Source organism: Streptomyces sp. NPDC037083, from assembly GCF_055606485.1.
Genome location: NZ_JBVJSQ010000018.1, coordinates 1 through 56,537, shown reverse-complemented (window position 1 = coordinate 56,537; position 56,537 = coordinate 1). Strand labels below are relative to the sequence as shown.

Annotated in this window: 46 protein-coding genes and 11 pseudogenes (1 of these 57 running past the window's edge); 32 read left to right on the top strand and 25 right to left on the bottom strand. The window is 68.9% G+C overall.

Annotated features, from left to right (window positions below; genetic code table 11):
- The 6 genes in view from ACZ7DE_RS36515 to ACZ7DE_RS36490 are tightly spaced (at most 25 nt apart) and all read right to left on the bottom strand, a layout consistent with a single transcriptional unit that may run on beyond the window.
- A protein-coding gene (locus ACZ7DE_RS36515) for an aspartate aminotransferase family protein (protein WP_470768703.1) crosses the window boundary here: on the bottom strand, nt 1–614 show its start. 673 nt of this gene lie to the left of the window's left edge; only the first 614 of its 1,287 coding nucleotides appear in the window; its start codon is at nt 612–614; its stop codon lies beyond the left edge, outside the window.
- A complete protein-coding gene (locus ACZ7DE_RS36510; protein ID WP_470768702.1) occupies nt 611–1,714 on the bottom strand; it encodes a hypothetical protein in 1,104 nt (367 codons plus the stop codon). The genes ACZ7DE_RS36515 and ACZ7DE_RS36510 overlap by 4 nt, the downstream gene beginning before the upstream one ends.
- Entirely contained in the window at nt 1,711–2,961 is a 1,251-nt protein-coding gene (locus tag ACZ7DE_RS36505) for a hypothetical protein (RefSeq protein WP_470768701.1), read from the bottom strand. Before ACZ7DE_RS36505 ends, ACZ7DE_RS36510 begins: the two co-directional genes overlap by 4 nt.
- A gap of 12 nt (nt 2,962–2,973) precedes the next feature.
- Nucleotides 2,974–4,344, bottom strand: coding sequence for a DUF6002 family protein (locus tag ACZ7DE_RS36500; RefSeq protein ID WP_470768700.1), 1,371 nt, complete (start codon nt 4,342–4,344; stop codon nt 2,974–2,976).
- Nucleotides 4,344–4,778: an aspartate 1-decarboxylase gene (gene panD, locus ACZ7DE_RS36495; protein ID WP_470768699.1), complete on the bottom strand. Its 435-nt coding sequence runs from the start codon at nt 4,776–4,778 to the stop codon at nt 4,344–4,346. The genes ACZ7DE_RS36500 and panD overlap by 1 nt, the downstream gene beginning before the upstream one ends.
- Nucleotides 4,779–4,803: 25 nt before the next feature.
- On the bottom strand, nt 4,804–5,541 hold the full coding sequence (locus ACZ7DE_RS36490) for a TauD/TfdA dioxygenase family protein (protein WP_470768698.1): 738 nt from the start codon (nt 5,539–5,541) through the stop codon (nt 4,804–4,806).
- Nucleotides 5,542–6,024: 483 nt separating this feature from the next.
- On the opposite strand from ACZ7DE_RS36490, the gene ACZ7DE_RS36485 reads away from it, so the two are divergent.
- Both ACZ7DE_RS36485 and ACZ7DE_RS36480 read left to right on the top strand, forming a co-directional pair.
- Nucleotides 6,025–7,272 (top strand): MFS transporter, encoded by a 1,248-nt coding sequence (locus ACZ7DE_RS36485; protein ID WP_470768697.1) that lies wholly within the window; start codon nt 6,025–6,027, stop codon nt 7,270–7,272.
- A gap of 500 nt (nt 7,273–7,772) precedes the next feature.
- A complete protein-coding gene (locus tag ACZ7DE_RS36480) occupies nt 7,773–9,137 on the top strand; it encodes a glutamate decarboxylase (protein WP_470768696.1) in 1,365 nt (454 codons plus the stop codon).
- A gap of 217 nt (nt 9,138–9,354) precedes the next feature.
- On the opposite strand, the pseudogene ACZ7DE_RS36475 reads toward ACZ7DE_RS36480, so the two are convergent.
- Nucleotides 9,355–9,547: pseudogene (locus tag ACZ7DE_RS36475) on the bottom strand (hypothetical protein); the annotation flags it as partial.
- Nucleotides 9,548–10,193: 646 nt separating this feature from the next.
- Between ACZ7DE_RS36475 and ACZ7DE_RS36470 the strand changes: the two are divergent.
- From ACZ7DE_RS36470 to ACZ7DE_RS36450, 5 genes and pseudogenes are all read left to right on the top strand, one after another.
- Nucleotides 10,194–10,946 (top strand): DUF2637 domain-containing protein, encoded by a 753-nt coding sequence (locus ACZ7DE_RS36470; RefSeq protein WP_470768695.1) that lies wholly within the window; start codon nt 10,194–10,196, stop codon nt 10,944–10,946.
- Nucleotides 10,947–11,068: 122 nt separating this feature from the next.
- Nucleotides 11,069–12,438: pseudogene (locus ACZ7DE_RS36465) on the top strand (IS1380 family transposase).
- A gap of 246 nt (nt 12,439–12,684) precedes the next feature.
- Entirely contained in the window at nt 12,685–13,536 is an 852-nt protein-coding gene (locus tag ACZ7DE_RS36460; protein WP_470768694.1) for an MBL fold metallo-hydrolase, read from the top strand.
- A gap of 721 nt (nt 13,537–14,257) precedes the next feature.
- Nucleotides 14,258–14,815 (top strand): PadR family transcriptional regulator, encoded by a 558-nt coding sequence (locus tag ACZ7DE_RS36455; RefSeq protein ID WP_470768693.1) that lies wholly within the window; start codon nt 14,258–14,260, stop codon nt 14,813–14,815.
- 71 nt (nt 14,816–14,886) lie between these two features.
- Entirely contained in the window at nt 14,887–16,608 is a 1,722-nt protein-coding gene (locus ACZ7DE_RS36450) for an acyl-CoA dehydrogenase family protein (RefSeq protein WP_470768692.1), read from the top strand.
- A gap of 257 nt (nt 16,609–16,865) precedes the next feature.
- Here ACZ7DE_RS36450 and ACZ7DE_RS36445 read toward each other — a convergent pair whose 3' ends face one another.
- Entirely contained in the window at nt 16,866–17,696 is an 831-nt protein-coding gene (locus ACZ7DE_RS36445) for a dienelactone hydrolase family protein (protein ID WP_470768691.1), read from the bottom strand.
- Between the two features lie 142 nt (nt 17,697–17,838).
- Between ACZ7DE_RS36445 and ACZ7DE_RS36440 the strand changes: the two genes are divergently transcribed.
- The 3 genes and pseudogenes from ACZ7DE_RS36440 (at nt 17,839) to ACZ7DE_RS36430 (ending at nt 19,713) form a co-directional block, all read left to right on the top strand.
- On the top strand, nt 17,839–18,885 hold the full coding sequence (locus ACZ7DE_RS36440; RefSeq protein WP_470768690.1) for a GlxA family transcriptional regulator: 1,047 nt from the start codon (nt 17,839–17,841) through the stop codon (nt 18,883–18,885).
- A 9-nt stretch (nt 18,886–18,894) separates the two neighbouring features.
- Nucleotides 18,895–19,287 (top strand): annotated as a pseudogene (locus ACZ7DE_RS36435) (transposase); the annotation flags it as partial.
- Between the two features lie 111 nt (nt 19,288–19,398).
- Nucleotides 19,399–19,713, top strand: coding sequence for a DUF6980 family protein (locus ACZ7DE_RS36430; protein WP_470768689.1), 315 nt, complete (start codon nt 19,399–19,401; stop codon nt 19,711–19,713).
- A 198-nt stretch (nt 19,714–19,911) separates the two neighbouring features.
- Here ACZ7DE_RS36430 and ACZ7DE_RS36425 read toward each other — a convergent pair whose 3' ends face one another.
- A complete protein-coding gene (locus tag ACZ7DE_RS36425; RefSeq protein WP_470768688.1) occupies nt 19,912–20,814 on the bottom strand; it encodes a LysR family transcriptional regulator in 903 nt (300 codons plus the stop codon).
- Between the two features lie 70 nt (nt 20,815–20,884).
- Between ACZ7DE_RS36425 and ACZ7DE_RS36420 the strand changes: the two genes are divergently transcribed.
- From ACZ7DE_RS36420 to ACZ7DE_RS36410, 3 genes are all read left to right on the top strand, one after another.
- The gene (locus ACZ7DE_RS36420) at nt 20,885–21,823 is read left to right on the top strand and encodes an NAD-dependent epimerase/dehydratase family protein (RefSeq protein WP_470768687.1); all 939 of its coding nucleotides are present in this window, start codon (nt 20,885–20,887) and stop codon (nt 21,821–21,823) included.
- 14 nt (nt 21,824–21,837) lie between these two features.
- On the top strand, nt 21,838–22,722 hold the full coding sequence (locus tag ACZ7DE_RS36415; protein ID WP_470768686.1) for an aldo/keto reductase: 885 nt from the start codon (nt 21,838–21,840) through the stop codon (nt 22,720–22,722).
- Nucleotides 22,723–22,871: 149 nt separating this feature from the next.
- Nucleotides 22,872–23,294 (top strand): hypothetical protein, encoded by a 423-nt coding sequence (locus ACZ7DE_RS36410; RefSeq protein WP_470768685.1) that lies wholly within the window; start codon nt 22,872–22,874, stop codon nt 23,292–23,294.
- On the opposite strand, the gene ACZ7DE_RS36405 is transcribed toward ACZ7DE_RS36410, so the two are convergent.
- Both ACZ7DE_RS36405 and ACZ7DE_RS36400 read right to left on the bottom strand, forming a co-directional pair.
- Nucleotides 23,291–25,051 (bottom strand): S8 family peptidase, encoded by a 1,761-nt coding sequence (locus ACZ7DE_RS36405; RefSeq protein ID WP_470768684.1) that lies wholly within the window; start codon nt 25,049–25,051, stop codon nt 23,291–23,293. The two genes, ACZ7DE_RS36410 and ACZ7DE_RS36405, sit on opposite strands and share 4 nt — an antisense overlap.
- Nucleotides 25,052–25,399: 348 nt before the next feature.
- Nucleotides 25,400–25,714 carry a transposase gene (locus ACZ7DE_RS36400; protein ID WP_470768683.1) on the bottom strand — a complete coding sequence of 105 codons (315 nt, stop codon included), beginning with the start codon at nt 25,712–25,714 and terminating at the stop codon, nt 25,400–25,402.
- Nucleotides 25,715–25,720: 6 nt separating this feature from the next.
- On the opposite strand from ACZ7DE_RS36400, the gene ACZ7DE_RS36395 reads away from it, so the two are divergent.
- From ACZ7DE_RS36395 to ACZ7DE_RS36385, 3 genes are all read left to right on the top strand, one after another.
- A complete protein-coding gene (locus ACZ7DE_RS36395; protein ID WP_470768682.1) occupies nt 25,721–26,008 on the top strand; it encodes a hypothetical protein in 288 nt (95 codons plus the stop codon).
- Between the two features lie 65 nt (nt 26,009–26,073).
- On the top strand, nt 26,074–26,424 hold the full coding sequence (locus tag ACZ7DE_RS36390) for a transposase (RefSeq protein WP_470768681.1): 351 nt from the start codon (nt 26,074–26,076) through the stop codon (nt 26,422–26,424).
- Between the two features lie 425 nt (nt 26,425–26,849).
- Complete coding sequence (locus ACZ7DE_RS36385; protein WP_470768680.1) at nt 26,850–27,281, top strand: hypothetical protein; 432 nt, start codon at nt 26,850–26,852, stop codon at nt 27,279–27,281.
- Nucleotides 27,282–27,487: 206 nt separating this feature from the next.
- On the opposite strand, the gene ACZ7DE_RS36380 is transcribed toward ACZ7DE_RS36385, so the two are convergent.
- Nucleotides 27,488–27,931 carry a DoxX family protein gene (locus ACZ7DE_RS36380; protein WP_470768679.1) on the bottom strand — a complete coding sequence of 148 codons (444 nt, stop codon included), beginning with the start codon at nt 27,929–27,931 and terminating at the stop codon, nt 27,488–27,490.
- Nucleotides 27,932–28,711: 780 nt separating this feature from the next.
- Between ACZ7DE_RS36380 and ACZ7DE_RS36375 the strand changes: the two genes are divergently transcribed.
- Both ACZ7DE_RS36375 and ACZ7DE_RS36370 read left to right on the top strand, forming a co-directional pair.
- Nucleotides 28,712–28,936: a hypothetical protein gene (locus ACZ7DE_RS36375; RefSeq protein WP_470768678.1), complete on the top strand. Its 225-nt coding sequence runs from the start codon at nt 28,712–28,714 to the stop codon at nt 28,934–28,936.
- A gap of 108 nt (nt 28,937–29,044) precedes the next feature.
- Nucleotides 29,045–29,379, top strand: a pseudogene (locus ACZ7DE_RS36370) (transposase); the annotation flags it as partial.
- Here the strand turns inward: ACZ7DE_RS36370 and ACZ7DE_RS36365 are convergent.
- Genes ACZ7DE_RS36365 through ACZ7DE_RS36355 form a run of 3 tightly spaced genes read right to left on the bottom strand, consistent with a single transcriptional unit; the run spans nt 29,376 to nt 32,767 of the window.
- Nucleotides 29,376–29,753, bottom strand: a complete 378-nt coding sequence (locus tag ACZ7DE_RS36365; protein ID WP_470768677.1) for a hypothetical protein — start codon at nt 29,751–29,753, stop codon at nt 29,376–29,378. The pseudogene ACZ7DE_RS36370 and the gene ACZ7DE_RS36365 sit on opposite strands and share 4 nt — an antisense overlap.
- Before the next feature lie 39 nt (nt 29,754–29,792).
- Nucleotides 29,793–30,479 (bottom strand): LmeA family phospholipid-binding protein, encoded by a 687-nt coding sequence (locus tag ACZ7DE_RS36360; protein WP_470768676.1) that lies wholly within the window; start codon nt 30,477–30,479, stop codon nt 29,793–29,795.
- Nucleotides 30,476–32,767, bottom strand: a complete 2,292-nt coding sequence (locus ACZ7DE_RS36355; protein WP_470768675.1) for an MMPL family transporter — start codon at nt 32,765–32,767, stop codon at nt 30,476–30,478. Before ACZ7DE_RS36355 ends, ACZ7DE_RS36360 begins: the two co-directional genes overlap by 4 nt.
- Nucleotides 32,768–32,911: 144 nt before the next feature.
- Here ACZ7DE_RS36355 and ACZ7DE_RS36350 point away from each other — a divergent pair, with 144 nt between their 5' ends.
- The 3 genes from ACZ7DE_RS36350 (at nt 32,912) to ACZ7DE_RS36340 (ending at nt 35,258) form a co-directional block, all read left to right on the top strand.
- On the top strand, nt 32,912–33,550 hold the full coding sequence (locus tag ACZ7DE_RS36350; protein ID WP_470768674.1) for a TetR/AcrR family transcriptional regulator: 639 nt from the start codon (nt 32,912–32,914) through the stop codon (nt 33,548–33,550).
- Between the two features lie 417 nt (nt 33,551–33,967).
- Nucleotides 33,968–34,767, top strand: a protein-coding gene (locus tag ACZ7DE_RS36345; protein ID WP_470768760.1) for an IS5 family transposase whose coding sequence is annotated in 2 segments (ribosomal slippage) — nt 33,968–34,303 and nt 34,306–34,767 — 798 coding nt in all. Because the reading frame shifts where the segments join, the coding sequence is not laid out codon by codon here.
- A gap of 212 nt (nt 34,768–34,979) precedes the next feature.
- On the top strand, nt 34,980–35,258 hold the full coding sequence (locus tag ACZ7DE_RS36340; RefSeq protein ID WP_470768673.1) for a hypothetical protein: 279 nt from the start codon (nt 34,980–34,982) through the stop codon (nt 35,256–35,258).
- A gap of 40 nt (nt 35,259–35,298) precedes the next feature.
- On the opposite strand, the gene ACZ7DE_RS36335 is transcribed toward ACZ7DE_RS36340, so the two are convergent.
- Nucleotides 35,299–36,822, bottom strand: coding sequence for a long-chain-fatty-acid--CoA ligase (locus ACZ7DE_RS36335; RefSeq protein ID WP_470768672.1), 1,524 nt, complete (start codon nt 36,820–36,822; stop codon nt 35,299–35,301).
- A gap of 149 nt (nt 36,823–36,971) precedes the next feature.
- On the opposite strand from ACZ7DE_RS36335, the gene ACZ7DE_RS36330 reads away from it, so the two are divergent.
- The 5 genes and pseudogenes from ACZ7DE_RS36330 to rpmG all read left to right on the top strand — a co-directional run.
- On the top strand, nt 36,972–38,156 hold the full coding sequence (locus ACZ7DE_RS36330; RefSeq protein ID WP_470768671.1) for a PucR family transcriptional regulator: 1,185 nt from the start codon (nt 36,972–36,974) through the stop codon (nt 38,154–38,156).
- Nucleotides 38,157–39,386: 1,230 nt separating this feature from the next.
- A pseudogene (locus tag ACZ7DE_RS36325) lies at nt 39,387–40,210 on the top strand (RHS repeat-associated core domain-containing protein); the annotation flags it as partial.
- A gap of 755 nt (nt 40,211–40,965) precedes the next feature.
- Nucleotides 40,966–42,051 (top strand): hypothetical protein, encoded by a 1,086-nt coding sequence (locus ACZ7DE_RS36320; protein ID WP_470768670.1) that lies wholly within the window; start codon nt 40,966–40,968, stop codon nt 42,049–42,051.
- Nucleotides 42,052–42,218: 167 nt separating this feature from the next.
- Nucleotides 42,219–42,338 (top strand): annotated as a pseudogene (locus ACZ7DE_RS36315) (IS5/IS1182 family transposase); the annotation flags it as partial.
- A gap of 11 nt (nt 42,339–42,349) precedes the next feature.
- Nucleotides 42,350–42,460 (top strand): annotated as a pseudogene (gene rpmG / locus ACZ7DE_RS36310) (50S ribosomal protein L33); the annotation flags it as partial.
- Nucleotides 42,461–43,078: 618 nt separating this feature from the next.
- Here rpmG and ACZ7DE_RS36305 read toward each other — a convergent pair.
- From ACZ7DE_RS36305 to ACZ7DE_RS36280, 6 genes and pseudogenes are all read right to left on the bottom strand, one after another.
- Nucleotides 43,079–43,453 (bottom strand): annotated as a pseudogene (locus ACZ7DE_RS36305) (class I SAM-dependent methyltransferase); the annotation flags it as partial.
- Between the two features lie 154 nt (nt 43,454–43,607).
- Nucleotides 43,608–44,078: a VOC family protein gene (locus ACZ7DE_RS36300; protein WP_470768669.1), complete on the bottom strand. Its 471-nt coding sequence runs from the start codon at nt 44,076–44,078 to the stop codon at nt 43,608–43,610.
- 115 nt (nt 44,079–44,193) lie between these two features.
- Complete coding sequence (locus tag ACZ7DE_RS36295; protein WP_470768668.1) at nt 44,194–44,385, bottom strand: hypothetical protein; 192 nt, start codon at nt 44,383–44,385, stop codon at nt 44,194–44,196.
- A 123-nt stretch (nt 44,386–44,508) separates the two neighbouring features.
- A complete protein-coding gene (locus tag ACZ7DE_RS36290; protein ID WP_470768667.1) occupies nt 44,509–44,823 on the bottom strand; it encodes a hypothetical protein in 315 nt (104 codons plus the stop codon).
- A gap of 11 nt (nt 44,824–44,834) precedes the next feature.
- On the bottom strand, nt 44,835–45,434 hold the full coding sequence (locus ACZ7DE_RS36285) for an alpha/beta fold hydrolase (protein WP_470768666.1): 600 nt from the start codon (nt 45,432–45,434) through the stop codon (nt 44,835–44,837).
- 446 nt (nt 45,435–45,880) lie between these two features.
- Nucleotides 45,881–47,452 (bottom strand): hypothetical protein, encoded by a 1,572-nt coding sequence (locus ACZ7DE_RS36280; RefSeq protein WP_470768665.1) that lies wholly within the window; start codon nt 47,450–47,452, stop codon nt 45,881–45,883.
- A gap of 121 nt (nt 47,453–47,573) precedes the next feature.
- On the opposite strand from ACZ7DE_RS36280, the pseudogene ACZ7DE_RS36275 reads away from it, so the two are divergent.
- A pseudogene (locus ACZ7DE_RS36275) lies at nt 47,574–47,948 on the top strand (DUF5990 family protein); the annotation flags it as partial.
- On the opposite strand, the pseudogene ACZ7DE_RS36270 reads toward ACZ7DE_RS36275, so the two are convergent.
- Nucleotides 47,943–48,068, bottom strand: a pseudogene (locus ACZ7DE_RS36270) (helix-turn-helix domain-containing protein); the annotation flags it as partial. The pseudogenes ACZ7DE_RS36275 and ACZ7DE_RS36270 overlap by 6 nt on opposite strands.
- A gap of 169 nt (nt 48,069–48,237) precedes the next feature.
- Here ACZ7DE_RS36270 and ACZ7DE_RS36265 point away from each other — a divergent pair.
- Nucleotides 48,238–48,489 (top strand): annotated as a pseudogene (locus tag ACZ7DE_RS36265) (transposase family protein); the annotation flags it as partial.
- 901 nt (nt 48,490–49,390) lie between these two features.
- On the opposite strand, the gene ACZ7DE_RS36260 reads toward ACZ7DE_RS36265, so the two are convergent.
- Both ACZ7DE_RS36260 and ACZ7DE_RS36255 read right to left on the bottom strand, forming a co-directional pair.
- Nucleotides 49,391–50,023, bottom strand: coding sequence for a response regulator transcription factor (locus ACZ7DE_RS36260; RefSeq protein WP_470768664.1), 633 nt, complete (start codon nt 50,021–50,023; stop codon nt 49,391–49,393).
- A complete protein-coding gene (locus ACZ7DE_RS36255) occupies nt 50,023–51,294 on the bottom strand; it encodes a sensor histidine kinase (protein WP_470768759.1) in 1,272 nt (423 codons plus the stop codon). Before ACZ7DE_RS36255 ends, ACZ7DE_RS36260 begins: the two co-directional genes overlap by 1 nt.
- Before the next feature lie 199 nt (nt 51,295–51,493).
- On the opposite strand from ACZ7DE_RS36255, the gene ACZ7DE_RS36250 reads away from it, so the two are divergent.
- From ACZ7DE_RS36250 to ACZ7DE_RS36235, 4 genes are all read left to right on the top strand, one after another.
- On the top strand, nt 51,494–52,231 hold the full coding sequence (locus ACZ7DE_RS36250; protein ID WP_470768758.1) for an ABC transporter ATP-binding protein: 738 nt from the start codon (nt 51,494–51,496) through the stop codon (nt 52,229–52,231).
- Complete coding sequence (locus ACZ7DE_RS36245) at nt 52,225–54,681, top strand: ABC transporter permease (RefSeq protein WP_470768663.1); 2,457 nt, start codon at nt 52,225–52,227, stop codon at nt 54,679–54,681. The genes ACZ7DE_RS36250 and ACZ7DE_RS36245 overlap by 7 nt, the downstream gene beginning before the upstream one ends.
- 478 nt (nt 54,682–55,159) lie before the next feature.
- Entirely contained in the window at nt 55,160–55,789 is a 630-nt protein-coding gene (locus ACZ7DE_RS36240) for a hypothetical protein (RefSeq protein ID WP_470768662.1), read from the top strand.
- 50 nt (nt 55,790–55,839) lie between these two features.
- Nucleotides 55,840–56,454: a hypothetical protein gene (locus ACZ7DE_RS36235; protein WP_470768757.1), complete on the top strand. Its 615-nt coding sequence runs from the start codon at nt 55,840–55,842 to the stop codon at nt 56,452–56,454.
- Nucleotides 56,455–56,537 lie beyond the last annotated feature (83 nt).

Genomic DNA, 56,537 nt, shown 5'->3' with positions numbered 1-56,537 from the left:
GGTTCCACGATGAGCGCGGCGGGCGGTGCTTGGTCGGCGAGCCGTGCCTCCAGATCGGCCGCCGGGTCCTCGGGAGGGCGTTCGTCGCCGTTGGGAGAGGTCCTGCCGTTGGACGCGAAGGTGACGTGGAACGGTGAGTACGGGCTCGGTTGCCAGCCCGGCAGTCCAGACACCGCGGTGCTGGTGAGCGACCGGCCGTGGTAGCTGTCGGTGAGTGCGATGACGTGGTTGCTGCCCGCGTGGCAAGTGGCGGCCAGCAACGCGGTGTCGTTGGCCTCTGTGCCGGAATTGACGAAGAAGACGGCCGCGTCGTCGATGCCGGATTGTTCGGCGAGGCGTTCGGCCAGGCGCACTTGGGCGTCGATGAGATAGAGGGTGGAGGTGTGGGTGATGCCGGTGTCGAGCTGACGGTCCAGGGCGCGGCGAAACTCCGCGACGCCGTAGCCGAGGGTGTTGGTGAGGATGCCGGCGAAGAAGTCGAGATGGTCGCGGCCGTGGGCGTCAGTGATGGTGCGCCCGGTCGCGGACACGGGCTGCAGCGGCTGGTCGTAGTAGGTGGTGACCCAGCGGGGCAGGACGCGTCGATGGCGGTCGTGGAGATCCTTGGACGTCATACGCCTTCCTGGGCTCGGGCGGTCGGTGCGGGGAGCTGGTGCAGTCGCTCGCGCAGGGCGAGTTGCCGGGTACGGAGTTCCTCGATGTCCTGCGGCCCGAAGGTCGCCGGGGAATCGGGCCAGTGGTCGCGCAACACGTCCAGCGCCGCAGGGGTGAAATGGGCCTTGCCCTGGAGGTCGACCGTGATGCCGTCGAGGACGGACCACTGCTGGTTGCAGACGATGGCCTGGCGTTCCGACATGCCTGGCGGCAGCCGCAGCGCAATGCTGCGTCCGGTGATGACGACGGGGTAGCCGCCCGGCCTGCCCTGGGGGGCGGCGACGTGTCCGGCGTAGTAGTCGCGCGGGTGCGTCAGAGCGTCGAGCACCGCCGCGCCGGCGGCCGCGCCGATCTCATTGAGATCCGCACGGGGCAGGCGGCGCCCCCGCTGGAGTATGTCGTGCACGGCGATCAGGGGCTGATCGTCGAGCCATGCTCGGACTTCCTGGTCAGACGTGGGAGGAGCGTGCAAGTGGGCATGGTGGGCGAGGACCTTCAGGCATGACTCGTCGCGGAGTCGCAGCTTGCTACGGATGAGACTGACGAGCGTGGAGACGTTGCCCAGCCCGCACAGGACGGGCAGCCCTGCACCGTGCAGGACAGGGTTGACGGCGTCGGGGAAGCACGCGTTCACCACAGCCGTGTGGGGGCTGGCTTCCACGGCGGATGCGGCGCGCAGTGCCGTCGCCGCCTGCAACGGCAGCGTGACGCCGAATCCCGCCGTGCGGATGAGATGGGTCCACGCGGACGGCAGCCCACGCATCTCGGAGGGTGAGTACTCCGAGGAGCAGACCACCAGGACGTGCGGTTGGTGGCGGCCGAGCAGGGGGCGCAGATCGGCGCCTCCCGGTACGTCCAGACGGTGCGGGCAGAAGCGGACGGACCGGTCCGCGAGGACGGCGTGGGCGTTGGCGAGGCTGGCGAGGTGCCGGGCTCGGTCGTAGCCGCGGCTGACGACATGCACGACGGTCGGCCCGCTCGCGCGCTGAGCGAAGGCTTTCGTCAGCGCGCCGGCGAAGGCACCGGTGCCGAGGACGACGACGTGTCGGGGGCGGTTCACAGCTGCGCTCCTGAGGGCGGCTCGTGTCCGGCCACGGGCTTCAGAACGGTGTCGAGGTGGACGATCTCGGGCTCGGCCAGCCCGGGACACCGGGCGCTGAGATCGAGGCGGGGTGGGCGGTCGTCGTCGGTGTAGTACACCGGCGTCAGCCTGCCCAAAGTGTCCGTGCGCACCAGCGGATTCGCTACCAGGAAGTCGCGGACGGCGGGAGTGTCCCGGCGCGGATAGATCCTGAGGCGCTTGGTGGCGAAGTGGTTGGGGGGCCACTCCGGGTGGGCGCCCAGCCTGCGTTTCCACTGGAAGATGCCCTTGCTGATGTACGCCTCGGTGCCGAACAGATCCACGCGCGCGACTCGCTGCTCGCAGGCCCACTGCAGCAGATGGTGGTAGAGCGCCTTGAACGCGCCGGTGCGGTAGTGCTCGTCGAGGCCATCGAGAACGCCCAGAAGCCGGGTGGTGAGGGTGCGCCGGTCCTTGGACCAGTGGCACAGCACCCCAGCCACGCGTGTGCCGGCCTGGCTGAGGAAGAACAGGGTGCCGTGGCGCAGCACAGCGTAGCGGGCCACGTCCAGACGCTCGGTACGGCTGCGGTCTCCGTGCCGGTTGCGCATGGTGGGGCCGTGCATGCGGTCGTAGAAGAACGTGAGCGCCCCGGGTGAGGAGTCCTCTTCCAGTACCCACTGATGCTCCCGCTGGTCGCGGCGGAACTGCCAGCGCTCCCGTTTGGAGATCAGCCGCGCCAGCTCCTCCTGTGACGGTGGGACGTCCACCACGAGGTGGAGGCGGAACGGCGCGGTCACGCTGCCGTGTTCGGGCAGGTGCCGCAGGGCGCGCTCCTCGGCCCCGACTACGACGAGATCGGTGCTGGGCCAGTCGCCCGCGGCCAGGTCGCGCCAACGGACGGTGGCATCGGTGCGCCGGACGGTCGCCCATCCGAGCCGGGTGCGCTGATGCTCGAGGAACTGGAGGATGTTCGTACGGCCCACCGGCAGACCGGCGTACCCGATGCTCACACCGTCCTGGCCGGCGAGGGAGGAGATGACCGGCACGCTCCGCGGGAGGCTGTCGGCCCTGCTGCGGACAGTGCGCCAGCCTGGAGTCGGGGTGTTGTTCCACCAGTAGGCGAGGCGCGCCCTGACCGGGGTGAGGGGATGGTGCCGCGCCGGGCGAGCCGTGTCGGCCTCTCCCGCCGGGGCAGGGGAGGGCGGAGCCGCCGCGGTGGGCAGGGTGTGGTCCTGCGTCGTCATGGGTGCTCGCCCTCAGCTGACTGCGGCTGTGTGCACGAGGTCCCGCAGGTCCCCGTAACCGGTGATCGGCCGCATCTGATGTGCCTGCGGTGCCTGGTAGTCGTCTGCGTCGTAGAAGCCGGACCCGTGGATCAGAATTTCCGTCTCGTCGAGCAGGCCGCGGTCCAGGGCGTTGAGGACACCGGTCATCGCCATGACGAGGGACCATTCGCGGATCTGCCGCAGGTCGGAAGGCAGTTCGACGTGGGCCGGTTCCAGCAGATCGCGTACGAGCGGGTAGCGGTCCAGGCATTCGGCGAGCGAGACGACGATCCCTCCGCCTCCCTGGCGGCGGATGATCTCGTTCATGCGGTCGGAGGTGGCGGGAGTACGGGTGTAGAAGGTGGCGTCCAGTTGCTCGTCGGGGGCGAACGTCCGTTCAGGGAAGCGGGGGTCGGAGTCCTGGACGTGTAGACCGTTGCGGTACTGCCACTGTGGGCGGTAGTCGAACCTGCCGTGGTAGTAGCTGGAGACCATGTCGGGCGTGCCCAGGTGCTGCACCAGGAAGTAGCGCGCTCCCGTGCCGGGCCATTCGCGCCCCGTGTACTGCTGCTGGCCGTAGAAGTGACCGAGCAGTCCGAACGCGCTCGAGACGGAATGGGCGTGTACACGCGGCGCGGTCGGGAGGTGGTCCCGCTCGAACAGGGCCCGTGCGGTGTCCGCAACGGCGTAATTGCTCAAGTCCATGGTGTGCCAAAGCCGTACACCGTACCGGGCGAAGAGGGTGTCGGACTCCTGGTCGGCTAGTGCGCGCGCGAGTTCCTTGACGTGGAGTGGCTGCGAGGCGTCGAGAACGGCGAGCGGGTTGCGGGCACGCAGAACGTCGTCGTCAGTCAGGGGTGAGCGCCACAGCTTGTGACAGGAGGCGGCGGGCACGACGCAGACGATCCGGAGTTGGTCGGCGCCGACCAAGCCGGTCTCTTGAGCCCGCAGCACGGCGTCTCGCAGCGCGGTGGCCTTGTTCGCACTCGACGGCGTGATGATCATGATGGACTCGCCGGTGCGCTGGATGTGGGCCACCGCGCGGCCCACGATCATCAGGGAAGCCAGCGTCTTGGTGGTTCGCGTCCTCGGATTGTGCATCAGGTTCAGGAACCGCAGAGGGGTGCCGTGATAGCTGCCCAGGTCCTGTGCGCTGATGCCGCCGGGTTCGAGGAATCGCTCCAGGGTCGAAGTGAGGGCCGGCAGCCGCCAACCGGGGGTGAACCCGGCCGTCCGGTCACCCCGTCCGGTGTCCGCGAGGATGCCGGAGAGGTCGTCGTAGTAGCGCAGGAGGGCGCGACAGACGGTATCGGGGGCCGTCGGCGCCAATACGGTGGCCTGGGAGGGGGAAGCCATCGTCATCACACCGCTCCCCGGGCGAGCGTGTCACCGCGCATCAGCTGGGAAGCGGCCCGATCGGCGGGCACGTGGGCCGGGTCGTCGCCGATGTCCAGGGGCCGGTTGTGCTGGTCAACGAAGACGATGGTCGGTTGTAATGCCCTGGCCTCGGCCTCGGGAACGCTCTGGTAGGCGATGACGATCACCAGGTCGCCGGGCGAGATCAACCTGGCCGCCGCGCCGTTGATGCCGACGACGCCGCTGCCGCGCTCGCCCTCGATGACATAGGTGCTCAACCGGTTGCCATTGTTGATGTCGACGATGTCAACCTGCTCGCCCGGCAGCAGGTCAGCGGCGTCCATGAGATCGCGGTCGAGGGTCAGGGAGCCGACGTAGTGCAGGTCGGCCTGGGTCACGGTGGCCCTGTGAATCTTGCTGTGCAGCATGGTGCGGTACATGGGGATACTTCCTCACTGTTGGGGTTCAGACGGAGATCTGGATGCGGCGCAGGTGCCGGCTGCGGTCGCTGAAGGCGTTCCGGGCGTGCAGCAGCCGCCAGTTGTCCCACACGAGCATGTCCCTCTCGGAGTAGTTGATGGACACGTGCTCGCGGTCGAACGCGGCGTGCCAGCGCCGCTGCAGCTCCGCGGCCAGATCGTCGTCCCGTATCAGGTTGTTGCAGCTGAACCGGACGATCGTGCCCTGGTCGGTCTCCTCGAGGACGGGGTGACGGGTCTTGAGGTCGAGCCCGAGGCGCTGCACGCCTTCTGTGGTCTTCCAGTTGTACTCGTGCGTGAGGAACCACTCACGTTCCTCGGCCGAGAGGGCCTCGACCCAGGGCCTGGTGTCGGCGAGGGTGGTCTCCCCGCCTGGCCCGTCGGCCGGCGTGACGCACCACAGCGCGATGTACCGCGGAGGGACGACTGCGAAGTCGTATCCCTCCGAGTGCGGGGTCAGCGGACGGGTATTGCCGGCGTGGTAGACGTCGTCCATGCCGGGCTCCGGCCGTACGTCGCCGACAACGGCGCCGGTGTAGTTGGGCACGAAACGGCCCAGGTTCCGGCAAAACCTCACCGGGTCGAACTCCTCCGGCACGTTGCACATCAGGACGTAGCCGTGCTCGTCCATGAGCTGGTGGAAAGTCTTCATCAACAGCTCATCGGTCAACGGATCGCCGTTGAAATCGACCTGGGAGAGAATACTGAGAGGTGAGTGCGCCATTCTTTTCCTCCGACAGAAATGGGCGGAAGCGTGCACCAATGCGTTTCAAGGCAGGTGGCCATGAATTTCGCACGGGTATTGCAGATGGCATGACGAGGCCGGGGTCTCAAACACCGGGTACCCGGCTGCATAACCGGTGGCGTGTCGTAACGATATCCAGGACAGGCGGAGGAATGTCAAGGGCCCGAATATTTAACGTTCCGTATGCATGCATACCTGCGGATTCAGTTACATCCTGTAATCACCACTGCTCATAGAGCCTTGATGGTGATCGCTAGTGATCACTTAAAGTAATTCTGTTTGCCCAGAAAGGCGCCGGGTACTCAGGACAGGGTTTTTGTGTCCGCACCCACAGTGACGGGTCGGAAAGTATAGGGCGAAGCTGAAGATGGCTGAAATCATGCCCCCCTGGTTGGGGCTTGAAGCGAGCTGCGAAGTGACCAAAGGTGTCCGGCGTCCCGCGACGAGAAAGGGTTGTAAGAATTGAGTCAGAGTCGCACCGGGAAGGCCCGGAAAGATCACTTAATTGTTCGCCGTCTTTTGTTCAGTGAAGGTGTGACCGCCCTCGGAGACGGACTGTGGTTCAGCATGTGGGCGGTCTACCTGACCTCCGTTCAGGGCGTCCCCGCCTCGACGATGGGTCTCGCGATGGGACTGGGTGGAGGGCTCGGCCTCCTGGCCGCTTTGCCTGTCGGCACGCTGACCGACCGTCTCGGCGCCCGTGAGACCCTCGTCGCTGTCACCGTTCTGCGCGCCGCGTTCTCACTCGCATTTCTGGCCACGCACACCTTTTGGCCACTCCTGGTTGCTGCCGCCCTGTTCACCTCGATGGAGACGGCCGCCAAAGGCAGCAAGGTAGCGCTCGTGCACCTCATGGTGTCGGAACGGGACTGCTTGCCTGTCCTCGCCCGGGCCCGCGTCGTCCAGCACCTGCTCTACGCCGCCGGCGCGGGCGCCGCCGCCTGGGTGCTCGCGCGCCAGTCGGCCGCCCCCTACCACAGCGCTGTCATCGTCAACAGCTTCACTTTCGTCGTCTCGGCCGCGATCCTGGCCCGCCTCCCGCACGTCCCGCCGGTGCCCGCCGCGCGGCGTCAAGTCAGCACAGCGGCACTGCGCAACATCCCCTTCACGGCGATCATGAGCAGTACCGCCCTCCTTGCCCTGTGTTGGGCACTTCTGTCCAGCGGCCTACCCCTGTGGCTGAAGGAGGACACCACGGCACCGGTATGGATCGCCCCACTGTCTGTGCTGGTCAGCTCCCTCCTGATCGCTCTCTTCCAGGTGCGCGTCACCCGCACCGGGCAACGACTGGCCGGAGCCGTACGCTCCTCATGGCGCGCCAGCGTTGCGCTCGCCGGGTGCTGCCTGGCCTTTGCGGCAGCCGCCTGGCCGGCCAGCCCGGTGGTGGCCGCCGTCGTCGTCCTCGCCGGACTGGGCCTGCATGTGCTGGGGGAGCTGTACTACGTGGCAGCCCGGTGGGGACTGTCCATCAAGCTCATGACACACGGCGCACAAGGGCAGTACCAAGCTGTCGCGGCCACTACGGAAGGTGCCGTAGTAGCCGTCGGGCCTGCGCTGGTCGTCACGCTGGTCAGCGGCGCCGGGGGAGCAGGCTGGGGCATCCTCGCACTGGTCTTTCTCACCTGCTCCCTACCGGTCGCGCCTCTGTGCCGACCGGCACTGCGCCGCCGCACAGCCACCCGCTTGGTGAACGAGAGCTCACCCGCCTGAGAAGTACGATCGGCGAACAGAGGGTGTGCTCGTTCCTGCCGACCGCCAGGGGCAACTTTGGACGTGTGCTGCGATGCCGCCGACCGCCTTTCTCCGCCCACAGCCCGCCGACGACCGCCTTGGTTGTTCTGGCTGCCACCGGCTGCCGAGGAAGACGACCGCCGGTACAGCTCCGCACAGTCGTGGAACAGCGCGTCGGCGTGGCTGGCGGCCGAGACAGCTCCACCATTTCAAGGCCGGTGATCACCACGCCTAGCAGGCGTGTCGACACCGATGGGGCATCGACCGATGCCACCCCACAGAACCGACGTCATGCTGGTCCACCACGTCCGACCCGACGCTACGCAGGACGCCCCAGCCGTGGACGGCACGATGGTGATCGTTCGGCCGTTCGCCAGCGGGGTGGCGGGACCCGGCTCGTGACCGGTCGTGCCCGGCGGGCCGTTCCGTGTCGGTGTGTCCCTCGCCCGCGCCTGGTCCGGCGCTGTTTGAATCACCGTATGGCCAAAAGTGATGAAGCGGCTCTTTTCGGTAACCGGTTCCTGACCGTGCCCGCACCCTCGGAGACGTTCCCCGAAGAAGGCATGTCCGCGTTGGACGCCATGAGGCTCGTGGATGTGGATCTCGCCATGGAGGGCGATCCACAGCGCAACCTCGCCACGTTCGTGACCACGTGGATGGAGCCGGAGGCGCAGCGGCTGATCGCCGAGAACCTCCACCGCAACTTCATCGACCATGCGGAGTACCCCATCTCCGCCGAGATCGAGCAGCGTTGCGTCCGCATGCTCGCCGACCTCTTCCACGCGCCGGGCAGGACGACCGGATGCCGGACCCAGGGCTCCTCCGAGGCGATCATGCTCGGCGCGCTGTCATTGAAGTGGAAGTGGCGTGAGCGCCGCCAGGCGGCCGGCCTGTCGATCGACCGGCCCAATCTGGTCTTCGGGGGAGACGTCCATGTCGTGTGGGAGAAGTTCTGCCGCTACTTCGACGTCGAGCCGCGGATCGTGCCGCTTGCGGAGGGCAAGTACACGATCGGCCCGGAGGACGTCGAGCCCCACCTCGACGAGAACACGATCGGGGTCGTCGCCGTCCTCGGCACCACGTTCACCGGCCACAAGGACGATGTCGTAGGCATCGACGAGCTCCTGCGGGACGTCCGCAAGAAGCGGGACCTCGACATCCCCATCCACGTCGACGGCGCGAGCGGCGCATTCGTGTGGCCTTTCCTCTACCCGGACTCGAAATGGGACTTTCGCCTGGAGCAGGTCCGTTCGATCAACGTCTCGGGACACAAGTACGGCCTGGTCTACCCCGGCATCGGGTGGCTGGTCTTCCGGGACCAGTCCGATCTGGCTGCGGACCTCGTGTTCTACGAGAACTACCTGGGCAAGACCGACGCGACGTTCACGCTGAACTTCTCCACCGGTGCGTCGATGGTGCTCGCCCAGTACTACAACTTCGTCAGGCTCGGCCGTCAGGGCTACACCTACGTCATGAGGATGATGCAGGAGAACGCACGGGCGTTGGCCGACAACCTCAGCAGCAGCGGCCGGTTCGAAGTGATCGGGAGCGACCTCGAGCAACTGCCGCTGGTCGCGTTCCGTCTCACAGGCGAGCACGCCTACGACGAGTCGGACATCGCCTGGCAACTCGCGGCCGAGCGGGGCTGGATGGTGCCGGCGTACACGCTCCCGCCCAACGCGGAGCGGGTGAAGATCCTGCGCGCCCTGGTCAAGGAGACCATGAGCCGCGAGCAGGTCGACCGACTGAGCCAGGACATCGCCGACGCGTGTCGCACGTTGGATGCCAAGGGTGGGGCCCACGTGATCGAGCGCACCCAGGTCAAGCGCGGCACCGGCTACTGACGCGCTGCGGCGCAGCGCCGGCGACCGGGTGCGGAAGGGCGATGGACAGCAGGACCTCGTTTCGGCTCATGGTGGGCATCGGGGCGGCCTGGGCTGGTCTCGGTGTGACCGCGTGTTCGCGGCGTGAGGTGTCGCGTCGGACGACTTCGTAGCCGCCTTCGTCGAGGACGGCCAGGGAGGCGAACCAGACCGGGTCGTCCTGGTGGGGCTGGATGACGACAAAGGGGGCGGCCCCGATGTGGGCGCGGTCGGCGAGGACGGGAACGCCTTGGCGTTCGCTGATCCGGATGGTGCGGTGGGTGCGGGCCGCGGTCAGGTCGTGGGTGCGGCCGGGCAGTGCGGGCGAGATCGACGAGGGCACGCTGGTGGGGCGGGGGCCTGCAGCGGTGGTCACGGGTGACGATGAGCATGGACGCCCACTCGACCAGGGCGTGCGGCAGGCCGAGTGCGGCAGGATAGGAACCAACGAGGCTCCTGCGCTGATGAGTTGAGACGTCGAACACCTTTCTCAACGGCACAGGAGCCTCGTGCGTTGCGGGAGCCCGCCCCGTCACCCCACCGGTGGCCACTCTGAAAACGCTCACCCATCCCCTTCTACGGGCGGTGAGTCCTATTTATTACTCTCGCGAATCCGAGGAAAATCTGCTCGGCTCGTAGAGTGCGAAGATGGATATGTAGGACTTGATCAAGGAAAGCTCACCCGAACCGGGGACGCGGTCACTCATTTCGACGCGTTCCAGGAGGAGATGGAGTGGCGTTAGCGGGATATGGCGAAAGCGACGTTTCATGGCCTCCCCCAGCGCGACTCGAGGCGCAAAGCAAGGACCGACAATCCAACTGCGAACCCCGCTTGGCCGTCGGGTGCGACATACTCGGTGCTTTCGGCACAGGGCGCCGTGACCGGAGGGGGCACATGGTCTGAACAACGGATTACCGAGCCGCTGCTACGTGATTTCCTCGGACTGCTGGAGGCAATTCAGGAGGAACTCAATTCTCGGTGGGACGGCCAGGAGTGCTTTGGCCGTCACGAGAACAGCGCCTGACGGTGAAAACGCCATGAACCGTGACTATGTGAATCCTTCGTTTGCGCAGCGCGAGTATTACTCCGATGCGCACTTCTACGGGACGGGAACTGGCTGGAACGGGGGGCCTGACGACAGCGTCCACGCAGGGGTTCCCCTGACTGCACCGGACACGGGCTGGGACCCGGTCGAGGAACTTGCCTATCTCCTGCAGGAAGCTGTTCCGGCGGAGCAGCCGGTCAGGGTGCCGCCACTTCGCAGAGAGCCCCCCTCCGGCGCCGACTTCACCGACCCGCTGCAGGCTCAGGTCCCGTCCCCCCGACGCCCCTCTGCCGGGCATCGCAAGACGCAAGTCCGAAAACCCCGGCTCAAGTGGTTGCAGACCGGCAGCTTCGCCCTCGTCGCCCTTGTCACCGTCATCGTGGCGATGGTCAGTGTCTTCGGGGGCATGGTTGCCTACAGACCGCTGCAGAACATCACGTCGGGAACGGGTGCCGGCATCGCCCGGTCGTGGCCCCTTCTCGTGTACGGCCCCTGGATGGCGGCCTCTCTCTCCATCCTGCGCGCTGCCCTGCATCAACGCCGAGCCGTGCACTCATGGTTCATCGTTCTCTTCTTTTCCTCGGTCGCGGTAATGCTATGCGTAGCACAGGCCGACAAGACCATCACTGGAATCGCCGGAGCCGCCCTGCCCGCCCTCGCATCCCTCGCATGCTTCCAGCAACTCGTCCGGCAAATCACACTGACCCTGCCACCACGACAGGCCACGCGCCGCCACCGGCTCTAGCCTCGCGCTTTCATGAGCGCGCTCGTCCATACCTTGATCAAATAAGCGGAGAGTGCTTCTGACCTGCAACGATGGGACTTTTCTGGGGTCCTGTTGGCTGCACGGAAAGAAGCACTCTCCAGGTGAGCAAGCGTATCGGGTTGTACCCGTGTGTCCGCGTCGAGGACGGTGGCAGAGGGGCGGTCCCGCAGGCCGGGGCAGTGCTGTTGGTCGAGACGGTCCGCAAGGTGGGCCTGGACACCGCGGTATCGGCGGCAATGGCGCCGTGGCGCAAGCCGCGGACGGTGCACGACCCGGGCAAGGTCCTGCTGGACATCGCGCTCGCAACAGCTCCGGGCGGGGGACTGCCTCGCCGATGTCGCCATGCTGCGGGCCGAGGACGATGTGTTCGGCCCTGTGGCATCACACCCCACGGTCCCCCGGCTCATCGACGTCCTCGCTGCAGCCGGGCCGAAGACGCTCACCGCGATCCGCACGGCGCGAGCCGACGTACGCACGCGGGTCTGGGAGCTGGCCGGTGAAGACAGTCCGGCCGCCGACGGTCAGGTGATCGTGGACATCGACGGGGTGCTGGTCCTCGCCACTCCGATAAGCAGGACACCACCGCGACCTGGAAGAAGACCTTCGGCCATCATCCGCTCGTCGCGTTCGTCGACCACGACCAGACCGGGTCCGGGGAACCGGTGGCCGCCCTGCTGCGGCCCGGCAACGCGGGCTCCAACACCGCGAGCGACCACATCACCACCACTCAACTCGCCCTGGTCCCACTCCTCAGACACCTGCGGCGGGGACGGCAGACACTGATCCGCACCGACTCCGCCGGCAGCACCCGCGCCGTCCTCGACTGGCTCTCCCGACCCGGCCGGCGGCTGTCGTATTCCGTCGGGATGACCATCATCGACACCCTCCACCAGGCCGTCCTGCAGATCCCGAAGAAGGCGTGGACACCGGCCTACGACTCCGGCGGCACCGAGCGATTCGGTGCCTGGGTCGCGGAGATCACCGACATGCCCGACCTGAACGCCTGGCCCAAGGGCATGCGGCTGATCGTCCGCAAGGAACGCCCGCACCCGGCGCCCACGCTTCACCGACCTCGACGGGCTGCGGCTGACCTGCTTCGCCACCAACACCAAAGGGCGGCCAGCTCGCCGATCTCGAACTGCGTCACCGCAGGCGGGCCCGCTGTGAGGACCGCATCCGAGGCGCCCGCGACACCGGCCTGCGCAACCTGCCCCTGCACGACACCGCACAGAACCGGATCTGGCTGGAGATCGTCTCCCTCGCACTCGACCTCCTCGCCTGGATGCCCATGCTCGCCCTGACCGGCAAGGCCCGCCGCTGGGAACCCAAGAAGCTTCGCCTGCGGCTGTTCTCCGCCGCCCAGCTCGTCATCACCGGCCGCCGCTGGCTCCTCTTCACGACCCGGTGGCCCTGGACCGACGAGATCATCCGGGCAATCGACCGGCTCAACGCCTTGCCGAGCCCCGGCTGACCAGCCACACCGACCGTCCCAACGATCCGCACCACCACACCGGGAAAGTGGAACCCGGTGCCCACCCGACGCGACAACCGGGCCGTCAACCTGCCCCGGTCGCGAAAAGACCGCACCTCGCAAACACAGAGTCCCCGTCGGCACAGCAACGAGGACTCATGAACGTTCTGCGTTTGACGATGGCCCGCCACGGGGCTGCACTGGATTCATGGATGCTGCGGCGACTCCGTCCTAGGGAGAGCAGCGATGACAACCATGGAATCGTTCAACCTTCTGCAGCCGTACAAGATCGCCGAGGAGACGTTCGTCATCCCGTGGGCCCTTGAGGCCGCGCCGCTCGGTCATTTTCCGATGAACTCGATGGTGATCCGGGGAGCCGAACCGGTCCTCGTGGATACCGGGGCGCCCGCAGTGCGCTCCCAGTGGCTGGAGGCAGCCTGGTCCGTCGTAGATCCCCTGGACGTACGGTGGATCTTCCTCACCCACGACGACCGCGACCACGCCGGCAACCTCCTGGCGGTCCTCGCCGAATGCCCGAACGCGACCCTGCTGACGACATGGTTCTCCATCGGCCGCATGGCCGAGGAGTGGGAGACCCCCATCAACCGGTGCCGCTTCATGACCGACGGCGACACGATCGACGCGGGCGACCGCACCCTGGTCGCCAAACGACCACCCCTGTACGACAACCCCACAACCCGCGCCCTCTTCGACCCGAAGACCAACGTCCTGTGGGCCGTCGACACCTTCGCCACGAACGTACCCACCCCGATGCCGGACATAGCGGCGTTGTCCGCGGACGAGTTCCGCGACGGCCAATTCTTCGGCGGACGGCTGGTCTCTCCCTGGGTCGCGTTGCTGGACACCCAGAAGTTCCGGACGGTCGTGGACGACTTCCAAGGCCTGAACGCCGAGGTCATCGCCGGCTGTCATTCCCCGGTCCTCCGCGGCCCCAAGATCTCCGAGGCCTACGACCTCCTGCGCCAGCTCCCCGAGATCCCCCCGTGGGCAGAGTTCACCCAGGCCGACCTGGACCAGTGGATGGCGGTCGCCGAGAGCTCGGTACCACCGGAACAACCACGACCGTCAGAGACGTGACTGTGCCCGTGCCCCTAGCCGTTTCCCTACGCCGCCGCAACCTTCCGTAGTCATATGGGATCCCGCCCCCGGGACGTGGCCGTCGCGCCACCCGAGTTCGTCCGGGTGGCTGCGCATCCGCTGCGCTGGCGGCTGCTGAGGGAACTCGCCGACGGCGACTATCGGGTCCGTGAACTGGTGGAACTTCTTTGCGGAGCGGGGCGGGGCCTGTCGTGGGCATCGGTAGGGCTGAACGGCTCGATGCGTGTCTGTACTGGCTCGATGTGTGTCTGTACTGGTCAGGGCCGTTGGACAGGGGCTGGGTCGCCTCAACCTTGGAGCACGCCACGCCGGGCGGGAGCCGGATGACCAGCGGGTCGCCTTGGCGGGTCCCTGGAGCGCGCTCCAGCGGCTGGCGCCAGGCCGCGGCGGTGTCAGGGGCCGGGCCACGGGCGTGGTCCGATCATCCAAGACCGTTCCTTCGCCGAGGAGGACGGCGTAGCCGGACGCATAGACCTGAGACCTGAGGAAGCTGCCGCTCTCCTGGTCGCCCATCTGCCGACCGGCGCCCGCACGGGAAACCCACAGACCCGACAGCCCGGCCACACAGCGCCGCAAGCGGCGGGCCGCCAGGAATTGCGCCAGATTGCGCAACTCGGTCTCGCCGGGCCCCACCTGGGGTGAGCCGTGTCTCACGGTGGTGGCGTTGCTATGCAACGAGGTGCATAAGAGGATCGCGTGCATGGCACTCGAGCACGCGATCCTCGTTTCCCTGCTGGAGAAGCCGGGCTCCGGCTACGAGCTGGCCCGGCGGTTCGAGCGATCCATCGGGTATTTCTGGACCGCCACCCATCAGCAGATCTACCGCGTGCTCAAGCGCATGGCGAGCGACGGCTGGATCGACGTCCGGGACGTCCCGCAGTACGGGCGTCCGGACAAGAAGGAGTACTCCGTCGCCGGGCCCGGACGGGACGCGCTCTCCGCGTGGCTCCACGAACCGACCGAGCCCGAGAGCGTGCGGCACGACCTGGCCGTGAAGGTCAGGGGCGCCGCCTTCGATGATCCGGCTGTCCTGATCAGTGAGGTCGAGCGGCACCGGCAGGCGCACACCGACCGCCTCGCCCACTACCTCGCGGGCGAGTCCCGCGACTTCGGGGAACCCCCGGCGGACGGTCCGCTCGACGCCGAACGGGAACTCCAGCACGTCGTACTGCGCGGCGGCATCGCGTACGAGCGCATGATGATCAACTGGCTCGACGACGTCCTCGCCACACTCGGCGCCTTCGACGCCGGTCGCTGACCGGCCGAGCAGGCTCCCCGGGACCCGTACCCGTACCCACCCTCACCCTCCCAAGCCGAAAGGCGGCACCCATGACCGACGCGCTGCTCTTCAACCCGCGGACGTACGACCCCGCGCACTTCGACCCGGAGACCCGCAGGTTGCTGCGCGCCACCGTCGACTGGTTCGAAGAGCGGGGCAAGCGTCGGCTGATCGAGGACTACCGGACCCGCGCCTGGCTCGGCGACTTCCTCGCCTTCGCCGCCAAGGAAGGGCTCTTCGCGACCTTCCTCACCCCCGCCTCCGCCGCAGAGGGGGAGGGCGACAAGCGCTGGGACACCGCCCGCATCGCTGCCCTCAACGAGATCCTCGGCTTCTACGGCCTCGACTACTGGTACGCCTGGCAGGTCACCATCCTCGGCCTCGGCCCCGTCTGGCAGAGCGACAACCCCGCCGCCCGTGCCCGCGCCGCGGAACTGCTCTCCCAGGGCGAGGTGTTCGCCTTCGGACTGTCCGAGAAGGCCCACGGCGCCGACATCTACTCCACCGACATGCTCCTGGAGCCCGACGGGGCGGGCGGCTTCCGGGCCACCGGTTCCAAGTACTACATCGGCAACGGCAATGCCGCCGGGCTCGTCTCCGTCTTCGGCCGCCGCATCGATGTCGAGGGCCCCGACGGCTACGTCTTCTTCGCCGCCGACAGCCGCCACCCGGCGTACCACCTGGTCAAGAACGTCGTCGACTCCTCGAAGTACGTCAGCGAGTTCCGCCTCCAGGGCTACCCCGTAGCCCCGGAAGACGTCCTGCACACCGGCCGCGCCGCCTTCGACGCCGCCCTCAACACCGTCAACGTCGGCAAGTTCAACCTGTGCACCGCCTCGATCGGCATCTGTGAGCACGCGATGTACGAGGCCGTCACCCACGCGCAGAACCGCATACTCTACGGCCGCCCCGTCACCGCATTCCCCCACGTGCGGCGCGAGTTGACGGACGCGTACGTCCGGCTCGTCGGCATGAAGCTGTTCAGCGACCGCGCCGTCGACTACTTCCGTACCGCGGGCCCCGACGACCGCCGCTACCTCCTCTTCAACCCGATGACGAAGATGAAGGTGACCACCGAGGGCGAGAAGGTCATCGACCTGATGTGGGACGTCATCGCGGCCAAGGGCTTCGAGAAGGACAACTACTTCGCCCAGGCCGCCGTCGAGATCCGCGGCCTGCCGAAGCTGGAGGGTACCGTCCACGTCAACTTGGCGCTGATCCTCAAGTTCATGCGCAACCATCTCCTCGACCCGGTCGCGTACGAGCCCGTCCCGACCCGCCTCGACGCGGCCGACGACGTCTTCCTCTTCCGGCAGGGACCGGCCCGCGGTCTCGGTTCGGTGCGCTTTCACGACTGGCGGCCGGCCTTCGACGCGTATGCCCACCTGTCCAACGTGGCCCGGTTCCGGGAACAGGCCGACGCCCTCTGCGAGTTCGTACTCACGGCCGCGCCTGACGAGGAGCAGGGCCGGGACCTCGACTTGCTCCTCGCCGTCGGCCAGCTCTTCGCGCTCGTCGTCCATGGGCAGTTGGTCCTGGAGCAGGCAGCCCTGTTGGACCTGGACGAGGACGTGCTCGACGAGCTGTTCGCCGTCCTCGTGCGGGACTTCTCCGCGCACGCCGTCGAACTGCACGGCAAGGACTCCGCGACCGAGGAGCAGCAGGCCTGGGCGCTCGGCGCGGTCCGGCGCCCGGTCGTCGACGGGGCGCGCTCGGGGCGCGTCTGGCGGCGTGTCGAGGCTCTGTCGGGGGCGTACGAGATGATGCCCTGAGGCCTCGACGCGCGACCTCGCACCCGCCCGCGGAGTACGGTGGCCGCCACCGTACTCCGCGAGGTGTTCGCCGGTGAGTGCGAAGCGGTTGGCCGAAGGGCGACGGTGTTCGGGAAGAACGGACAGCAGTCGCTGGGTGCCCGGTTGACGGTGACCCATCAGAAACCGGGCTACAGATCCGGTGCTCCCTGCGCCCACTGCCGACCGGACACGGCTCTCCGGCGTCCTCGACGGGTGCCCGGCGGAGCAGGGCCCGGTCAGGTGGTGGGCAGCGGTCGGTTCCCGTGCGGGTGCAGGCGGTCGGTGAGGAAGGCGAGGATCTCGTCGCGGGCCCGGACCGTGGGGTGGCCGGCCTCGTCGACGAGATGGGCGGTGACGACGCTGTGCGGGGTGCCGACCAGGGCGCCGAAGAAGGGCGGCGGGGCCGGATTGGCGGCGCTGTCCGGGAGGACGCGTCCGTCGAATGCGTCGCCGAGCAGCGCGCGGTAGGCGGCGAAGCGCTGCCCCGTGCACCAGCGGTCGCCCTCGAAGCGGTAGGCGAGGACGGTGAGTCCGTCACGGTCGAGCCGGTCGCGCAACGCGCGCGCGTCCGCCGCGTCGAGTTCGAGTCCGCCGGGGTCGTCGAGAGGCAGCGACGGGTGGTTGACCACCGGGGCGATGACTGCCGGCTCCAGGGCCATGGTGAGGGCGAAGTTGCCGGTGAAGCACAGGCCGATCGCGCCCACCCCCGGCCCGCCGCACACTGTGTGGGCCTGGCGAGCCAAGCCGCGCAGCCAGACCGTCACCGGGCTGGTGCCGCCCCCGGCGAAGGCGCGGAACTCAGCGCTGACACAGGCGCGGCGGACGACTTCCCGGCCGCCCTCGACCGTGGGGAAGACGCCGTCCGTCCCGAACAGGGAGGGCACATGGACGGTGAAGCCCGCGTCCCGCACCCAGCGCGCGAGCCGCAGGACGTCGGGACTGATGCCCGGCATCTCGGGCAGCACCACGACCGCGGGGCCGGCCCCGGCCACGTACACCGTCTTCTCCACCCCCTCCACGGCCACGCTCCGGCGGGTGAAGTCGGTGATCGGATCGTCGTCGCTCATGGGATCAGCCTGGGCCCGTGCCCGGCAGCCGGGTGAGGGGCGGGATCGCCAAGACCAGGGGTAATCTCGCCACACGCGAGGGAGCCGGACGGTACCCGGTCGGAGACCCGGGGCCGGGGGCACCAGAGGGGATACGAGAGCGATGGCGGAGGCGACGCGGCAGGCGGACGATGGTGCGGCTACGGGCGCCGGACCGGGTGCGCTGCGGGTCGGGATCCTGGCGTACCCGGACTGCTTCGCGTCCGAAGTGTTCGGCATCCCCGACCTGTTGACGATGGCTGGGCATGTCGCCGGACCGTCTGCGCCCGGCTACCGGGTGTCGGTCGTCTCGCCCCGCCGCCGAGTCACCGCCTCGGGCGGCGCAATCCTGGGTGTGTGTTCCGTACGCGAGGTCGACGTCCTCGTGGTCCCCGGCTTTGAACTGCACCCTGACACGGACCTCGACGCGCGGCTCGCCCGGCTCGCCCCCGAGATCGCGGCGATCCGCGCGCAGGCCGCCGCCGGCACCGCCGTCGTGTCCCTCTGCGTCGGCGCGTTCCTCCTGGCCGAGGCCGGGCTCCTCGACCGGCGCCGGGCCACCACGTCCTGGCTGCACGCCGGCGAACTGGCCAGGCGGTGCCCGGGCGCCGATGTGCGGCCAGAGCACCTGGTCGTCACCGACACGGGGGTGACGACCACGGCCGCCTTCAGCGCCATGTACGACTTCGCGCTGGACCTGATCCGCCGACACAACGGCGCCCGGGTGGCCCGCACCACCGCACGGTTGGCGCTCGTCGACGACGCACGGACGTCCCAGACCCCGTACGTCGACCCGCGACTCCTCCCGCAGCCCGGCCAGGAGTTCTCCCAGCGGGTCATGCGGCGGCTCGACCAGAACCTCGCCGAGCGGTACGACCTCAGCGCCCTCGCTGACGCCTTCCGGGTCAGTACCCGCACGCTGCTGCGCCGCTTCGCCGAAGAGACCGGACGCAGTCCGCTGGCCCATCTGCAGGCCTCTCGCGTCCGCCGTGCCCGCCATCTGCTGGAGACCACCGACCGCACCGTCGCCGCTGTCGCCGCGGCCGTCGGCTACCAGGACGCCGGCACCTTCGCCGCCCTCTTCGCGCGCCACACCGGCCACCGCCCGAGCACCTACCGGGACGCCTTCCGCCGCACGGGCCGGGCTTCCGCCCAGGACGGCGGAGTCTAGGTGTCACTCCGGCCGACCTGTTTCGCGACCAACACAAAGGGCGGCCAGCTCGCCGACCTCGCACTGCGCCCTCGCCGTCGGGCCCGCTGTGTGGACCGCATCCGAGGCGCCCGCGACACTGGCCTGCGCAACCTGCCCCTGCACGACACCGCCCGGAACCGGATCTGGCTGGAGATCGTTTCCCTCGCGCTCGACCTCCTCGCCTGGATGCCGATGCTTGCCTTGACCAGCCAAACCCGCCGCGGGGAACGGAAGAAGCTTCGTCTGCGTCAGGTCTCCGCCGACGTCCAACCCGTGAACACCGGACGCCGCGACTGGCTGCGCTTCACCGCCCGATGGCCCTGGACCGATGTCGTCACCCACGCGATCGACAGGGTCCACAGCCTCCCGAACCGCACCTGACCCCGATCATCTGGCGCCGCAAGGACGGCTACCTCTCCTCGGACGCGTCCGCCGGCTGAATGACCGTGATCTACTTCTGGTTGCGATGCCGATCAATGAGAAGCCGAGGTCATGACCAATCACTGTTGCGAGGCGATGACCAGCCGCGTGAACGTGGGCTGCGACCAGCACGATGGCCCCTTCACCTGTCCTGACGCTCTGGTTGACTTCTCTGCCAAGTTCCAGGAGTACGGGCTGATCATTCATGACGGCGGCACGTCGAGTATCACGATCGACTTCTGCCCCTGGTGCGGACGACGCCTCCCAGAGTCGCAGCGCGACCGATGGTTTGACGAGCTGGAGCGCCGCGGGATCGATCCTTGGGAGGACGAGGTGCCTGTCGAGTTCCAGGATCACCGCTGGCTCGCCTCTCTGCACCAGGAGTAATCGAACCAGCAGCCTCGAACCACTTCTGAAACACGCCTTTGGCTTGTCGTTTTAACTCCATCAGGGACTGATGTAGTCGCCCCACCAGAAGGTTGCGACGTAGGCCCGTCCAAGTGCCTCTCCGCCTCGCCCGCCCCTGATGTGGATGACGATCAACGCCCGGTCCTCAACACCGACGTGCTGTTCAACACCCGCTGGTCATCGGCCAATCCGAGACTGCTCGCGGAGGGCGCGAATGAGCGTCGTGACGCGGGGCCGGTCGCGGCCGCTGATCGTGGCGACGCCGATGTGCCGGATCGGGCCCGGCGATTTGATCGGGACGGTGCTCAGCCCCGGGATCTCGGGGGCGAGTGCGATGGAGGGGATCAGGGAGATTCCCATGCCTGCGGCGACGAGTGAGCGGGCGAAGAAGTAGTCGGTGGTGGTCCCGCGGATTTCTGGATCGAAGCCGGCGTGCTCGGCGTAGCGGCGCAGGTATGCCTCGGTCTTCAGGCAGCCGAGCACCCAGGGTTCGGCGGCCAGTTCGGCGAGGTCGAGCGCATCGTGGTGGGCGAGTCGGTGGCCTGCCGGTAGGACGACGTGCAGGGGGTCTTCCAGGAGCGGCGTCCACTCCAGGCTGGAGCTGGGAGCCGGTCCGACGGGGAGCGGGCCGTCGAAGTGGTAGGCGAGGGCAAGGTCCACGGCGCCCTGCCGGACGAGTGGAAGGGTGTCCTCGGGTTCGCCCTCCCTGACGTGGAGCACGGTGCGGGGATGGACGGCCATGAGCTGGGTGAGAGCGGTGGGCAGCAGGAGCCTGCCGCCGCTGGTGAAGGTGGCGATGGTGAGCTGGGTGCGGCCAGTGCTGAGCTCCGCGACCTGCTGTTGGGCGTGTGCGAGCTCCGCAGCGACGGATTCGGCGGCGCCGACCATGATGCGGCCGGCCGGTGTGAGGGTGACGCCTCGGGTGCTGCGCGCGAAGACCTTGGCACCGAGGCTGTGTTCGAGGGCAGCCACCTGCTGGGAAACGGCCGAGGGAGTGAGGCGCAGAGCCACGGCCGCCTGGTTGAAGCTGCCGTGCTCCGCCACTGCCCGCAGCACGCGGAGCCGCTGCACATCGATCAACAGTTTTCCTTAATACCGATCCACTAAGACAGGACTTCTGCTGATGACAATAGGACTCCAGGATGGGGGCATGCAAAGGATCTGCGTCATCGGCGGAAGCCGGTACTTCGGAAAGCTCCTGGTACAGAGCCTGCAGGTGGCAGGCCACCAGGTCACTGTGATCAACCGCGGCTCCACCCCGCCGCCTGCCGGCGTCGATCACCTGGTCGTCGACCGCAATGACGAGGCCGCCCTGACGGCCGCGCTCGACGCCCGAACCTTCGACGTCGTGGTGGACCAGGTCTGCTACACCCCGGTACAAGCCGCTCTCGCCGCCCGCGCCTTTGCCGGCCGCACCCGGCGCTACGTCATGACCTCCACGATCGAGGTCTACGACCCCGCGACCGCCGCGCTGCCGGTCGTGCCCCCAGGGACGCCGGTACCGGAGGAGAGCGTGGACCCGGCCACCTGGCAGGTGGCCATGGACCTGCCCTGGCACGACGACGCCTACCTGGAGGCGCACTACGCCGAGGGCAAGCGGCAGGCCGAGGCCGTCTTCGCCCACGCCCGCAGCTTTGCCTTCGCCACTGTGCGCAGCGCCCATGTGCTCGGCGGCGGCGCGCAGGAGTTCACCGGCAGGCTGGCGCACTACGTCGAGCGCATCACCCAGGGCGAAGAGATCACTGTGCATGCGAACGCGCTGCCCACGGTCTTCATCCATTACGGGGAACTGGCGAAGCTGCTGCTGTGGGCGACCGCAGCCGACTTCACCGGCCCGGTCAACGCCTGCTCCGACGGCCGGCTCGATGTGCACGACTTCGCCGCGATCATCGCCGCGCAGGCCGGCCGGGAGGCCGTCTACCGGACAGTCCCGGCGGGCGTCGAGGCGTCGCCGTTCTCCTTCGACCGCCACTACGCCATGAGCAACGACCGCGCCAGGGCGCTGGGCTTCCCCTTCTCCCGCACCACCGACTGGCTGCCCGGCGCCGTCGCAGAAGCCCTCGCCATATCCGCTGCCCCCACCGCTTGAGGACCAAGGCCACCATGGACTACCGCACCATCGCGCACACTGCCGTCAGCGCCATCGGGCTGGGTGCCATGCCGCTGTCCATCGAGCACCGCCCGGACGAGACGCGCGCCATCGCCACCGTCCACGCTGCCCTGGACGCCGGTGTCACCCTGATCGACACCGCCGACAGCTACCACTGGCACGCCGGCGAGGCGGGCCACAACGAGCTGCTGATCGCCCGTGCCCTGGCCCGCTACAGCGGCGACACCTCCCATGTCCTGGTGGCTACCAAGGGTGGACGCGGCCGCCCCGGCGACGGCAGCTGGACCGTCACCGCCACCCCGGCCCACCTCAAGCAAGCGGCGGAAGCCTCCGCCAAGCGTCTGGGCGTCGACGCGATCGGCCTGTACCAGCTGCACAAGCCGGACCCGACCGTGCCCTGGGCGGAATCCGTCGGCGCGCTGCGCGAGCTGCTCGACGCCGGCACCATCCGCGCTGCGGGCATCTCCAACGTCACCACCGCCCAGATCCGCCAGGCACATCAGATCCTCGGCGACAAGCTCGTCTCCGTGCAGAACCAGTACTCGCCCGCCGTCCGCGACAGCGAGCCCGAGCTGCAGCTGAGTGAACAGCTGGGGCTGGCCTTCCTGCCCTGGAGCCCACTCGGCGGAATCTCCCGCAGTTCCCTCGATGGCCCCTCCGGCCCCAGCCCCATCGACACAGCGTTCCACCGCATCGCCGCCGAACGCGGCGTCAGCCCACAGCAGATCGCCCTGGCCTGGCTGCTCGCCCGCTCCCCGGCAGTGATCCCGGTACCGGGAGCCAGCCGCCCGGCGTCCATCACCGACTCCGCCAGGGCCGTGGAGATTGCGCTGAACACCCAGGAGCTGATGGAACTTGAGGATGTTCTGCCGGGCTGAGCCAGGTCACGGGTCGCTTGCCGACCCCCGGCAGGAGCCGAGCAGTCGGGCCGGTCAGGTGTCGGACCAGCCTGCACCGTCTGGCAACTCCTGCCGCTGGAGCTGGGGTTCGGCTCCGGTCAGACCTGCTGGAGTCGCCTGGACCGCTGGTGGCCCGAGTCTGTTCGCAACTTGCGGTCAGGAAAGCCGAGGTTGAGACGGCGGCCGCCTTCGCGGTCCGGGCCGAGACGGCGGCCCGCCCCTCGGGTCGACGGGTACTCCTCTGGGCCGGCGCGCCCAACCGCGACACCGCTGCGCCGCAGGGCCGCGCGGACACGGCCCTGCAGCTCTTCAGGGAGGCGCGCAGTGAGCGGGACACCGGCCCCAGACCGTCCGCGGCCGCCCTGGGCGCGTTCGGCATGGTGGCCCCGACCGCGGCGTACACCGCCGCCGAGGCCCATATGCCCTTCGCCGCCGAGCAGTTCGCAGCCCTGGCCGAACAGACCGCAGCCCGCCTTGTCCGCGGCCGCGGGCGGGGAGCTGTCGCCGGCGCAGTGCCTGCTGTACCCGGGTGTTGCCGGGCGCTGCGCTAGAAGGTCAGGTTCCAGGCGTCGATCTTGCCCGTGTCGGAGGCGGCGTTGTCGTTGACGCGCAGCTTCCAGGTGCCGTTCGCGACCTCCGAGGAGGCATTCACGGTGAAGGTCTGGGCAATGTTGTCGGCGCTGCCGCCGGCGTGGTTGTGCAGCGTGTAGACGGTGCCGTCCGGCGCCACCAGGTCGACCTTCAGGTCACCGATGTAGGTGTGCTTGATGTCCACACCCACCTTGAGGGTGGCCGGGGCGTTGCCGGTCACGCCGGTGACGGCGATCGGGCTCTCCACGGTCGCGTTGTCGTTGATGGCGAAGTCCGCGAGGTTCTCGAAGTACTTGCCGGGCGGCGGGGTGCTCCCGACGGCCTTGAGGGCGTCGACCTGTCCTTCGCCGAAGAACGAGTTGTTGGCCGTCGTGCCCGTGCAGCGGCTGTCCGAGGGGCAGGCAATGTCGTTGGCCTGGGCGGCCAGCTTGTCGCGGATCTGCGCCGGGGTGATGCCCGGGTTGGCGCTGGCGATGAGCGCCGCCACGCCGACCACGTGCGGGGTGGCCATCGAGGTACCGCTCTTGCTGCCGTAGCCGCCGCCGGGGACGGTGGAGTACACGTTGCTGCCGGGCGCCGCGACGTCGATGACGCCCTGCCCGTAGTTGGAGAACGAGGCCTTGGTGACGCCGGTGCCGTTGGCCGCGACCGTGACCACGCCCGGCAGCTCGGTCGGGATGTCGAGGCAGGCGTTGGTGATGGTGCGGGTGACCGGTGTCGAGTCGTTCGGGCTCGCGGAGTCGGTCGTCTTGTGGGCGAGGTCGTAGTTCTCGTTGCCCGCGGCGGCGATCTGGAGGGAGCCCTTGCCCTCGGCGTACTCCTGGGCGCGCTTGACGCCCTCGATGATGGCGGCCTGGTCGATGTTGTCCGGGCAGTTGAACTGCCACGGGTCCGTGTAGTAGCTGTTATTGGTGACCTTGAAGCCGTGGTCACCGGCCCAGACGAAGCCGCAGATGGTGTTCTCGGCGAAGAAGAAGGAGTTGCCCGGCTCGGCGACCCGGACCGCGGCGATCTTCACCCCGGGAGCCACGCCGACGACGCCCTTGCCGTTCTTGGCCGCTGCGATGGTGCCCGCCACGTGGGTGCCGTGCGTGTCGACGTCCCGCCAGGCGCCGGCACGGGTGTCGGGCTTGCCGTAGGCGCAGGAGACCGAGTCGGCCGCGTCGAAGTTGGGCGCCAGGTCCTGGTGCTGGTCGTCCACACCGGTGTCCAGGATGCCGACCTTGACGGAGGCGGAGCCCGGGTTCACGGCCCAGGCCTGGTCGGCCTTGATCTGGCTCATGTCGGCCCGGACCGGTTCTCCGGCCGGGGTCGAGGCCTGAGCCGGATTGGCCGGGAGCGCCGGGTTGTAGGCGTCGGCCGGGACGTCCGAGGTGCGCGTGGCGCCGACCTGCTGCACTCCGGCGACGCCCCGCATGGTCGTGGCGAATCCGCTGGACGCCGAGTGGGCGACGATCACGCCGATGGCGTCGAAGTTCGAGAAGACGGTGCCGCCGTTGGCCGCGATCGCGGAGCGGATCGCCGAACTGTCACCGGGGGCGGTGATCACGAGGTAGGCACGCGTGCCGGCCACCCAGGTCGCACTCTGGGAAGCCGGCGCGGCGGCCGGAGCGTGGGCCTTGGCGGCCGGCGCGGTGGAGGGGACGACGGGGAGCGTGCCCGCGAGGGCGCCCGGGGCGCCGAACGCGAGGGCGGCGCCGAGCGTGGCCGCCAGCACCAGCGTGCGTCTAGGGCGTCTGGATATGTGGGGTATCAATGCGTCCTCCGGAGACGGCCAAGCCGTGCTGGAAACACCGGCCAAGCCGTATGAAACGAGTGGTGGACGCAAGATGTCAGACGCGTGCCCCTGTGCGGAAGTACCTTTCTGTGCCGGGATGTTATGAGGGGCATGGCTGAAAAGAAACGTACTCCGGGCATCGGGGGCCGGTGTGACGGAGCATTGATCTTCAGGGTGCTGGCTACTCTGAGCTGGTGTCGTGTCTTCTGATTGAAGGTTTGGGACGGGGGCTGACGAGCTCGTGCACGGTAGGCGGTGAGAGGTCGCGAACTTCGGTGTGGCCCCGGTTCACGTCTGCCGTGTCGGCTTCAGGTCGACGGTCTGCTGGTGGGACAGCAAGCCGGCGATTGCTTTGATGGCGTCGCTCATATGCTGGCGGCGGCCGGGGTGGCGGGCCAGGGCCCGCGAGTTCTTCAAATGCGCGATGCCGTGCTTGACACGGATACGGCGTGAGGAGTGTGTCTTGCGCTGGCGCTCGTGCATCTCCCCGTACCAGTCCGGGGCGTTCTTCATGAACTTGCGGTGCCGTGGTGTCACCATCGCCGGTCTGAGCGCCCAGTCCCTGGCGGTGGCGGCCGCCTGCGGTGACTCGCGTGCGATCATCTCTCCATGAGCAGTGACCTGGAAGTAAGTGCTCTGGCGATCAATGTGACGATCCCGCAGGCGCTTCGCTGGACGGACACTCGACGCGGTGAAGCGTTCACGCTGACCACACTCAATGTCCGGCTTCTCCCGGACGGTCACCTTGCTGTGAAGGCTTATGGCAGACCAGTCGGTGGTGGTCGGGGCGCATACGTATCGTTCCCTGTTCCGGACAAACCCGAACTGGCGGCCCTGGTCTCCGACGCTGCCGGCCGTGCCGCGGCGTTGTGGGCCGCCCATCGTGGTCTCGGCTGATCGCGCATATCGGGCCGTGATGAATCTGCGGGAATCGCCCTCGCGTGCTCGGCGGTCCCCGCGCGGTGATCTGGGACAACCTGAATGTTCATCGCTGCAGTCGACTACGTGAGCACGCGGCAGAGCACGACTGGCTCACCATCGTCCAGCTGCCCAGCTATGCATCCGACATCAATCCGGTCGAGGGCATCTGGTTGTTGCTCCGGCGCAGCACTACTGCCAACGTCGTCTTCCGCGACCGCGACCACCTTGTCCAAGCCGAAAATCAGGCAACACCGGGAGTTTCGTCAAGGCCATCAGGCTCGACCGTCCACGTCCTTCGGATCCGCCTCGGCACGCGCCGCCAGCGACTCCACAAGCGCAAGCCCCTCAGCGCTGAGACAGCCGAAGCGCGGGGCGGTATGTCCATGGCGTAAGCCCGTAACTCCGAGCAAAGGACTGCCCAGCAGCGCCCGCGTTCGGACCTGCAAGCACAAGTGCTCGGCGAACTCCCGAGCTCTGTCGTGCAACGCCCTGCCGACCAAGACGTCTGCCGCGTCGCCTTCGTGCGAGCGGTCGTGAAGCGCCCCCTCCAACGTCTCGACCACAACCTCGTGAGGCAGTGCAAGCAGGGCCATCGACCGCCATGGCCCCAGTGGCGGGGGAGGCCACCGCATGGCAAGGAGGTACGGTCAGCGGCCCTGACGAGACGTCAAAAGGGCACAACAGTCCGAGAAAACGTACTTGATCATGATCGATCTGTGTGAGAACGTACGCGCACACCGGACGCGCTGCGCGGTACACCGACAACGGTGCTCGCCGCGCAGCCTGTCGTTGATGTCTTCCAGGGGGAAACACAGAGATGAAAGCAGTATCGCGTCGCCTCACGACGGTCGCCGCGGCAGCGGCATGCATGGTCATCGCCACCGCGACATCCGCCAGTGCGGGTACGAACTCGCCGGTATCGGACGCGAGCAACGGAGACGGTTACGCGTACTTCGTGGCCGACGGCGACAAGTTCCTGATCCACGACAACCAGTGCGACGGTGGCACCGTCTGGGCTCAGCTGACGTGGTACAAGTCGGGACAGGGCTGGCACTTCCGGACGATCCACAACACCTCCGGATGCAACACCACGGACACCCGGACCCCCTGGAACATCCCCGAGGGTGCGGACGTGTGGGTGAGGGCCTGCGGCAGCATGAGTGAGGGATACGTCAACACCGGCGCTGGTGTTCTCAGCGCCGGACACGACTGCGACTTCACCCAGGGCGGCCAGCGCGGCAAGGCCTGACGCATCGGTGAGGCCCCTCCCGTCGGGCGCAGTTGAGCCATCGAACTGCGCGACCGCGGTAGGGGCCGCTCGGCCAAACGCGACCGCCGGGGACTGGAACGTCTGCTCGGGCTGACGGGTGGTGGCGGAGCGCCACGACCGGGTGGACGCTGACTCGGGCATGTGGCGTCCGGCCGGGCCGGACGCCACCTCTCCCGTGGGGGTGCTCACACTCGTCGTCGTACCAGGTTCAGCAGATCCTTGGTGGAGCCGCGGCGGGTCCAGGCGATCAGGACGAGCGGCACGATGAGGATCAGCGGGGTCGCCGCGTTCTCGCCGCCGAAGACGGTCATCTGGACGACGAACGCGCCGACCATCAGCGCGCTCAGCGCGACGGCGGCCACTGATTGCAGCACCGGAATCAACAGGGCTACACCGCCCGCGAGTTCGAGGGCACCGATGACGTACATGCCGGTGCTGCCCCAGCCGATCCGCTCGAAGGAGTCGACGGCGTAGGAGTTCGCGATCAGCTTGGGCAGGGCGCTGGCGATGCCATAGAAGAGGGCCAGCAGTACCTGCATGGTGCGCAGGGCGATCCGGGCGCGGCGCCCGCGGGCGGCGGAGGCGGGGGAGGAAGCGCCGGAGGTGACGGGGGCGGTGGTCTCGGACATGTGGTTCTCCTGTGCTGCGCGGGGTGATGAGCGGTAAGTGCTGCAGTCGCAGGGATAGACCGGCCGTCACCACAGAAATCATCGCTCCAAGACATCCATCTCCCGCGCCTACTGGGTCTTCGAGGCCTCCCGGAACGAGGACGCCTTCCGCGCCCGCCTGAGGAATTCCTACGGCGGCCCTTCCAACGCTGCCCTCGTCCCGCTGACTGAGGAGGAGGCATGCGTGCCTCCATCCCGTGGGCGTGGGCGTGGGCGTGGGCGTGGGCGTGGCCGGCCCGCTATGCGGGCCGGCCATCACACGTTGAGTCGTAAGGGCAGGGTGTATGCCGTGGCCGAGTGATACGGAAGAGCCTGCCTCGGTCCTGTTGCCCTCGGGCCCGGGACGCTTCGTCCTTTGGCCAGGCCAGCGTCAAGCCGGCGACCATGTGTGTTCGCCGCCGGTGACGCAGAGGGAGAGGTGACCGTGTCCGGACCGCGTCGTCGACGCGGTCCAGGCACCGCCGCGGCTGGCGACGCCTGGATGATCTGCGAGCTGTTGGGACTCAGCATCCCCGCGGCGTCCCAGTACACCGCGGACCGGCTTCCCACCGAGAGACCGGAGTCGCTGAGGCGGCCCTGCGGGCCGAGAGGCAGGGCATCCGCGTTGGGCACTCGTGCTCAGTTCTTGCTCAAATGCCCTTCCGCACGGCGGGTTGCACGATGAAGATCAAACGCAAGCCGAGCAGGACCGACGGGACTAGAGGGCCCAGCCACAGTGCTGGGCATGGCAAGGGGGATGCAATGGCCAAAGCAGTGCGGGCCTCACTGGGCGAGATGTGGATCAAGTGTCAGGTCTGTGAGAGTGATCTCTTCCGTGAACGGGGGGTGAAGCTCAACAGCACTGGCGGGGAGTTGTTCAATTTGGCCTGGGCGGATGAGACCGCCACGGGGTTGATCTGTCTGCGTTGCGGTTTCGTGCATCTCTTCGTCAATCGGCAGATACGACTGCATCGCGCCAAGGACTGATGCCACGCGCTCGGGCTGGTGACCTTGTAAGAGCACGACGCGGAGTTGACGAGCGGCTGGGACGCCATGACGGTCTCAGAGGCCGGGGCATCGCCCGCCTGGCCCGCGGTGACGCGGAGGGCCAGCGGCCGAGCAGTCCCGGCGGACCGCGCGTATTCGTCACGCGCGATCCGAAGTCACCTCCACCTACGCGGGATCCGCGCTGTCATCCCCCCCCCAGCCGTCCCGACCAGGTCGCCCACCGTCTGCGGCGAGGCTGTGCCAGAGGCCGCCCGCCGGCCTTCGACGCCGAGGCATACAAGCAGTGCAACGCCGTCGAACGGTGCATCAACCGACTCAGGCAGTGGCGCGGCCTGGCTATGCGAACGGCCAAGCTCGCCATCGCCTACCAGGCCGCACTCCACCTCGCCGCCATCCTCATCTGGATCCGGCGACAGCCTCAGCGATCGACCACCCAGCACGCGTCTGCAGGCCAGTATCCCGTGCTGACGATGTGTTTTACGAGCCTGAACGCCTCACCGATGGGGACGGTGTCTTCGTCCGGGTACGCGTCATGCCGGCCGTTGGAGAGGACGAACCCGTCGCTCGATCCCTCGGCTTCCGGGTCCACGGCATGCTCGCCGGGATCGCCCTCTTCCTCGAGGAGCATCACCATCGCGCGCTCGGTATTCGTCAAGAAGGCCAACGAACGTCCGGACGAACTGGTCAGCCACGTCTCAAGCTGCCCGCTGTCGATCCTTGTCCGAAGGGACTCCGGCACGCTCTCGGACGACGCAGGGAGGGTGCTGTCGTCATCGATCACCCAGGCCTCGATCATGAGCACGACGATCTCACGGACGGATCTGAGAGACAGTGCCTAGGTGAGCCTTATGTCGTCGCCGCGGGCGTGCAGTACCACGCCCGCGGCGGTCACCGAGACGTCCGCTGGTTCGAGGCCTGCGGGCAGCTTCGGGAGGGTCCGGTCCCGCCCGGCGAACGCACCGTGGATACGCGGGTCGGCCGGGTCCACGGGACGCCCCGCGAACGACGCCGCCACCGGCACTGCTTTGACCGTGCGGCCGGACAGCCGCAGCTCCGCCGTGACGGTCAGCGCCAGACCGAAGACCTGTCGCTCGATGCGAAGCCTGCCGTGGCCGTCGTCGGACAATGACGTGTCCGGGCCGAGCCCGGCGCCGAACGAGCCGAAGGGCGCGGTGAACCGGGCGTCCGCCGACGCGGCGCGGTACGAACCGGCTTGCTCCGACACATCGTTCAGCTCCACCGAGGCCTGCACGGGCCGACCCTCCCCGGTGACGGCGTCCGCCCGCACGGCCACCCGGGAGAAGCTCCCCTCGGCCGCGCTCAGCAAGAACGGGAAGGCGTCGATGCTCACCTGGGGAGTGCCCACTACCGCGGAATGCCGCCCGGCGATGCGGTCGGCCAGCCCGTGCTCGGCGGACACGGCGGCGAACCGGTCGGCAGCGGGCAGGAGGGTGATCAGCGCCCCCATCGTCACCGTGGCCCAGAGCAGACGTTTGCGGGCCCGGGCGAGGTGGCGGCTCACGAAGACCTCCGGGTGGCGGTGAGGGGAGCGCTGCCCGACGCGTCGGGCCCGTCCGTACCGTCCGCCTCGTGGGTGCGGTCGGTGCGGTCGGTGCCGTCGGTGTCGGTACCGGGCTGCACCTGGTCCTGACCGTCGTCCTCGACGTCCAGGTGCGGCAGCAGCCGGTCCAGCCACGCGGGCAGCCACCAGTTCGCCCGGCCGAGCAGGACCATCGTGGACGGCACGAGGATGCCGCGGACGACGGTCGCGTCCAGCGCGACGGCCGTGGCCAGACCCAGCCCGAACATCTTCACCACCGGGTCGTCGGACAGCAGGTAGCTGAGGAAGACACTGACCATGATCAGTGCCGCGGAGGTGATGATCCGACCCGTGCCGGTGAGACCGCTGATCACGGCCTGCCGGTTGTCACCGCCGCGCAGGTACGCGGCCCGGACGGCGCTGAGCAGAAACACCTCGTAGTCCATCGACAGGCCGAACAGCACGGCGAACATCAGCAGCGGCACGTAACCGGGGATCGGCACCGGACCCTCGAGCGCGATCAGGTCCGCGCCCCAGCCCCACGGGAAGACCGCGGTCAGCACGCCGTACGCGGCGGCGACCGAGACGAGGTTCATCAGTGCGGCCTTCACCGCGATAACCGGCGAGCGGAAAGCGAGCAGCAACAGCAGCGCTGCGACGGCGAGCACGAAGCCGACGATCACCGGCATCCGACGGGCGAGGCGCTCGTTGAGGTCGTCCTGGGCCGCTGTCGCACCGCCTACGTGCGTCACCTGGTCGGTGCCGGCAGTGGCGCGCGGCAGCACGTCCTTGCGCAGGTCGCGTACGAGCGTGGCGGTCGTCGGATCCCCGGGCGCCGTGGTGGGGGTGACCTGCCACCGCACCTGTCGGCCGTCGCTGCTGAGCTGTGCCGGAGCCACGGAGGCCACGCCGTGCGTCGCACGTAGCGCGTCGGAGATCGCCGTGATGCGGCCGTCGCCCGGGCCGGCGGCCGGACGGGACAGCTCACCGGTGACCTGGAGTGGGCCGTTGACGCCCGGGCCGAAGGCGTCCGCCAGCCGGTCGTATGCGGTGCGGCTCGACGTTCCGGCGGCCTTGTCGCCGGCGTCGAGCTGGCCGAACGTCAACTGGGAGGCCGGCAGGGCCAGTACGCCGGTGAGGAGGAGGCCGGCCAGCAGACAGCGCCACGGCCGGGCGGCGACGAACTCCGCCGCCCGGCCCCAGCCTCGCGGGCCTCCCGGCGCGGCCTCCGCTTGCCCCGGTGACGCCTCCTGCGGGCGGACCCTCGGGGTGAGCCACTTCCCCAGCAGGGAAAGCAGGGCCGGCAGCAGCGTGAGCGTGAGCGCCATGGCGACAAGGACGGCGATTGCCGGTGCGAGGGCCAGCGCGTGCAGCAGAGGCAGTCCGCCCAGCGCCAGACCCGCCAGCGCGGTGATGACGGCGCACCCCGCGAAGGCCACGGCCTTGCCCGATCCGGCCATGGTGCGCGCCGCCGCGTCCTCGACACCCACTCCGGCCGCCCGCAGTTCACGGAAGCGGGTCAGGCAGAACAGGGTGTAGTCGATGCCCACTCCGAGGCCGATCATGGCGGCGATGGTGGTGCCCGAGGACGGCATGTCCATCAGATGGCCGACGATGCCGATCGCGGACAGCGAGACGGCGAGGCCGAGGGCCCCGTTGAGCAGCGGGACCCCGGCCGCGACCAGGCTGCCGAATCCCACGGCGAGGACGACGAACGCGGCCGCAAGGCCGATGATCTCGCTGTGGCCGGTCGAGCCCTTGTCCGCAGCGGCAGCCAGGTCGCCGCCTGCCGTGATCTCGAGTCCGGCCCCGGTGGCGGGGGCGGCCGCGTCCACGATGCTCCGGGTGGTGCGGGCGGCGATGTCCCGTCCGCTGAGGTCGAGTTCGACCGCCAGGTAGCCGGTGTGACCGTCCGCGCTCAGTGCACTCCTGCCTGCTGGGTCGTAGGGGGTGGTGACGGCCACGACGTGGGGCACCTTCCCGATGGCCCGCGCCGCCGCCTCGACCGCCCGCTTCGTCTCCGGGTCGGTCAGGCCCGCGGTGCCCGGCGGCGCGTACAGGACGAGGGGCTGCCGTCCCGACGCCGAGTCGTGGAACGCCGTCCCGGCGTCGCGTGCGGCCTGGCTGTCGCTGCCGGGGATGGTGACGGCCTCGGTGGTGACCTTGCCGAAGACCGCTACGGCGACGGCGGACACGGTGAGCAACAGCAGCCAGGCTGCCAGGGTCCTCTTGGGTCTGCGGGCACACCAGCGCCCGACGGACAGGAACATCAGGAAGTCGTCCTCCCGTACGGCAGGGGGCGCCCGACGGGATGTCGACCGGCCGCCCTCCCATGGAACTTATTGCACTGAGCGTGCAATGGAACAGTTGCATCAGGAGTGCAAGAATGTCAACGAGACTCTGGGAGGACCGAGGTGAAGCAGCCGACCCGACACGCGCCCGACCGCGTCCCCGACGGCCGTACGGAGCGTGGACGGCAGACCCGCGAGAAGATCGCCGACGCGATGCTGTCCCTGCTCGACGAAGGGGAATCACACTTCCCCGCGGACCGGGTCGCCGAGCGCGCGGGAGTGTCCCGGCGCCTGGTCTTCCACCACTTCGCCGACATGTCCCAGCTCGCGGACACTGCCATCGCCCGGCGGCTGGACCAGCTGGCCGCGCAGATCCGGCCACTCCCGGTGGACGGCCCACGGGCGGGACGCGTGACGGCGCTCGTCGAGCAGCGCGCACGGATCCTGGAGTGGATCACCCCGACCCGGCTGACCATGTTGCGCCTGGAACATCCGTCGCAGCGCGTCGACGAAGCCACCCGGCAGGTGCTCGCCTTCGCTCGGAGCCGACTGGAGGAGGTCTTCGCCCAGGAACTCGCGCGGCTCCGGGAGGAAGGCAGAGCCGACCTGCTCAACGGGCTGGACGCCGTGACCACTTGGGGCGCCTGGTACCACTGGCGCAGCAGCGGACTCGACATCGAGTCCGCTGCTCGTGCCATGGAGACCAGCGTGCACGCCCTGCTCGCGGTCACCGATCGGCCGGAGGCCTTGCCGGGCGCCTGAAGTCCCTCCAGAAGGACCGTGCAGCGCGCCTGCGCCACACGACCGACGCCTTCCTGCGCCGGCTGTACGACACCACCCTCACCATCGGCAGCGCACTTTCAGCCCCGGCCCCCAGGCGCTCGAGCAGTACGCAGCCCGGCCGTCTGCCGGCACGACGATGCCCGAGGGGCTTGCTGACGCGTCGGCTCCCAGACCAGCTGGTGCTCCACGATCCGGCCAACTGCGGCAAGGTCGCGGCCACATGCAGCCCGGGCCGGAGCATCCGGTCCTGCAGATGGACTGGCACGCTGGCTCGACGCCTGATGAGGCGCACCGAGCCGGGATGCGAGTCGGAGCCCCCTGCCTGGTGACAGGGGGCTACGCCCGCGATTAAGAAGTCATCTCATTTGGTGGGTTCGATAGCCTGTCAGCGTGGGAATCGTTGAGCGGCTGGTGCCGGACGAGCTGTGGGAGCTGTTCCAGAGAGTGGTACCGGAGGCTCCGGTCCGGCCTCAGGGGGGCGGCCGGCGCCGACATGGTGACCGGGAAGTGCTGGCTGCGATCGTGTTCGTGGCGACGTCGGGCTGCACGTGGCAGCAGCTGCCGGCCGCCTCGTTCGGGCCGTCGGGAGCGACGGCCCACCGGCGCTTCGCCGAGTGGTCGAAGGCCCGGGTGTGGGCGAAGCTCCATCGCCTGGTCCTCGATGAACTCGGCTCCCGAGGTGAACTGGACTGGTCCCGCTGTGCGATCGACTCGGTGAACATGCGGGCCCTGAAAAGGGGGAACTGACAGGTCCGAATCCTGTGGACCGGGGCAAGTACGGCTCGAAGATCCACTTGATCACCGAGCGGACCGGACTGCCCCTCTCTGTCGGAATCTCCGGAGCGAACCTGCACGACAGCCAGGCCCTCGAACCGCTCGTACGCGGTATCCCGCCCATCCGCTCGCGCCGCGGGCCTCGTCGGCGACGGCCCGCCAAGCTCCATGGCGACAAGGGCTACGACTATGACCACCTGCGTCGATGGTTACGCCAGCGCGGTATCCGGCACCGCATCGCACGCAAAGGCATGGAGTCCTCCAAGCGGCTGGGACGCCATCGTTGGACCATCGAACGCACCATGGCCTGGCTCGCGGGATGCCGCCGACTCCATCGCCGCTATGAACGCAAGGCCGCCCACTTCCTGGCATTCGCCAGCATCGCGTGCACACTCATCTGCTACCGCAGACTCGCCAAATGAGATGACTTCTAAAGATCTGGCTGCGAGATGTCTCCGTGCCGGAAGGGCGTGTTCGAGAAGTTGGGCTGTGAGGTCGGCGATGCCACCACCGTGCGCTGACCCGCCGAGGCTCCCGGAGAAATCCACTGCCGCACAAAACACTGGCGATCAAGGCCTGGCTGGCCAAACACCCACGTTTCGAACTGCACTTCACCTCGACCGGCTGCTCCTGGATGAACCAGGTCGAGCGGCGGTTCGGCGACCTGGCCCACCGGCTGATCCGCCGCGGCCCACACAAGAACATCCAGGCCCCGGAAGCCGACATCCGCGCTTGGGTCAAAGACTGGAACGAAGATCCCAAGCCGTTCATCTGGACCGAGTCAGCCGAAGAGATCCTCGACTCTCTCGCCCGCTTGCCGACGGATCTCTGGCGCAGGACACCAGCGGACATCCCCACTGGGCACGCCCGTAGGCCGGTCGCGGACGCCAAGAGCCACGACCGGCCTCCTTGAGGGCGGGCGCGGCGCCCTCCCGCCTCGATCAACCAGAAGATCACCCCACCGGGTCGGTCAACGCGACGGAGCCCGTTCGGTGCGTCGGCGCGGTGATCTCCCTTTTGAGGATCTTGCCGCTGGGGCCGGTCGGCAGTGTGTCCACGAGCCACACCTGGCGTGGGTACTTGTACGCCGCCACCCGCTCCTTGACGAACTCCTGGAGCTCGGCGGGCGTGACCTGCGCCTTCGGACGCAGCACCACCGCAGCCGCGATCTCCTCGCCCAGATGCGTGTCGGCCACGCCCACCACCGCGGCCAGGGCAACGGCGGGGTGCTCGTGGAGCACCTCCTCGATCTCACGCGGGTAGACGTTGTAGCCGCCGCGGATGATCATGTCCTTCTTGCGGTCGACGATGTAGAGGTAGCCGTCCTCGTCCTGGCGTGCGAGGTCGCCGCTGCGCAGCCAGCCGTCCGTGATGGTGGCCGCCGTCTCCTCCGGGCGGTTCCAGTACCCCTTCATCACGTTAGGCCCGCGGACGGCCAGTTCGCCGATCTCGCCGGGAGCCACGTCCTGGCCCTTGTCGTCCAGGAGCCGCACCTGAACGTCCTTGATCGGGGTGCCGATGGATCCGGCCTTACGCGGCCGGCCGGGGTGGTTGAAGGTGACGACCGGACTGGTCTCGGACATGCCGAAGCCCTCCAGCACCATGCACCCGAAGCGCCGCTCGAAGCCGTGCAGGATCTCCACCGGCAGCGAGGCTCCGCCGGAGACGCACATCCGCAGCGTGGACACGTCTGCCTGCGACGGGTGCTGGAGCAGTGCGGCGTACATGGTCGGTACGCCCTCGAAAATCGTCGCCCCGTCGCGGGCGATGGCGTCCAGCACGGTCTGCGGGTCGAAGCGGGGGATCAGAGTGAGCGAGGCGCCTGCACGGACGGTCACGCTCATCGTGCAGATCTGGCCGAAGATGTGGAACAGCGGCAGACAGCCCACCACCACGTCCTCCGCCGTCATCTGCTGCACATGAACCGTGTTGACCTCGGTGTTGTGCCGCAGACCGGCGTGGGTGAGCGTGGCGCCCTTGGGTCGGCCGGTGGTACCTGAGGTGTACAGCAGCACGGCCACGTCCTCGGCGTCCGGCTCGCTCACCTCCGGCAACGGTTCGTGACCGGCCAGCAGGCCCGCGAAGGCTACGGGTTCGACGGCCATGTGCCGCACTCCGGCGGCGGCCGCACCCTGCGCGCCCTCGCCCGGCGCCTGGTGCCACTCGAAGAGCATCTCCGCGCCCGAGTCGCGCAGGTGGTACTCGGTCTCCCGGGTCTTCAGCAGCGGGTTCATCGGTACCACGACCGCTCCGGCGCGCAGCACGCCGTAGTACAGAACGACGAACTCGGGAACGTTGGGCAGCATCAGCGCGACCCGGTCTCCCGGCCGTACGCCCTCGGCCCGCAGCAGCGCGCTGGCGCGGGCGCTGCGCTCGTCGAGTTCCGCGTAGCTGGTGACCTGGCCCCCCAGTCGCAGCGCGGGGCGCTCCGGCTGCCGCCGTGCCGTCTCCACCAGGAACTGAGCCAGATTGGCCATGACCGCCTCCACGAACGTCGCCGTCGAAATCCGCTGTTCACGCTGACGACATCGTGCAGATATCCGTGGCGATGGCCCATGTGCGGTAAGACAGCGTCTCTCCTCCCGGATTGTTGCCGAGGACAAAACAGGGCCGTTACGCTGCGGGAATGAACCTCTCAGGGGTCGTCTACGCGCTTCATGCGAGGCTGCCGGAACTGGGCGAGCGGATGGCGCAGCGCATCCGCTCGGACGTCGATGCCTACAGCGACGAGTCGCTGATCGCCTTCGACTCGCTGCGCCGCTCGTGCACGGCCAACGCGGACCTGCTCCTGGACCAGCTCGGCCGCGCGGGCGCGCATGACCCGAGCCCGGCCCGGGAGACCGGCCGCCTGCGTGCCGAGCAGGGCGTGCCGCTGGCGGACACCCTGCACGCGTACCGGATCGGCTTCGAGCTCCTGTGGACGGAGGTCCTCACCGAGGCGCGCACCCATCCCGAGGTCACCGACGCCCAACTGGTGTCCCAGTCCGCGGAGATCTGGGCCCTGTTCGGACGCTACGCGGAGGCCGTGGCGGCGGCCTACCGGGAGACGACCGCCGAGCTGACCTCCCGGCGTCAGGCCCGTCGCTCGGCACTGGTGGAGGCACTGTTCACCGGCGTCATCGCCGACAGCACGCTGTGGGAGGCCGCCCGCGAGCTGGGCCTGCCGGACCGCGGACCCTACGTGGTCGCTGCGGCGGCCGCGGACGCTCCCGGCGAGGAGCCGCTCGCGGGGAGGGATGCGGCGCTCCGTCAGGCACAGGTCCACTTCGCCTGGCGGCTACTGCCCGACCAGCAGATCGGTGTGGCCGCCCTGCCCACGGCGACGGCGGAAAGCACCTGCCTGCGCATCCTGCGCCGCGCCGGAGCCCGCGTAGGCATCAGCCCGTGCTTCCACTCGCTGCGCGACACCCCCCAGGCTCTGCGCTTCGCCCGACTTGCCCTGGCCAGTCTCCCGGGCACCGGTCCCGGCGTGGCACGGTTCGACGACAACCCACTGGCCATGGTCGTCGCCGCGGCCCCGGCCGAGGCGGCGCACCTGGTGGAAGTGGTTCTCCAGCCCCTGCTCGACCTCCCGGCCGCGGAACGTGCCCGGCTCTTGGAGACCGTGGAGCACTGGTACGCCGCCGCAGGATCCGCCACCGACGCGGCGCGCAGCCTGTTCGTCCACCCCAACACCGTCCGCTACCGGCTGCGGCGCGTCGAGGAACTCACGGCTCGCTCGCTGTCCGATCCACGGGCGGCGGCGGACATCCGCGTCGCGCTCCTGGCGGTACGCCGGGCGAGCGCTTCATTCAGTGACGTCATCTGGTAACTCGACTGCGTACTGGCGCCCTGTGCCGGCTATCTCTTGACGGTCGTAGGCCAGGTCGCGCACCTGGTTGACGTGAAGACCAGCTCCGCCGTCATCCTCGCCCCGACCGAGGGCCGGTCGGGGGTCCGCGAGGTCGACCCGGTGGGATCGGATCGAGCGCGTGCTGTCCGCGTACGACCAGGCGAGCCGGCCCGGCCCGGAGGCGTTCACCCAGCACGTCGCTGGGGACGGGCAGCGCCTGCACCACTCGCATATGCCCGACCTGCCGCTACTGAGGCCCTGACGGGCCCGGTGGCTGGCCACCCTTGAGACACTCTGCCAACAGAGCTTCAGTGATGGCCGCCCCACTGCGGCAGGTGCTGCTGCGAGGGCGTGATGACGAGCCAAGCAGCGGCGACTTCTCCTCCACGGATTTCCGCAAGTGCGCGACCTCATCGGCGTCCAGTACAGCGTGAAGGGCACAGCCGATCACGCTCCTGCCCGTCGCAGTGCTGTGCTCCCCGTATTCCTCGTCGGGATCGTCCGGCTCCCAGCGCCGGACCTCGACCTCCCACCAACTGTCGTCATCGCCAGGCTCCGGTGCCTGGACCGTCATGTAGAAATCGTCGGAATCGTGCGGCTCGGCGAAAGGGCTCGCACCTAGGGTCGTCCAGCGTGGCCCACATTCCGGTGCACCGGAAGTGCGCTGTGACCAGTACCCGGAGGCCGACGACAGCCTTCTCTCGCTCCTCCGAAGTGAGCCCCAGCCTCACGGCGGTCGAGCCGTTCGCGGGTCTCGTAGTTCAGTGTGTCCATTCCATCGTCATGCTTCGCGAACGGATGGGCGGACTCCCCACAACGCACGAGACTGGGGGCGCCACAGAGGAGATCGGCACGGGCGGCGAAGGCGGAGATCCGATTGAGGGCATCGACGATCGGATGGCAAGGCGCGGGTCGCCCAGGCTCGTCACAGTCATGGATTCGACGCCGTCCGGACCCCGGTAGGTTGCCAGGACCTGGGTCTCCCACGGTTGGCGTGCTGAGAATGGATGGTCAAGGGGACGCCTTTCGCCTGCCCGGCATACGCCGGGCAGGAGGGGTGCGCAGGGATGAGGGGAGGTGGTGGCGGCCCGCGTACCCGCTCACCTCGTCTGGAGATTCGAGCGGTGCAGTCTGAGGGGGAGGCTTTCAGCCGCGTTCTGCCTGCGGGAGGCGTGCGGTTGCTGCCCAGCTGTGCTCTCTGCGTGTCCTGTGCAGGTCGACGAGTCCAGCCTGCCGCAGTCCATCAAGGTCACCTCAGATCAGGGCACCCTGGTGAACCTGGCCTACACCTACGGACAGGGCACCAACAGCGCCACCGATGGCAGCAAGATCCGCACCAGCACGGACAGCGTCACCGGGCTGAAGCGGACGTACAGCTACGACGGGGCGGGCCGCTTCTCCTACGCCAAGGAGGAGAAGGCGGGCGCGATCGCCGACTCCTGGCAGTACTGCTACGACCTGGCCGGCAACCTCGCTTCCCAGGGCACCGACCCCGGCTGCCCGCGCGGCACCACCTACGCCTACAACGACGCCCAGCAGCTGACGAACAAGTCCACTTCCACGGGCACTTGGTCCTACGACGCCATCGGCAACGAGACCGCCGCCGCCTCCACCGACGACTGCATCCGTACCGGCGAGACCTGGACCGACCACTCGCCGATGACGTCGATCACCGTCGACAGCAAGACGTACGTGGGCCAGTACGGCTCCACCGACCAGAGTGAACGTATCAAGCTCGGCGACACGTTCTTCCACTCGGTCCGCTGGGCCTGTCCGCGAAGACGGCCGACGGTGTGGACATGGGCTTCAACCGGGAACCCGGGGGCACGTTGAACTCCATGACGACCGGGGGCAAGACCTACCTCTACCTCACTGACGCGATCGGCAGTGTGATCGGTCTGGCGGACGCGGGCGGCAAGAAGGTCGACACCTACGCCTACAGCCCCCGAGGCGTGCGCATCCTGGCCCAGTCCGCCGAACCGGTCGCCCAGCCCTACCGCTTCGCCGAATCATCGGGGCGGCCGCAGGCACTTACATCGGTGCCACCTGCAAGAGCTGACGAACGGACCAATCGTGGTTGCCGGAGCAGGCGTTGTTGTGCTCCGGCACCCGCGGTTTCGAACAGGGAGAATGAGATGATCCAACCGGGAAGAGGGCACCAGATCCTACTCATCGGCATGCTGGCTCTCGTCTGCGGTGCGCTTCTCCTGGCAATCTCCTCCGGGGGCCCGGCAGCCGCAGTCGGATGGCTGCTCATTGCGGGTGGAGCTCTTTGCGTGCCTGTGAGTCTGATCAGTGAAAAGAAGGGGCAGAGGTGATGTGGTCTTTTTCTGCCCCGCTGTTGCTGCGAGATGGGCAATCGGCGCTCTTGTTCACCGTCGGATTTATCGTGCTGGTAGGAGTCGTTTTAGTCTTCTTCAGTAAGAGGAATAGATGAAGTGCCCGTGACGTCGTAGCACGATCGAGGTTGGTGTGGCCTGACCCAGCGGTACGCGTACGCCAGCCGGCTACGAGACTGGTCCTGCGTACGGCGCGCGAGCTGCTGCGCCAGTCGTACTACTGCTACGAGTTCTCTACCGTGGCGGTCATGCACTCCCTGAGCTTCTTCAGAGTGGCCACTGATCGCGTGATGGCTGAGCCGATGATGCACGCTAGTTGTCGCATAGGCAGGCTTGCTGCCGCTGTGGCCGAAGCTGCTTGCGTTGCACTTGACCAGCTGAACATCGATGCCACCGATGCTGGTTGAGGCGGCCAGGGGTTGTCAGTGGCTGGTGACAGGATCACCGGCATGGTTTTCGTACGTACTACTCCGCCGCGGCCCGTGGACGTGACCGCGGTCTTTCCCGAGCTGGCGCCGTTGGCACGTCCTGCGATTCGGCTGCACCCTCGTCCCGGGTCGCCTTCGGTCGGGGAGAGCTCGGTCGGGGGGCCGTTGCTGTGGCCGGTGGAGGAGCCGTGGCCGCACTGCGAAGCCTCGCACCTGCACCGTGACAGTGGGTTCCGCCAGTCGCCGGCCGAAGTGCGGCTCATGAGGCGCATGCGGGCCCGGTGGCACGGTGATCACGGGGGTCCTGGGATGACGCCCGAGGAGGAGGCGGTCAAGGAGCGGAACGCCGCGATGCTCGCGGAGCGACTCGACGCCGGCCCTCCGTTGCCCGCGGACTGCCCGGTCCCCATGCTGCCCGTGGCCCAGCTGTATCTACGCGACATACCCCTGCTGCGGCCGCCCGGACAGGCCGATCTGCTCCAGGTTCTGTGGTGCCCCTACGACCACGATCCGGATTGGAAGCCGTCGACTGCGCTGTTCTGGCGGTCCGCCGCCGCGGTCGTCGACATCCTCGTCACACCCCCCGAGCCGTACGAGGTGAACTATGAGGGCTATGTGCCGGAACCCTGTGTGCTGGCACCGGAAGCGATCACCGAGTACCCCGACAGCCTCGATCTGAGCCCGCAGATGCGGCTGATGGTGGAGGACTGGAGCAGGTGGCAGGCAGCCGGCGTCGGCGTGGACAGCTCCTACGCGGACTGTCCGCGGGACTTCTATGACATCCATCTGGCAGACGCGCCCGGATGGAAGGTCGGCGGCTGGCCTCCATGGGGCCGCACCGACCCCAACCCCCGATACTGCACTGTCTGTGATGTGCAGATGGCCCCGCTGCTGACTATCGCCTCCGGCGAATGGGAGGGCGGTGAGGGACACAGCTGGGCACCTTACGAAGAACAGGCCGCCGCCTACGCTGCCAACACCGGCGGTCATTGCTGTGGCCAGGACCCTTCGCAGCCGACCAAGGTCGAAGTCGGCAGCACCGACAACATGCAGATCTACGTCTGCCCGACCTCTCCCGAGCATCCGCACACCGACCTGATCCAATGAGCTGTAGAGCCTGTCACACAACCTCCGCAGTCGGTGGCAGAAGTGCCGCCGCGTCAGGGTGTGTGACAAGCCGTTTGCCTCACGGCGGAGGGACCCCGCAACGCACGAGGCTCCTGTGCCGTTGGGGGAGGTGTTCGAAGTCTCAACCCATCGGCACAGGAGCCTCGTTGGTTCCCCAACCTGCCGCACTCGACCTGCCGCACGCCCTGGTTGAGTGGGTCACCGTACTCATCGTCACCCGGGAGGGTGACCGCCGCTGCAAGCTCCCACCGCACCAGCGCGCGCTGGGTGGATCCAGGGGATTTCGGTGAGCTCGCGCAAGAACCGCCGCAACGACCCGGACCGCATGACCCTGCGCAAGTACGACCCCGTCGTCGGCCGCAAGCAGCTCAACCGTCTGCGCGACCACCTCACCGACTCCCGGGACAGCCCGAACGTCCGGAAGTACCCGCGCGGGCCGGCGCTCTGCGCCGGCGGCACGATCGAGTCCTTCAGCAGTCTTCCGGCGAGCTGCAGCACGGTCTGGTGCTTGTCGTATTCGTCGTCGAACCCCAACACCGGGTTGTCGATCCAGGCGAAATCGAGGAGCCGAGGGGGCGTTTCGAGCAGATAGTCGTACATCGCGTCCGTATCGGTGGGCAGGGACTTCATGAAGTTGTAGCTGATGAAGTCGTCGTAGATCTCCTGTCCTCGCGGCGCGGGCGGATTGCTCAACTCGCTGCCGTCACTCCCGTCGCGCACCAGGGTCTTGCGGGTGCCGTCCACGGAGACCCAGCTCTCTTTGCGATACAGGGGCACGGAGACCGCCTTCGCGTCCGGCCCGGTCTCGAGGAAGGTCTTCTCGACGTCGACATAGACGAACTGGTCGTCGCGGATCCTGCCGTACCCGTGCTGGTGCTCGGCCGCCAGCGCGACGTCCTCCAGCAGGGCCGCCGCCGACGTGATACGCGGTCCCGCGTCGGCGCCGCCGGACGACGGCAGCAGGGTGAACGTGACGGCTGCGACGGTCGCCACGGCGGCCGTTGTGCGGGGGAGTGTGGTGGGTGTTACCAGGCCAGGATGCCGCCCAGTGCGTCGTCGCCCGTCTCCAGCGCGGTCATCGAGCCCGCGGTGAACCGCAGGTCCGGATAGGCATGCCGGGCCAGCCCGACCATCTTCGGCGGCAGATCGACGCCGAAGGCGGACACCCCCCGAGTCGGTCGGATACGCCGTCACACGCCCGGGCCGCATCCCAGGTCCGCGCCCACCCCCAGAGCGGCCGTCCGCACGAATTCGGCGAACCCGTCGGCATCGCGGGTGACAGCGGGTCCATCGCGGCCGGAGGCGGGACGCGTTCCACGTAGTCGGCGGCGACCGTGTCGTACGACTCACGGACGGCGCTCAGGAAGGAGGGCTCAGCCATGCGGGCGACCCTGGACCGGAGAACTGACAGACCGTGTGACGACCGGCCCCCAGTGCCCGAGGCCGGCCGGATCCTCTAGGCGGGTGTCGCGGGTTCGGGCTTGCCGGACGTCGAGGAGAGGGCCCCGGACCGGTCGGGGTCCGAGGCCTTCAGGTCAGGCCGGCGTGTCAGCGTCCTGCGAGGAGGCCGCGAAGGCCTCGGGGCCCTGTTCCACCGCCGCCGGGTCCATCCACATGACCTGCCAGCCGTGGCCGTCGAGGTCGTAGAAGCTGCGCGAGTACATGAAGCCGTAGTCCTCGGCGCCGTCCGCCTCGGTGCCGCCCGCGGCGAGTGCGGCGGCGCTGACCTTGTCGACCTCCTCACGGGACGACACGCTGAAGCAGTACAGCGCCAGCGTGTGCGTCGTGGGATCGGCCATCGGCAGCTTGGCGAACTGCGCGAACTTCTCTCGGCTGAGCAGCATGACGAAGGCGTGCTCGCCGACCAGCATGCAGGCGGCGGTCTCGTCGGTGAACTTCGGGTTGAAGGCGAACCCGAGATCGGCGAAGAACGCCTTGCTGCGTTCGAGGTCCGCGACGGGGATGTTCAGGAACAGCATGCGGCCGGGGTGTGCGGGGTTCGTCATGGCGGGTCTCCAGTCGGCGTCTCGATGGCGTACGTCCTGTGGACCGGCGCCGCTGCCGGAACTCATCGGTGGGCTTCGATCGCTGCCCGCGTGCTGAGACGCCGGGCGGGTCGGTTCAGGAGCAGTTGCAGGACGAGGCGTAGACGAGGAACAGGGCGGCCACGGCGAACGTGGTGGCCGCCGCGCGGGCCAGGCGCCCGCGCCGTCCGGGCTTGGCGGGACGAAACGCCTCCCAGCCGCCGTAGCCGAGGAAGGCCAGCAGGGCGCCGCCCACGCCGCCCGTGACGAGCGGGCTGCGCGTGGCCATCTGTTCTGCGGCGAAGCGTCCCAGCGCGAGGGCCGGCGCATCGCACGCAGCCCGAGCAGGCCCGGGACGGACTGCCACAGCGGTGTCAGACTCGCGGGGACCGCCTGCCTTTGAGGCCCGCCGTCAGCGTGTAGCTGGAACGAGGAGTTCGGTGCCGGGGCCGGCCAGGAGTTCCCGTACACGCGTCGCATAAGCACGCGGGTGGCTGGTGTTTCCGTTGTGGCCGCCGGGGATTTCTTGCAGTTCCCGGTCGAGTCGCGCCGCCAGGGCGGTCGCGCAGCGGTGGTCGAAGACGGTCCGTGGCGTGGTGCGCCCGGCCGCCGGGATGATGTGTGTGCCGGTGCTCCGCAGCGCGGCGACGTCGAGCGTGTCCTCGATCACCGCCGTGAAGTCGTGCCGGACGAAGAAGTCGAAGTTGGCCCTGCGCAGGGCGTTCATCGGCTGGGGTGTCAGGTCCGGTTCGGTGCCCTGTGCGTGGGGTCGATGCCCAGGGTCCGGGCGATCTCCGGGAGGGCGGCGCCGAGGCCCTCGCGGAGGTAGAGGTCCTGAAGTGCGGCGAGTTCGTGCTCGTGGCGAGCACGTTCGGCGTCGGGCAGGAGGCGTGGTGCGACGGGTTCGTGGGCGAAGAGGACGCGGATCTGTCCGGGGTGCCGCGTGGCGGCGTGCAGGCCGATGACGGCTCCGAGACTGCAACCGAGCATGAGGGCCGGGCTGTCCGTGAGTGAGGCCAGCAGACGGTGGACGTCGTCGGCGTGCTCGGCGAGTGTCGCACCTCGCTCGGGGTCGTCGAATCGGCTGCGGGAGAGGCCGCGTCGGTCGTAGGTGGCCACCGTGTGGGAATCGGCGAGCCGGGCGACGGATCCGTGCAGACGGCGCCCGATCCCGCCGACCGGCGCCGCATGCTGGTGCGCCCGAACCCCGAGGTGTCCCCGCGGGTGGCGCAGGTCCGCGCCGCCGGAGTCGACGACGCTCTCGCCACGGCCCTGGGATCCGATGATCCCCGGTGGCTGGCCGAGGTCACGGAAGCGCTGGAAGTGCTGGCCCGTCATCTTGCGCCCGCGCCCCGGCCGGCGCCGTCCCGAGCGCGGCCCGCGCGTTCCGGACCGCCGGCGTAGACGGGTTCGCCTCGGCGTCGGCCTTGTCGGGCTCCAGCCGGACCGCGCACGGCGCCTGGCCGGATTCCGGGCAGGGGATCGGCTGGGGCGCCGGACGCTGATGCGGTGCCGTGCCGAGGGCGCGCCAAGGGCGTGCCGATGCCGTGCCGGGGGCCGCGTCCCGCTGTGCGGGAGACGATGCCCGCTCCCAGGGCGCCCGGCCGTGCGGCTGGCGAGGCGAAGACGCGTCCAGCTCGTGTGGGAGGCGAGGCGAGCTGCGGGAGTTCTCGGATGGTGGCATCCCTTTGCGGGGGCTGTGACCACTGGGCAGCGGATCCCGACCCGTCGCCGGCTATCGGCCACGGCCTGTAGGCAACCGGCCACCGGCGACGGGCGACGGGCTAGCCGATGGCGTACGCCCGGTAGATCGTCTCCACCGAGCGGTTTCCGGCGGAGTCGGTCACCTCGGAGCGCAGAGCGACGGCGCCGGCGGCCGGATTGTGGACGGACGCCTGCCAGGTGGAGCCCGCGGAGTGCCTGACCGTGGTCCCCTTCCAGGTTCTGCCGCCGTCCACGGAGGACCAGAACCGGACGGACTTGACAGTCGCTTTGGTGAACCTCACGTCGGGGTTCTGGGGGCCTCGCAGGGCGCTCACCGAGACCGTCGTAGTGCTGTTCGGCGCGGCCTGGTTGCGGGCGTTCAGCCCGGCGGGCAGGAAACGGGTCAGGAAGACGGGCGCGACCGTCGCCTTGGCCGGGTCGGCCGTGAACGACCAGTCGAGGGTGACGCGCGACGACAGCATGCCGGTGGGGAAGGTGATGCCGGGACGGTGGCGATGCGCGTCGACCGTCAGGCGGTACCGGCCGGTCGAGCGGATGCGGGCGGAGAAGGTGGCATCGGAATTGCCCCAGTTGGTCAGGGTCTGCTTCTTGACGACCGTGCTCCCCTTCGACAGGACCACGGTCTCCTTCGTGGGGTCGCCCCAGCTCTGGCCGATGTCGGGGTCGCCGATCAGAGCCTCCGGAACGAAGTAGACGGACTTCTGCCAGACCGTCGGCAGATGGTGCATCGGACCCCAGACGGCCCGGCCGAAGATCTGGGTGGCGCTCTGCCCGGCCTGCAGCGTCCTGGTCTTCGGGAAGCCGCCGCCGATGTCGTCACCGTTGCTCGCGAAGATGTCCGCGCGGGGCTGCCAGGTTCCGGGGGTCACATGGGCGACGGCGTCGTAGGGCGCCTCGGCGCTGTGGACCTCGGCCATCAGGTCGGTGGTGCAGTCGTCGACCTTCGGCATGGCCTGCAGGGCGGTGTCGTTCAGGGGGGCCATCTGCGTGCCGCCGCGCACCGAGAAGCGCATCGTCGCCAGCTTCGACCGCTTGAACGAGCCGCCGGGCGCGGCCGGGATGCCCGTGGTGTTCTTCACGGCGACGTAGGTGTCGGCGCCGGACCACTGCGCCAGGTACCCGAACTGCAGCAGCTTGGAGGAGTTCGGGATGGCGTAGAGAGACCCCGCGTCGTTCCAGCCGCTCACGCCGTAGGCGGACGGCATGTTGCCGACGGCGGCGCACACCCGCGCGTTGATCCGTGCCGGGCCGCTCACGTCGGGGGGCGTGTCGAGCGAGACCCTGACGGCCTTGCCCTTGCGCGCGTCGAGCGTCACCGACGTGCTCCCCGATACCTTCACGACCTGCGCGCCGAGGGTGTCGGAGCCCGGACCGTCCGGGGCGCTCTCGTAGATGTCGGTCATCGCGATGTATCGCCCCGACGGCAGACTGATCCGCTGGCCGGACCTGACGCTGTACATCTGACCCGACGGCACGGCGACGACGGTGACGGTCGTCGCGACCTTGCCGCCGTGCCGCCCCAGCGTGGTGACGGTCAGTGAGCCCGACGCCGCCTGCGCGGGAGCCGCGGAAGCGATCAGCTGTGCCAGCGCGGCCACCCCGACACCGGCGAGCGTTCTTCGTCCAGCCATCGTCAATTCCCCCTTCGAACACGACAGTCGGCCAATCCTAGCCATGTCACGAACATGGCAGATCGGGGTGAGGGGTCGGCTGGAGGAGCGGCGGCGGGCCGGGCCATGGGCCGGGGACGCGATGATGGCGGGTATGCGCATCCGAATCGACGCCGTCGACCTGCCCGGTCTCACCCACCCCGGATCCGCAGACGGCGAGGCGCCCGCCCACGGCAACGTCCATGTCGCCGTCCACGCCCGTGACCGTCCGGCCGAACTCCTCGACCCGCAGCCCGGCGACGCGCCGTCCGCGACCTGAACCCTGGAGTGCACCGCGAGCACCTCGCCGGTCGGCACCGAGGTCAAGGGGCCCTACGTGCAGGACCGCCTGGGGCGGCGGTTCGTCTACCTGTCGTGGGGCACGGTCGACGCGTCGGGCGTCTTCACGATGTTCCGCCGCGCCAAGCCCATGCTCGACGTCATCCCCGCCGACGTGCTCGCCGACGCCGCGCGCGACGAGGGTGTCCATGCTCATGCGCTGCGGAGGCTGGGTCACCAGCCGGTAGACGTGTTCCCGCGACAAGGTGACGCCGCGCTCTGCAGTCAGGTCAGTCAGAACGGGCGTAGGGCGGACCAGCGTTCCAGTCCGTGTATGACAGCACTGGAGACGTGCGCCAGATCGATGTGGCGCCGCCGGGTCAGGTCCACGCGCGGGTCGACGACCTGCGGATCCTGCCCGGCACCGAGATCATCCTCGGTGCCACCGAGGATGGGCGAACTTGTCGCCCAGACCGGACGGAGTGCCGAAGCACGGCATGAGCGTGCAGCTCATGGCAGATCCGCAGGGACGTCTGATGTGGGCTTCACCAGCCTTGGCCGGTGCCGTCCACGACGTCCGGGCCGCGCGCGAGCACGGCATCATCGCGGTGCTCGCTGAGGCCGGCATCAGCTGCTGGGCAGACAAGGGCTACCAGGGCGCAGGCGGCGCGGTCCGTCTCCCTTGCCGTGGCCGATGGGAAAGCCGTTCCACCGGCCAGCAGGTGGTGAAGCGGTCCCACGACGGCGAGCACCCAGCTCACGCTCTTCCAACAGCCCAACCACCGACGGCATCCACGACCTCCCGGGCCGCGACAGCACGACAGGCGACTACTCCCACGGGATCATCGGCCCCACGCCCGACCAGCAGAAACGCAGTCTTCAGCTCCGGAAAGCAACGGCTTCCAAGGCGTCCTTGGGCAGGACTGTGCGGAGCGTCGTCGAGCGCGTGCACCGCACAGGCCTGGCCTGGTCAGGGCTCGCAGGGCGATGTCCGTGAGCCGGGCGTGACCTCGGCGAGATGAAGATCGTTGGCGGGTCACGAACAACACCAGTCGGGCACCTATCGCCCTCTCCCGCGGGACCGCCGGCGGAATGATCCAGGGATCAGACCATTTATTCGGACGGGAACGTGCAACCGCTCTGCCGTCCGTGCCACCGACTCAAGACGCGCGAGGACTCTGGGGGCCGCTGGTGCCCCGCTCTGAGGCTGCCGGGCTACCTCGGTGCGACGCCGATGATTGGGACCGACAGGCCGCCTACGCCGGGGAGTTCGTCCACCAGCACGCAGTCGAGATCGCCGGCCGCACCGGCGATCGGGAGTCCATGGAGGGTCTGCAGACGTCGAGGCCCAACCCGCCTACTCCGAGTCCAGTCAACGAGCCGAGTAGTGCGGTTGGATCGAACCCGGGGCTTGGTGCGGCGCTGGGGGTGGAGAATCGTGACCCACCGGGTGGTGTAGTCACTGGCCGAGCGATGTCGACTTCGGCTGCGGGAGGGACTGACGGTCGTCCCCGGTGGTTGGGGCCTTATCACCGGGCGACAAGGCGACAACCCGTGTCGAGTATCAAAAACGGGCTTAGGTCGCCGCCGTACCTTGCTGCTGATGTCAGCCAGGCATAGCGGCTCGGTGCCCTCGGTGGGTCAAGCCCGCAGGTAGGTGAGGACGGCCAGGACCCTGCGATGGGTTTTGTCCGTCGGAGGCAGGTCCAGCTTGGTGAGGATGTTGCCGATGTGCTTGCCGATCGCCGCTTCGGAGACCACCAGCTCCTTGGCGATCGCGCCGTTGGACTTGCCTTCGGCGATCAGCGCCAGCACCTCGCGTTCGCGCGGGGTGAGCTGCTCCAGCGGGTCGCGGCGGCGGCGCAGCAACTGGCGCACCACCTCGGGGTCGACCACAGTCCCGCCGTCCGCCACCTTGTGCAGCGCTTCCACGAACTCCTCGACCTGGCCAACCCGGTCCTTGAGCAGATAGCCGACACCCGATCCGTCGCCGGAGTCCAGAAGCTCGGCAGCGTACGTCCGTTGCACGTACTGGCTGAGGACCAGGACCGGGAGAGTGGGGCGCTTCCCGCGCAGCCGTACGGCCGCGTGCAGGCCCTCGTCCTGGAATCCCGGCGGCATGCGTACGTCCGTCACCACGATGTCCGGAGCGTGCTCCTCGACCGCGGCGACCAGTGCCTGCGCGTCCCCGACGGCCGACACCACCTCGTGGCCGCAGCGGCTGAGCAGGCCGATGAGCCCTTCCCGCAGCAGCACGCTGTCTTCGGCCAGCACTACGCGGAGCGATCGGCCCCCTTGGTCAACTCGCAAGGAAACTCCACACGCAACAGAGTCGGTCCACCTGGCGGACTGGTCAGGGCAAGTCTGCCATCCAGGACGGACACCCGGTCCGCGAGGCCGGTGAGGCCGCTACCCGCCGAGGCGTCCGCGCCGCCGCAGCCGTCATCCCGAACTTCAAGGAACAGGCGTCCGTCGTGATAACCGCCGCTCACCTGCGCGCGGTCGGCCCCGCTGTGTTTGGCGACGTTGGCCAGCGCCTCGCAGACCACGTAGTACGCAGCGGATTCGACCGCCTGGTCTGACCGGCCCGGCAGTTCGAGGTCGACGTCGACGGCGATCGCGCAGCGGTCGGCGGCGTCAGCGACCGCAGCTTGAAGGCCGTAGTCCGTGAGGACCTTGGGGTGGATGCCGTGAATGAGCTCGCGCAGCTCCGCGAGCGCCTTGCCCGCCTCCTCGTGAGCCCTGGTGAGCTGGTCGGCGAGCGGGCCGGGCGGGGCGTCGAGGCGGGCCAGCCCGAGGGTCATCGACAGGGCCACAAGGCGCTGTTGCGCGCCGTCGTGCAGATCGCGCTCGACACGGCGCCGCTCGGCCTCGAAGGCCTCCACCAACCGAACGCGGGAGCGGGCCAGTTCGACCACCTTGGCGCCGAGCTCGCCCTCGCGGCCGGCGATCAGCAGCCGGGCCAGCTCGGCGCGGGCGCCCGCCGTGACGCCGATGACGTAAGCGCACGGGACCATGAGGAGCAGGCCCAGCACGGCGACGCCGAGGGCGGTCGGCCAGGCGGTGACCGTCCACAGCTTGAGCACCTTCGCTTCATGGCCGTCGCCGACCGTGGCCATCAGCAGCGGGGTGGAGACCATGGACAGCGGGAAGAGCAGGGCGACCGTGATCGCCAGGGCATCGACCGGCCACAACAGCCCGGCGAACAACAGCGCGTACCCGAGCTCCCGCCAGGTCGCCTGTTCGCGCAGCCGGGTGGTCAGCCAGGCCCACAGTCCCGGTGCGGCCGGCACCCGGTGCCGGCCGGACACCGGGTTGCGGTCGATCAGGCGCAGCCTGCGCCGCTCCACCTCGGCCATCGGGATCCCGCTGAGAGCGACCAGGACGAGCAGCGGCAGCCCCACCAAGACGATGGCGAGCGCACCGCAGACCGTGGCCACGGTCGCGATCGCCACCAGGGCGGCGGCGCCGGTCACCGTGCCGGTGAGCAGATACGCGGCGGAGCGCCAGGGCCAGGACGACAGCAGGAAGCCCGGCCGGGACATGGCCTGCCACACATTCCGAGAGTGCATGTGCATGACCGTAAGTGGCCCCACCGGTCCGGTGCCATCGGTCCAGGGTGCGTATCGGGGGTAGCCCTGGCACTACCCCAAGTCTCGTTCTGGCCGTACTGCGTCACGAGGGGCTTCCGCGGTTTCGTGGAGGCACCAACGAGCCAAGGAGCAGACACTGGTGGGGGAACATATGAGCAACGACGCGATCCGATTGCGCTCCGTGACCCGGCGGTACGGCTCGGGCGGCACGTCCGTCACCGCCCTCGACGAGGTATCGCTCGCTTTCCCGAGGGGGACCTTCACCGCCGTGATGGGCCCCTCCGGGTCCGGCAAGTCGACCCTGCTGCAGTGCGCCGCAGGCCTGGACCGGCCCACATCGGGCTCGGTCACCGTGGGCGACACGGAGCTGACCACGCTGAGCGAGACCAAGTTGACCCTGCTGCGCCGCGAGCGCATCGGCTTTGTGTTCCAGGCGTTCAACCTGCTGCCCTCGCTGACCGCCGAGCAGAACGTGGCCCTGCCGCTGCGGCTGGCCGGCCGTCGCCCGAAGAAGGCCCAGGTGCGGGAGGTGCTCGAACAGGTCGGAATCGGCGACCGCGCGCGGCACCGCCCGACGGAGATGTCCGGCGGCCAGCAGCAGCGGGTTGCCCTGGCCCGCGCCCTGATCACCCGCCCCGAAGTGCTGTTCGGCGATGAGCCGACCGGCGCGCTCGACTCGCAGACCGGCCGCGAGGTGCTGACCCTGCTGCGCGGCATGGTCGACCGGGAGGGCCAGACGATCATCATGGTCACCCACGACCCCGTCGCCGCCTCCTACGTCGACCGCGTCGTCTTCCTCGTCGACGGCCGTGTCAACGGTGAGCTGATAGGCGCCTCCGCCGAGGACATCGCAGCGCGCATGACCAAGCTCGAGGCGGCGCCGTGCTGAGCACCACGCTGCGCACCCTGCGCACCCGCTGGGTCACCTTCGTGGGCAGTTTCGTCGCCCTCTCCCTGGGCGTGGCGCTGATCGCCGTGATGGGGTTGGCCCTGGCGTCCTCGCTGGACGCGCCTGACCGGGGGCCGGAGCGGTTCGCCGCCGCGCCGGTCGTCGTCAAGGGCCAGGACACCCTTGAGGTGCCCACTTCGGTCGGCGACCGCACCCAGAAGCTCGCTCAGCCGCGTGCCGTGCCCGACGACGCGGTCGCGAAGCTGCGGGACCTCGGGACCGTCGTCGAGGACCGGTCGTTCGCCGTGCGGGCCGAGGGCGGGCCCGCCGACCTGGTGGGCCATCCCTGGTCCACCGCTGCCTTCGCGCCGTACGAGCTCGAAGCGGGACGCGCGCCCGAGGCGGCTGACGAGGTCGTCGTCAGCGGTGACTGGGCCCGTCCGGGCACCCGGGTGCGGACCGACGGCGGCACGGTGCGCATCGTCGGCACCGTGGGCGGGCTCGGCTTCGAGAACGCAGTGTTCTACACCGATACCCGCTCCGCCGAACTGTCGCCGCGCAGTCTCCAGCTCGTGATCGACGCTGATGCGGCGGCCGTGCACGAGGCAGTGCGCGGCAGCGAGGGCGTCCAGGTCCTGACCGGGGACGCGCGCCGGCACGCCGACGCCGACCCCGACCGGGACAGCGAGGCCCTCACCGCGATGAACGCCATGTTCGGCACGGCCGGCGGCGTCACCGGGTTCGTCTCGGTGTTCGTGGTGGCCTCGACTTTCGCGTTCGCAGTGGCCCAGCGGCGCCGCGAGTTCGGGCTGCTGCGCACCGCCGGGGCGACCCCGGGCCAGATCCGCCGCATGGTCGTCTACGAGGCGCTCGCGGTCGGTGTGCTCGCCTCGGCCGCCGGCTGTGTGCTCGGTTCCTACGGGGCTCCGAAGCTCGCCGAGTGGGCGGTCGACGAGAGCCTTGCGCCCCGCTGGTTCACCATCGGCGACTACACCTGGCCCTATCACTTGGCGTTCTGGACGGGCCTGTTCGTGGCCCTGTGCGGCGTGCTGGCCGCGTCCTGGCGGGCGGGTCGCACCGGTCCCACCGAGGCGCTGCGCGAGGCGTCCGTGGAAACCCGGGCGATGACACGGGGCCGCTGGCTGTTCGGCGGGGCCCTGCTGATCACCGCCGCGGTGACGCTGGCCCTGGCCCTGGTGGCGAACCCGGGCGACCTGCTGCAGCGCAAGACCTATGTAAGCCGACCGATGCTGCTGATCACCGCGGTCGCGCTGCTCGCGCCGGTGCTGGTGCGGCCACTGGCCCGGCTGATCGCCTGGCTGCCGGCCCAACTGCCGGGCGCCGGCGGGATGCTGGTGCGGGAGAACGCCGCCACCGGAGTCCGCCGCACCGCCGCCGTCGCGGCGCCCGTGCTGGTCACGGTCGCGCTGGCGGGCTCGCTGCTCGGTGCCACCGCCACCCTCAACGAGGCGAAAGCCACCGAGGTGCGCGAGCAGACGGCCGCCGACTTCGTCGTCACTCCGGCGGGCAATGCCGGCTTCGACGAGGCCACGCTGCAGCGACTTCGGGCCGTGTCCGGTACCGAGGTCTCGGCGAGCTCGTCGAGCGCCGTGTACGTCCTGGAGGACGGCGTGGCGCTCATCAGGTCCGATGCCAGAGCCGTCGAGCCGGAACCGCTCGCGGCAACGGCGCATCTCCCGCTCGCCGCGGGCATGGTGAGCAACCTGGACGACGACTCGATCATCGTCAACGAGGAGTGGGAGAAACACACCGTGGGCGAGCGGGTGGACGTCTGGCTCGGTGACGGCACGAGGAAGTCCCTGAAGATCGCCGCGGTCATGACCATCGGCACCGGCAACAACGGCGTCTACGTCACCCCGCGCAACGCCCCCGCGGCACCCGTCCACCGGGTCGACGTACGCCTCGCGGACGGTGCCGACGCGGGCATCGTGGCCGCCGGTCTGCGTCAGGCGGTGCGGGCATCGGGCGGGGAGGTCCTCAGCAGGGACGCCTGGGTGCGTGCGACGTACCCCGAGACCAACCGGACAACCCGGATGGGGTTCTTCCTGGTCCTCGGGATCGCCCTCCTCTACACCGGCATCTCGCTGGCCAACACGATGGTCATGGCGACCTCCGACCGGGTCCGCGAGCTGGCTGTGCTGCGACTGGCCGGCGCCACCAGGTGGCAGGTGCTGCGGCTGGTGGGCGCCGAGGCGCTGATGGTGGTCATGGTCGGCGGACTGCTGGGAACGCTGGTCGCCGGACTCAACCTGATGGGCATGTGGAGCGCGCTGGGCCTGCTCTCGGTGTGGACGTCCATCGAGATCCCGTGGGCGACACTCGGGGCGGCCCTGGGTGCCTGCGCGGTGCTCGCCGTGATCTCGGCGGTCGCTCCGGCCGGCCTCTCCCTGCGCCGTAGGGCGGTGGAGCTGGCGGGCGTACGCGAGTGACTTCTGTTCCGGCGCCACCTGCCCGGATGCGGACCTCGTGGATCACAGTCCGAGGGGACTCTTCCCGTGGCCTGCAGGTGTGCTCTTGGCCTAGGCGCGGGAAAAATCGCGGGGACCGGACGCATCTCGCGGCCAAGCCTGTCTGCCAGTTCCTGCGCGCTCATGGCCTGCTCGTCGACGATCCCGGACCTGCACCGGGACCGCGAACCGGCCTGGATCGAGAGGCTGCTGGCCGCGCTGCCGCAACCCGTCGCCGAGGAAGTCGGCGCATGGGGGAGGGCGCTGCGCGGCCAAGGCCCTCGGGAGAACGAGCCGCGCAACTGGGAGGGCATCCGCCGCTACCTGAGCACCCTGCGGCCGGTCCTCACTGCGTGGACGGCGGCTGGCATCACAACGCTTCGGGAAGTCACCGCAGACCACATCCAGGACATGCTGGACGGCATGGAGGGGACTGGCCGCCGCCAGCGCGTCACCGCTTTTGCGCAGCTTGTTCCGGGCGCTCAAGCGCGAACGGCCGGTCGTCCGCGACCTTGTTCGCCACCTGCCCGTGGGCGATCTGACCGGCGTCCCGCGGCCGGTCCCCTCCGACGTGCTGGCCAGCCTGCTCGACCAAGCCGCCACCCCGTTCGCGCGGCTCGCCATCGCCCTGGCAGCCATCCACGCTGTCCCCGCCGCAGAAATCCGCACCCCGCTCACCGCCGACCTGAACCTCGCCCGTGGAACTCTCGAGCTGCGACGCGGCCTGCGTCGGCACACCCTCTACCTGGATGTCACCCACCAGCTCGCCGCCGACTGGCTCACCTACCGTCACCAGTGCCGGCCCACCAGCGCCAACCCCCACCTGATGGTCACCCAGAAGACCGCCCCCGACCCGGACTACCCGGCCGTGCACCGGATCACCACGCAGAAGGTCCTGCCCAAGGGACAGACCCTCGAAAGGCTGCGCCAGGACCGGGTTCTCGACGAAGCGTTCACCACCAGCGACGCGCTCAAGCACATGAGGCTTTTCGGCGTCACCGAACAGACCGCCATGCGCTACGTCGGCACCGCCTACCCGGAGCGAACTGCCCAGGTAGCGGGCACCCGCCGAGCCCGATGTCGCAGCTAAAGCCCGTGGCGGTGTGGCAGCGGGTCCGGCATCATCCCCGTGTGATTGTGATGCAGCCCGTTCTGGAGATCTTCGCTGCCGACGACTTCGCTCTCTGGCCGGTTGGCGAGCACGAGTCGTACGGCTACCTCGTGCTGGACGGGGAGCTGACTCCGGCGGAGGTGGGCACGGCGGTTATGCGGATCGCCGACTGCAACAACTTCGAGCCGGAGGAGGAGCACGGGCTGTGCCCGACCGACCCGCTCGGCACGTTCCTGCACGGGCTGCTCACCATGCCCGACCTGTTCGCCGCAGGCGGGTTCCGGGTGACCGACACAGCCACCGACACCGTCTTCGTCGAGCCGGGCTGCTGCAACGGCCTGGAGACGTGGCGGGACTGGCGGGAGGTGCTGGACGGCACCTGCTGCTCCTACTTCGGCCACGAACCGTCCTCGGCAGCCGAACGTGTCGGCGACACCGTCCGGCTGACTCTCGACGCCCACGCGAAGGACGGCAGCCCGGCGATCGAGCTGCCGGTGGACCAGGTGCGCGCGCTCGTCACCGGTGCCCAGGCGGACTTGCGTGACTTCCTCAGCCTCGCCGGAACCTGGGCCGAACGACACCTGCCGACACACGCCGCCGCCGTCACGGCCGCCTTGGCCCGGGCACTGGACCTAGTCTTCTGAGTCAGGAATTCTGTTCAGATAATTGGCGAGGCGTTCGAGGATCTCGTCCGCGGTCTTCGTCCAGACGTAGGGCTTCGGGTCGG

Coding starts and splice junctions, on each gene's coding strand:
- ACZ7DE_RS36490 (WP_470768698.1), bottom strand. CDS start 5,541: ATGGCGCACTCACCTCTCAGTATTCTCTCCCAGGTCGATTTCAACGGC.
- ACZ7DE_RS36290 (WP_470768667.1), bottom strand. CDS start 44,823: ATGAACGCCCTGCGCAGGGCCAACTTCGACTTCTTCGTCCGGCACGAC.
- ACZ7DE_RS36455 (WP_470768693.1), top strand. CDS start 14,258: ATGGCACTCGAGCACGCGATCCTCGTTTCCCTGCTGGAGAAGCCGGGC.
- ACZ7DE_RS36420 (WP_470768687.1), top strand. CDS start 20,885: ATGCAAAGGATCTGCGTCATCGGCGGAAGCCGGTACTTCGGAAAGCTC.
- ACZ7DE_RS36380 (WP_470768679.1), bottom strand. CDS start 27,931: ATGTCCGAGACCACCGCCCCCGTCACCTCCGGCGCTTCCTCCCCCGCC.
- ACZ7DE_RS36250 (WP_470768758.1), top strand. CDS start 51,494: ATGAGCAACGACGCGATCCGATTGCGCTCCGTGACCCGGCGGTACGGC.
- ACZ7DE_RS36320 (WP_470768670.1), top strand. CDS start 40,966: ATGGTTTTCGTACGTACTACTCCGCCGCGGCCCGTGGACGTGACCGCG.
- ACZ7DE_RS36255 (WP_470768759.1), bottom strand. CDS start 51,294: ATGTCCCGGCCGGGCTTCCTGCTGTCGTCCTGGCCCTGGCGCTCCGCC.
- ACZ7DE_RS36460 (WP_470768694.1), top strand. CDS start 12,685: ATGACAACCATGGAATCGTTCAACCTTCTGCAGCCGTACAAGATCGCC.
- ACZ7DE_RS36415 (WP_470768686.1), top strand. CDS start 21,838: ATGGACTACCGCACCATCGCGCACACTGCCGTCAGCGCCATCGGGCTG.
- ACZ7DE_RS36335 (WP_470768672.1), bottom strand. CDS start 36,822: ATGGCCAATCTGGCTCAGTTCCTGGTGGAGACGGCACGGCGGCAGCCG.
- ACZ7DE_RS36285 (WP_470768666.1), bottom strand. CDS start 45,434: ATGACGGGCCAGCACTTCCAGCGCTTCCGTGACCTCGGCCAGCCACCG.
- ACZ7DE_RS36355 (WP_470768675.1), bottom strand. CDS start 32,767: ATGTTCCTGTCCGTCGGGCGCTGGTGTGCCCGCAGACCCAAGAGGACC.
- ACZ7DE_RS36280 (WP_470768665.1), bottom strand. CDS start 47,452: ATGGCTGGACGAAGAACGCTCGCCGGTGTCGGGGTGGCCGCGCTGGCA.
- ACZ7DE_RS36470 (WP_470768695.1), top strand. CDS start 10,194: ATGAACCGTGACTATGTGAATCCTTCGTTTGCGCAGCGCGAGTATTAC.
- ACZ7DE_RS36450 (WP_470768692.1), top strand. CDS start 14,887: ATGACCGACGCGCTGCTCTTCAACCCGCGGACGTACGACCCCGCGCAC.
- panD (WP_470768699.1), bottom strand. CDS start 4,778: ATGTACCGCACCATGCTGCACAGCAAGATTCACAGGGCCACCGTGACC.
- ACZ7DE_RS36395 (WP_470768682.1), top strand. CDS start 25,721: ATGAGCAGTGACCTGGAAGTAAGTGCTCTGGCGATCAATGTGACGATC.
- ACZ7DE_RS36500 (WP_470768700.1), bottom strand. CDS start 4,344: ATGACGATGGCTTCCCCCTCCCAGGCCACCGTATTGGCGCCGACGGCC.
- ACZ7DE_RS36300 (WP_470768669.1), bottom strand. CDS start 44,078: ATGACGAACCCCGCACACCCCGGCCGCATGCTGTTCCTGAACATCCCC.
- ACZ7DE_RS36365 (WP_470768677.1), bottom strand. CDS start 29,753: ATGATCGAGGCCTGGGTGATCGATGACGACAGCACCCTCCCTGCGTCG.
- ACZ7DE_RS36295 (WP_470768668.1), bottom strand. CDS start 44,385: ATGGCCACGCGCAGCCCGCTCGTCACGGGCGGCGTGGGCGGCGCCCTG.
- ACZ7DE_RS36440 (WP_470768690.1), top strand. CDS start 17,839: ATGGCGGAGGCGACGCGGCAGGCGGACGATGGTGCGGCTACGGGCGCC.
- ACZ7DE_RS36375 (WP_470768678.1), top strand. CDS start 28,712: ATGGCCAAAGCAGTGCGGGCCTCACTGGGCGAGATGTGGATCAAGTGT.
- ACZ7DE_RS36235 (WP_470768757.1), top strand. CDS start 55,840: ATGCAGCCCGTTCTGGAGATCTTCGCTGCCGACGACTTCGCTCTCTGG.
- ACZ7DE_RS36340 (WP_470768673.1), top strand. CDS start 34,980: ATGAACCAGGTCGAGCGGCGGTTCGGCGACCTGGCCCACCGGCTGATC.
- ACZ7DE_RS36505 (WP_470768701.1), bottom strand. CDS start 2,961: ATGACGACGCAGGACCACACCCTGCCCACCGCGGCGGCTCCGCCCTCC.
- ACZ7DE_RS36430 (WP_470768689.1), top strand. CDS start 19,399: ATGACCAATCACTGTTGCGAGGCGATGACCAGCCGCGTGAACGTGGGC.
- ACZ7DE_RS36445 (WP_470768691.1), bottom strand. CDS start 17,696: ATGAGCGACGACGATCCGATCACCGACTTCACCCGCCGGAGCGTGGCC.
- ACZ7DE_RS36400 (WP_470768683.1), bottom strand. CDS start 25,714: ATGATCGCACGCGAGTCACCGCAGGCGGCCGCCACCGCCAGGGACTGG.
- ACZ7DE_RS36330 (WP_470768671.1), top strand. CDS start 36,972: ATGAACCTCTCAGGGGTCGTCTACGCGCTTCATGCGAGGCTGCCGGAA.
- ACZ7DE_RS36385 (WP_470768680.1), top strand. CDS start 26,850: ATGAAAGCAGTATCGCGTCGCCTCACGACGGTCGCCGCGGCAGCGGCA.
- ACZ7DE_RS36480 (WP_470768696.1), top strand. CDS start 7,773: ATGGCCAAAAGTGATGAAGCGGCTCTTTTCGGTAACCGGTTCCTGACC.